The sequence below is a fragment of the Stenotrophomonas rhizophila genome (genome assembly GCF_003651185.1).
Lineage (GTDB): Bacteria > Pseudomonadota > Gammaproteobacteria > Xanthomonadales > Xanthomonadaceae > Stenotrophomonas > Stenotrophomonas maltophilia_Z.
The window spans coordinates 1426134-1483804 of record NZ_RCDC01000004.1; the positions used below are offsets into that span (position 1 = coordinate 1426134).

41 protein-coding genes and 1 riboswitch (2 of these 42 cut by a window edge) are annotated in these 57671 nt (G+C 67.9%); of the genes, 19 read left to right on the plus strand and 22 right to left on the minus strand.

The window, feature by feature from the left end:
• The 4 genes from BCL79_RS06445 to hflK all read right to left on the minus strand — a co-directional run.
• Positions 1-1068 carry the 5' portion of an adenylosuccinate synthase gene (locus BCL79_RS06445; RefSeq protein WP_038686937.1) on the minus strand. It extends 225 nt beyond the left edge of the window, so only the first 1068 of its 1293 coding nucleotides appear in the window; it begins with the start codon at positions 1066-1068; its stop codon lies beyond the left edge, outside the window.
• Positions 1069-1407: 339 nt separating this feature from the next.
• On the minus strand, positions 1408-1593 hold the full coding sequence (locus tag BCL79_RS06450; RefSeq protein WP_121038863.1) for a DUF2065 domain-containing protein: 186 nt from the start codon (positions 1591-1593) through the stop codon (positions 1408-1410).
• Between the two features lie 69 nt (positions 1594-1662).
• Positions 1663-2526: a protease modulator HflC gene (gene hflC, locus BCL79_RS06455; RefSeq protein ID WP_019186091.1), complete on the minus strand. Its 864-nt coding sequence runs from the start codon at positions 2524-2526 to the stop codon at positions 1663-1665.
• A complete protein-coding gene (hflK, locus tag BCL79_RS06460) occupies positions 2523-3644 on the minus strand; it encodes an FtsH protease activity modulator HflK (protein WP_121038866.1) in 1122 nt (373 codons plus the stop codon). The genes hflC and hflK overlap by 4 nt, the downstream gene beginning before the upstream one ends.
• Before the next feature lie 221 nt (positions 3645-3865).
• On the opposite strand from hflK, the gene BCL79_RS06465 reads away from it, so the two are divergent.
• Together BCL79_RS06465 and pilH are read left to right on the plus strand one after the other, a co-directional pair.
• Entirely contained in the window at positions 3866-4861 is a 996-nt protein-coding gene (locus tag BCL79_RS06465) for a YhdH/YhfP family quinone oxidoreductase (RefSeq protein WP_121038869.1), read from the plus strand.
• A gap of 89 nt (positions 4862-4950) precedes the next feature.
• Positions 4951-5334: a twitching motility response regulator PilH gene (gene pilH / locus BCL79_RS06470; protein ID WP_121038872.1), complete on the plus strand. Its 384-nt coding sequence runs from the start codon at positions 4951-4953 to the stop codon at positions 5332-5334.
• Positions 5335-5457: 123 nt separating this feature from the next.
• On the opposite strand, the gene BCL79_RS06475 is transcribed toward pilH, so the two are convergent.
• Positions 5458-6354 (minus strand): DnaJ C-terminal domain-containing protein, encoded by an 897-nt coding sequence (locus BCL79_RS06475; protein ID WP_121038875.1) that lies wholly within the window; start codon positions 6352-6354, stop codon positions 5458-5460.
• Between the two features lie 250 nt (positions 6355-6604).
• Here BCL79_RS06475 and BCL79_RS06480 point away from each other — a divergent pair, with 250 nt between their 5' ends.
• Positions 6605-7087 carry a peroxiredoxin gene (locus BCL79_RS06480; protein ID WP_121038878.1) on the plus strand — a complete coding sequence of 161 codons (483 nt, stop codon included), beginning with the start codon at positions 6605-6607 and terminating at the stop codon, positions 7085-7087.
• 29 nt (positions 7088-7116) lie between these two features.
• Positions 7117-7701, plus strand: a complete 585-nt coding sequence (locus BCL79_RS06485; RefSeq protein WP_121038881.1) for a ferritin-like domain-containing protein — start codon at positions 7117-7119, stop codon at positions 7699-7701.
• Positions 7702-7758: 57 nt separating this feature from the next.
• On the opposite strand, the gene pbpC is transcribed toward BCL79_RS06485, so the two are convergent.
• The 7 genes from pbpC to prpB form a co-directional block, all read right to left on the minus strand.
• The gene (gene pbpC / locus BCL79_RS06490) at positions 7759-10134 is read right to left on the minus strand and encodes a penicillin-binding protein 1C (protein WP_121038884.1); all 2376 of its coding nucleotides are present in this window, start codon (positions 10132-10134) and stop codon (positions 7759-7761) included.
• 53 nt (positions 10135-10187) lie between these two features.
• Positions 10188-15107 carry an alpha-2-macroglobulin family protein gene (locus tag BCL79_RS06495; protein WP_121038887.1) on the minus strand — a complete coding sequence of 1640 codons (4920 nt, stop codon included), beginning with the start codon at positions 15105-15107 and terminating at the stop codon, positions 10188-10190.
• A 130-nt stretch (positions 15108-15237) separates the two neighbouring features.
• Positions 15238-16695, minus strand: coding sequence for a bifunctional 2-methylcitrate dehydratase/aconitate hydratase (locus tag BCL79_RS06500; RefSeq protein ID WP_121038890.1), 1458 nt, complete (start codon positions 16693-16695; stop codon positions 15238-15240).
• 20 nt (positions 16696-16715) lie between these two features.
• Complete coding sequence (gene prpF, locus BCL79_RS06505; RefSeq protein WP_121038893.1) at positions 16716-17900, minus strand: 2-methylaconitate cis-trans isomerase PrpF; 1185 nt, start codon at positions 17898-17900, stop codon at positions 16716-16718.
• Positions 17901-17956: 56 nt separating this feature from the next.
• Positions 17957-20572, minus strand: a complete 2616-nt coding sequence (gene acnD, locus BCL79_RS06510; protein ID WP_121038896.1) for a Fe/S-dependent 2-methylisocitrate dehydratase AcnD — start codon at positions 20570-20572, stop codon at positions 17957-17959.
• A 139-nt stretch (positions 20573-20711) separates the two neighbouring features.
• Entirely contained in the window at positions 20712-21869 is a 1158-nt protein-coding gene (gene prpC, locus BCL79_RS06515) for a bifunctional 2-methylcitrate synthase/citrate synthase (protein ID WP_088432970.1), read from the minus strand.
• 27 nt (positions 21870-21896) lie between these two features.
• The gene (gene prpB / locus BCL79_RS06520; protein WP_070425708.1) at positions 21897-22787 is read right to left on the minus strand and encodes a methylisocitrate lyase; all 891 of its coding nucleotides are present in this window, start codon (positions 22785-22787) and stop codon (positions 21897-21899) included.
• Positions 22788-22950: 163 nt separating this feature from the next.
• Here prpB and prpR point away from each other — a divergent pair, with 163 nt between their 5' ends.
• Positions 22951-24561: a propionate catabolism operon regulatory protein PrpR gene (gene prpR, locus BCL79_RS06525; protein WP_428999446.1), complete on the plus strand. Its 1611-nt coding sequence runs from the start codon at positions 22951-22953 to the stop codon at positions 24559-24561.
• A gap of 1 nt (position 24562) precedes the next feature.
• Here the strand turns inward: prpR and pdxH are convergent, their stop codons facing one another.
• A complete protein-coding gene (gene pdxH, locus BCL79_RS06530; protein ID WP_121038902.1) occupies positions 24563-25162 on the minus strand; it encodes a pyridoxamine 5'-phosphate oxidase in 600 nt (199 codons plus the stop codon).
• A 41-nt stretch (positions 25163-25203) separates the two neighbouring features.
• On the opposite strand from pdxH, the gene BCL79_RS06535 reads away from it, so the two are divergent.
• Positions 25204-26031, plus strand: a complete 828-nt coding sequence (locus BCL79_RS06535) for a kinase (protein ID WP_121038905.1) — start codon at positions 25204-25206, stop codon at positions 26029-26031.
• Positions 26032-26058: 27 nt separating this feature from the next.
• Here the strand turns inward: BCL79_RS06535 and BCL79_RS06540 are convergent, their stop codons facing one another.
• A complete protein-coding gene (locus tag BCL79_RS06540; protein WP_121038908.1) occupies positions 26059-26262 on the minus strand; it encodes a dodecin family protein in 204 nt (67 codons plus the stop codon).
• 95 nt (positions 26263-26357) lie between these two features.
• Between BCL79_RS06540 and BCL79_RS06545 the strand changes: the two genes are divergently transcribed.
• From BCL79_RS06545 to mdtD, 5 genes are all read left to right on the plus strand, one after another.
• Entirely contained in the window at positions 26358-26900 is a 543-nt protein-coding gene (locus BCL79_RS06545) for a shikimate kinase (RefSeq protein ID WP_121038911.1), read from the plus strand.
• On the plus strand, positions 26897-28006 hold the full coding sequence (aroB, locus tag BCL79_RS06550) for a 3-dehydroquinate synthase (protein ID WP_121038914.1): 1110 nt from the start codon (positions 26897-26899) through the stop codon (positions 28004-28006). The genes BCL79_RS06545 and aroB overlap by 4 nt, the downstream gene beginning before the upstream one ends.
• A 70-nt stretch (positions 28007-28076) precedes the next feature.
• On the plus strand, positions 28077-28328 hold the full coding sequence (locus BCL79_RS06555; RefSeq protein WP_121038917.1) for a WGR domain-containing protein: 252 nt from the start codon (positions 28077-28079) through the stop codon (positions 28326-28328).
• Between the two features lie 61 nt (positions 28329-28389).
• Entirely contained in the window at positions 28390-29463 is a 1074-nt protein-coding gene (gene hemE, locus BCL79_RS06560; protein ID WP_121038920.1) for a uroporphyrinogen decarboxylase, read from the plus strand.
• Between the two features lie 500 nt (positions 29464-29963).
• Entirely contained in the window at positions 29964-31367 is a 1404-nt protein-coding gene (mdtD, locus tag BCL79_RS06565) for a multidrug transporter subunit MdtD (RefSeq protein ID WP_121038923.1), read from the plus strand.
• A gap of 50 nt (positions 31368-31417) precedes the next feature.
• Here the strand turns inward: mdtD and BCL79_RS06570 are convergent, their stop codons facing one another.
• The 4 genes from BCL79_RS06570 to BCL79_RS06585 form a co-directional block, all read right to left on the minus strand.
• On the minus strand, positions 31418-34948 hold the full coding sequence (locus BCL79_RS06570) for a hybrid sensor histidine kinase/response regulator (protein ID WP_259462113.1): 3531 nt from the start codon (positions 34946-34948) through the stop codon (positions 31418-31420).
• Positions 34949-34974: 26 nt separating this feature from the next.
• Positions 34975-38499 carry a two-component regulator propeller domain-containing protein gene (locus BCL79_RS06575; protein ID WP_183073685.1) on the minus strand — a complete coding sequence of 1175 codons (3525 nt, stop codon included), beginning with the start codon at positions 38497-38499 and terminating at the stop codon, positions 34975-34977.
• Entirely contained in the window at positions 38496-41972 is a 3477-nt protein-coding gene (locus BCL79_RS06580; protein ID WP_183073686.1) for an ATP-binding protein, read from the minus strand. Before BCL79_RS06580 ends, BCL79_RS06575 begins: the two co-directional genes overlap by 4 nt.
• 219 nt (positions 41973-42191) lie before the next feature.
• The gene (locus tag BCL79_RS06585) at positions 42192-45740 is read right to left on the minus strand and encodes a hybrid sensor histidine kinase/response regulator (protein ID WP_121038935.1); all 3549 of its coding nucleotides are present in this window, start codon (positions 45738-45740) and stop codon (positions 42192-42194) included.
• 197 nt (positions 45741-45937) lie between these two features.
• On the opposite strand from BCL79_RS06585, the gene BCL79_RS06590 reads away from it, so the two are divergent.
• From BCL79_RS06590 to BCL79_RS06600, 3 genes are read left to right on the plus strand one after another with little or no spacing between them, the layout of a single operon-like run.
• Positions 45938-46651: a YceI family protein gene (locus tag BCL79_RS06590; RefSeq protein WP_183073687.1), complete on the plus strand. Its 714-nt coding sequence runs from the start codon at positions 45938-45940 to the stop codon at positions 46649-46651.
• A complete protein-coding gene (locus BCL79_RS06595; RefSeq protein ID WP_121038941.1) occupies positions 46648-47220 on the plus strand; it encodes a cytochrome b in 573 nt (190 codons plus the stop codon). Before BCL79_RS06590 ends, BCL79_RS06595 begins: the two co-directional genes overlap by 4 nt.
• Before the next feature lie 2 nt (positions 47221-47222).
• Entirely contained in the window at positions 47223-47789 is a 567-nt protein-coding gene (locus tag BCL79_RS06600) for a YceI family protein (RefSeq protein WP_121038945.1), read from the plus strand.
• Between the two features lie 115 nt (positions 47790-47904).
• Here BCL79_RS06600 and BCL79_RS06605 read toward each other — a convergent pair whose 3' ends face one another.
• The gene (locus tag BCL79_RS06605; RefSeq protein WP_121041188.1) at positions 47905-48123 is read right to left on the minus strand and encodes a glutaredoxin family protein; all 219 of its coding nucleotides are present in this window, start codon (positions 48121-48123) and stop codon (positions 47905-47907) included.
• A gap of 97 nt (positions 48124-48220) precedes the next feature.
• Here BCL79_RS06605 and BCL79_RS06610 point away from each other — a divergent pair, with 97 nt between their 5' ends.
• Both BCL79_RS06610 and BCL79_RS06615 read left to right on the plus strand, forming a co-directional pair.
• Complete coding sequence (locus BCL79_RS06610) at positions 48221-49603, plus strand: L-serine ammonia-lyase (RefSeq protein WP_121038948.1); 1383 nt, start codon at positions 48221-48223, stop codon at positions 49601-49603.
• A 114-nt stretch (positions 49604-49717) separates the two neighbouring features.
• Positions 49718-50719, plus strand: coding sequence for an alpha/beta fold hydrolase (locus BCL79_RS06615; protein WP_121038951.1), 1002 nt, complete (start codon positions 49718-49720; stop codon positions 50717-50719).
• 116 nt (positions 50720-50835) lie between these two features.
• Here the strand turns inward: BCL79_RS06615 and BCL79_RS06620 are convergent, their stop codons facing one another.
• The 3 genes from BCL79_RS06620 to metX are packed head-to-tail and all read right to left on the minus strand — an operon-like array spanning position 50836 to position 54172.
• Positions 50836-51903: a homoserine dehydrogenase gene (locus BCL79_RS06620; protein WP_121038954.1), complete on the minus strand. Its 1068-nt coding sequence runs from the start codon at positions 51901-51903 to the stop codon at positions 50836-50838.
• Positions 51900-53144, minus strand: a complete 1245-nt coding sequence (locus tag BCL79_RS06625; protein WP_121038957.1) for an O-succinylhomoserine (thiol)-lyase — start codon at positions 53142-53144, stop codon at positions 51900-51902. Before BCL79_RS06625 ends, BCL79_RS06620 begins: the two co-directional genes overlap by 4 nt.
• Positions 53141-54172 carry a homoserine O-succinyltransferase MetX gene (metX, locus tag BCL79_RS06630; RefSeq protein ID WP_121038960.1) on the minus strand — a complete coding sequence of 344 codons (1032 nt, stop codon included), beginning with the start codon at positions 54170-54172 and terminating at the stop codon, positions 53141-53143. Before metX ends, BCL79_RS06625 begins: the two co-directional genes overlap by 4 nt.
• 78 nt (positions 54173-54250) lie before the next feature.
• Positions 54251-54371, minus strand: a riboswitch (SAM riboswitch).
• Positions 54372-54521: 150 nt separating this feature from the next.
• Between metX and BCL79_RS06635 the strand changes: the two genes are divergently transcribed.
• The 3 genes from BCL79_RS06635 to trhA all read left to right on the plus strand — a co-directional run.
• Positions 54522-55391: a M23 family metallopeptidase gene (locus BCL79_RS06635; protein WP_121038963.1), complete on the plus strand. Its 870-nt coding sequence runs from the start codon at positions 54522-54524 to the stop codon at positions 55389-55391.
• Positions 55392-55466: 75 nt separating this feature from the next.
• Complete coding sequence (locus BCL79_RS06640; protein WP_121038966.1) at positions 55467-57071, plus strand: peptide chain release factor 3; 1605 nt, start codon at positions 55467-55469, stop codon at positions 57069-57071.
• A 106-nt stretch (positions 57072-57177) separates the two neighbouring features.
• Positions 57178-57671, plus strand: the 5' portion of a protein-coding gene (gene trhA, locus BCL79_RS06645) for a PAQR family membrane homeostasis protein TrhA (RefSeq protein ID WP_088432947.1). The gene runs 142 nt beyond the window's last position; only the first 494 of its 636 coding nucleotides appear in the window; its start codon is at positions 57178-57180; its stop codon lies beyond the right edge, outside the window.

Below are 57671 nucleotides of genomic sequence, written 5' to 3' on the forward strand. Positions count from 1 at the left end.
TTCGGTACGCTTGCCGCGGTATTCGTACGCGATGCAGACCTTGAGCTTTTCCATGCCGTCGAGCACGTCCAGCTTGGTGATGCACAGGCCGCTGATGCCGTTGATGGCCACCGCGCGCTTGAGCGCGACGATGTCCATCCAGCCGCAACGACGCGGGCGGCCGGTCGAGGCGCCGTACTCGGCACCGCGGTCGCGGATGCCCTGGCCGACTTCATCGTCCAGCTCGGTCGGGAACGGGCCACCGCCGACGCGGGTCGCGTAGGCCTTGGCGATACCCAGCACGTAGTCGATCGCATCGGCGCCGACGCCGGCACCGGCCAATGCGCCACCGACGGTGGTGTTGGAGCTGGTGACGTACGGGTAGGTGCCGTGGTCGATGTCCAGCAGGGCGCCCTGGGCGCCTTCGAACAGCACGCGCTTACCCTGCTTGCGCAGGTCATGCAGGATGCCGGCAACGTCGGACTTCATCGGCTCGACGTATTCGCCGAAGGCCAGTGCTTCGTCGTAGGTCTTCTGGAAATCGACCGCGTCGGTCTTGAGGTAATTGGTCAGCACGAAGTTGTGGTAATCCAGCGCGGTGCGCAGGAGTTCTTCCAGCTGGGCCGGGTAATGCAGGTCGGCGATGCGGATGCCGCGACGTGCCACCTTGTCTTCATACGCCGGGCCGATGCCACGGCCGGTGGTGCCGATCGCCTTGCCGCCGGCGGCGCGTTCGCGCGCCTGGTCCAGGGCGATGTGGTACGGCATGATCAGCGGCGCGGCCGGGGAGATCTTCAGGCGCGAACGCACTTCCACGCCGGAGGTTTCCAGCTCGGCGATTTCCTTCTGCAGCGCGGCCGGCGAGATCACCACGCCGTTGCCGATCAGGCACAGCGCGTCTGCACGCAGGATGCCGGATGGAATCAGGTGCAGCACGGTCTTCTTGCCATTGATGACCAGCGTGTGGCCGGCATTGTGGCCGCCCTGGAAGCGCACGACAGCGCCGATTTCCTCGGTGAGCAGATCGACGATCTTGCCCTTGCCTTCATCGCCCCACTGGGCACCCAACACGACAACTGACTGACCCATGACGGGTAACTCCTGGTTTTTGTGCGGCCATCGGGGCCGCGGGTTTGGGACCATGCCGGGGTCGCCGCGCAGCGCGGGGTGGCGGGCTCCAGCGGGGAGCGCGCCGACGCTGGGGTACCCAGACACGGAAAAAGCCGGACGAGTGACTCTGAAACAGAGTGCCCGTCCGGCTTTTGTGCATTATCCGGGTTTCCGGTGGCCGCTGCCACCCCGGGGGCCGGTGGACTTCACCGGCCGGTCAGGACCGCCGCGGCAGGTGCCGGCCACTGGCCGGCTCGCGGGATGGCATGGAGCCGGCCAGCGGCCGGCACTACCAACCAGCGCATGGCGGTAACCCGCTCAGTGCTTGAGCCACCACAGGGTGGTCAGCCCGGCCAGCAGGATCACTCCGCCCCAGGTGCGCAGGGCGCTGCTGCGCAGCATCAGCAGCTGCTCGGCCATCCGCTTCCAGGCCAACGGGGCGGCGAACAGGAACAGGCCTTCGAGCACGGCGACCAGGCACAGGGCCGAGAACAGATCTTTCATGACATCTCCACAAACAAAACGGGGACCCGGTCTGCACCGGGTCCCCGTGGATGACTACCGCCTGCGGCCTCAGCGATCGCTCTTGAGGTACTGCAGGAACGGGTCGTTCTTGTCGAGCACGATCACGCCGTTGCCGTCGGTCATGGAGCCGCGGTAGGCCTCCAGGCTGCGGTAGAAGGCGTAGAACGACGGGTCGGCCGAGCCGGCCTTGCCGTAGATGCGGGCGGCATCGGCATCGCCGGCACCGCGCAGCTGCTGGGCGTCGCGCTCGGCTTCGGCCACGATCACGGTGCTCTCGCGGTCGGCCTGGGCACGGATGGTCAGCGACTGCTCTTCACCCTCGGCGCGCAGCTTGGCCGCTTCCTGCTTACGCTGGGCGCGCATGCGCTCGTACACATCGTTGATCACCTGGCTGTCGGTCGGCAGGTCGATCTGCTTGATGCGCAGGTCGATGATCTGCATGCCCAGCGCCTTGACCGACTCGTTGATGCCGGTCAGCTGGTTGGCGATCAGTTCGCTGCGATCCCCCGACACCAGCTGCTGCAACGAACGCGAGTTGATCTGGTTGCGCAGGGAGTCGGTGATGATCGGGGCCAGACGGGCATTGGCCACGCGGGCATCGCCGCCGGTCGCACGGAAGTACGCGCGCACGTCGGAGATGTAACCGATGGCGAAGAAGTCGACGCTGACGTCCTTCTGCTCGGCAGTGAAGTAACGCGCCGGGGCGGTATCGAGCACCTGGAAGCGACGATCGAACACGCGCACCGTTTCCACCAGCGGCACCTTGAAGTGCAGGCCCGGCTTGATGTCCGCACGGACCACCTTGCCCAGGTTCAGCACCATCGCAGTCTGGTCCTCACGGACCACGTAGACCGAACCCAGCAGGCCGAGCAGGACCGCTACGGCCAGACCAATCCACAGTGAACTTCTCATCGGCTGCCCTCCTCACGACCGGTCGGGCGCGTCGTCGGACGCTCCGCATTGCGAACGCCATCCACGGCCGTGCTGGCAGGCAGCGACGGCAGCATGACTTCCGGGGTCACCGCCGGAGCGGCATTGGTGCTGGTGCGGTTGTCGCCCGGCATCGGCACGTAGATCAGCTGGCGGCCATCGCCACCGATGATCTTGCGGTTCTCCGAGAGCACCTTCTGCACCGTTTCCAGCCACAGGCGCTTGCGCGTCACTTCCGGGGCGTCCTTGTACTGGACCTGCAGCAGGCTGAAGCGCGAGGCATCACCCTCGGCCTTGGCGACCACGGCCTGCTTGTAGCCTTCGGCGGTGGTCCGGGCCCGCGAGGCCTGGCCGCGCGCTTCCGGAACCACCTTGGCCGCGTAGGCCTGGGCTTCGTTGATCAGACGTTCCTTGACCTGCTGGGCACCGTTGACCTCGTCGAAGGCCGGCTTGACCTCCTCGGGCGGGCGGGCATCGGGCAGGGTCAGGCCGGTCACCGACAGACCGGTGCGGTAGCTGCCGAGCGAGGCCTGCAGGCGCTCTTCGGCGGCCACGGCCAGCGGGCCACGGTTGTTCAGCACGTTGTTGAGGTCGGCACGACCGACCTGCTCACGCACGGCGCTCTGCGCGGTCTGTTCCAGCACCTGGTCGGCATCGACCGAGCCGAACAGGTACAGGCGCGGATCGTCGATGCGGTACTGGACGTTGAGCGAGACGTTGACGATGTTCTCGTCGCGGGTCAGGACCGGCACCTGGCTGCTGAACGTCTTGATCTCGGTGGCATTGACCTTGGTGACCGATTCCAGCGGCCACGGCAGCTTGAAGTTCGGGCCAGGCTGCAGGATGCGATGGAACTGACCGAAGCGCAGCACGACGCCGCGTTGCTGTTCGCCGATCAGCTGGAAGCTGGAGAACAGCAACAGCAACACCGCCGCCACTGCAACCCACCGCAGGATGCCGCCATCGAACAGGTCTTTCAGCGGACCGGGCAAACCGCCCCAACCGCCGCCATTGCCGCCACCGCGAGGACCGAACGGCCCACGTCGATTCTCGTCGGGGCCTTGTCCGCCCTTGTTGCCGCCGGGTGTATTCCAGGCCATGCACGCTCCATCAAGGTAAGGTTGCCTGCGGGCCATTCCCGCACCGTCAACCGTTAAAACGTTAAATCGCTGTCGATTCTACTAGATGGGGCAGATCGACAGGATTGGAAGGGGTCACCCATCTCGGGGAACGATTCATAACCGCATCCGCGAAGGTCCGTGAGGGTCCCCGCGCGCCGGAGCAGCGGGTAAGGTGGTGTTTTCCCCCGTCAGGCATCTTCATGGCAATTCCCGACCGGTTCAACGCTTTCCGCATCCACCAGGACGATACCGGCTACCACGCCGGGCTGGAACCGATCGGCCTGGACCAGCTCAACCCTGGCGAGGTGGTCCTGCGCGCGCACTGGTCCTCGGTCAACTATAAAGATGCGTTGGCCGGTACCGGCAAGGGCAGGATCCTGCGGCGCTTCCCACTCGTCGGCGGCATCGACGTGGCCGGCACGGTGGTCGCTTCGACCGACCCGGCCTACCGCGAAGGCGATGCGGTGCTCGCCACCGGGTGCGGGCTGAGCGAGACCCGCGATGGCGGGTACAGCCCGTATGTGCGCCTGGCCGCCAGCGCGGTGATCCCGCAGCCCGCCGGGCTGACCCCACGCGAGGCGATGATCCTGGGTACGGCCGGCTTCACCGCTGCACTGGCCCTGGTGCGGATGCTGGACAACCGGCAGACCCCCGCCCACGGGCCGCTGGCCGTAACCGGGGCCACCGGCGGGGTCGGCTCGCTGGCAGTGGATATCTTCACCCGGGCCGGTTTCGAGGTGCACGCGATCAGCGGCAAGGCCGACCAGGCCGGCTATCTGCGGAACCTGGGAGCCCGCGAGGTTCTGCCGCGTGATGTGCTGGCGACCTCCCGCCCGATGGAATCGGCCCGCTTCGGCGGTGGCCTGGACAATGCCGGCGGCGCGATGCTGACCAGCCTGCTGGCCCAGACCGTGCCCTACGGTTCGGTGGTCAGTGCCGGCCTGGCCGCCAGCCCTGCGCTGGAGATGACGGTGATGCCCTTCATCATCCGCGGCGTGTCGTTGCTGGGGGTCTCCTCCTCCAGCGCACCGCGTGATCTGCGCGAAGCGGTCTGGGACAAGCTGGGCGGCGCGTGGAAGCCGGCGCATCTGGAGACGATCTGTACCGGCGAAGTGGGGCTGGATGGCCTGCCCGCGGCGTTCGACAGCCTGCTCGCGGGCGGCAACCACGGCCGCACGGTGGTACGAATCGACTGAGCGTGGCAGCCGGGCGACAGACGGCACGCCCGGCGCTTCACGACGGTGCGAGGCCCGCACTACACTGCGGGCATCACACGGGGAACACCATGGCACGCATTCTGATCGTCGACGATTCACCGTCGCAGCTGCTGGGGATACAGCGGATCGTCGAAAAACTCGGGCACCAGATCCTGACCGCCACCGATGGCGCCGCCGGGGTGGAAACGGCCAAGGCCGAGCTGCCCGATCTGGTGCTGATGGACGTGGTCATGCCCAACCTCAATGGCTTCCAGGCAACCCGCACGCTGGCACGCGACGCGGCGACCAAGCACATTCCGGTGATCCTGGTGACCACCAAGGACCAGGACACCGACCGCATGTGGGGCATGCGCCAGGGCGCCAAGGCCTATATCACCAAGCCGTTTTCAGAAGACGAACTGTCCGAGGTGCTGGAGCGCGTTTTCAGCCACCAGGAACCGCCGACGGCGTGAGCCGATGGCACGGTGAGCCGACCAACGGTCGGCTGCTACCGCGAAGGCAATCGCGGCCGGCCCGGTAGACACCGCCCGTTGGTCAGTGCGCAACGATGACCCGGACGCCGCGCACCGCCTGCATCACACCTTCTCGCCGAATGCCTTGGCCAGCGCCTTGTAGGCCTTCTTCTGCGCCTCATCGGTGGGCGCCGGCGCGATGATCTCCAGCTCCACGATCTGATCGCCATCCGGATTGCCCGGCAGCCCGCGGCCACGCAGGCGCAGCTTGCGGCCAGCATCGGACTCGGCCGGCACCTTCAGTTCCACCGCACCGCCCAGGGTCGGCACGCTGATGCTGGTACCCAGTGCGGCCTGCCACGGGGTCACCTGCAGGGTGTACAGAATGTTGCGGCCATCCACCTCGAACTGCGGGTGTTCGGCGTATTCCACTTCCAGCAGCAGGTTGCCGCCACCGGTACCCTGCCCGGTCAGCCGGATCACCTGGCCCGGACGGATGCCCTTGGGCACGCGCACATCCAGCTGCTTGCCGCCCACGTTGATGCGCAGGCTGTCGCCCTGATAGGCCGCTTCCAGCGGCACCGACAGCTTGGCGCGGGTATCGCGGGTCGGCTGCGGGCCCTGGCTGGCACCGCCGAAGCCACTGGCGCGGCCACCGCCACCGCCGCGCTGGCGCGCGAACAGGCTCTCGAAGAAATCGCTGAAGCCGCCGCCACCGGCGCCGCCCCCGAACACCTCTTCGAAGTCATAGCCCTGGCCACCGCCGTAGTTCGGCGGGGTATGGAACTCCTCGCCGGGCCGGTAGCCCTGCGCCTTGAGCTGGTCATAGGCCGCGCGCTTCTGCGGATCGCGCAGCGCCTCGTAAGCCTCGTTGACCGCCTTGAATTTGTCCTCGGCCCCGGCTTCCTTGCTCACATCCGGGTGGTACTTGCGCGCCAACCGGCGGTAAGCGGTCTTGATCTCAGCATCGCCCGCGGTGGGTTCCACCCCGAGCGTGGCGTAGTAATCCTTGAATTCCATCCAAACACCTCGACTAAGTTCGGCCACCCGCGTGGGCGGGCGCCGTCCGCGCAATTCTAGCCGCTGCGGACCGGCCCACCGTGACGCCGGGCGCGAATGATCCTGCGCAATGCGGCCGACCTCCCGGACGGCTACGCTGCCCCCGTGGCCTGCCTTTCCCGCTACAGATGGGTCTGCACGGCTGCTTTTCAACGTGTTGACATGGCCATCCCATGCCCCTCACTACCCTGCCTGTGTCCAAGGAGTCCGCATGACCATCCACGTTGGCGACCGCATTCCCGAAGTCACCCTCAAGCGCATCCGCGAGGGCATGGAGACCATCGATACCCATGCCCTGTTCGATTCGCGCAAAGCGGTGCTGTTCGGCGTGCCCGGCGCATTCACCCCGACCTGCTCGGCCCGGCACCTGCCCGGCTACATCGAGCAGTTCCCCGAATTCCGCCACCGCGGGATCGAGGTGTTCTGCATGGCGGTCAACGATCCGTTCGTTATGAAGGCCTGGGGCGAGAGCCAGCAGGTGCCCGACGGCCTGCAGCTGCTGTCTGACGGCAATGGGGAGTTCACCCGTGCGCTCGGCCTGGAAATGGATGCCAGCAGCTCGGGCATGGGCATCCGCTCGCGCCGCTTCGCGCTGTACGTCGAAGACGGTGTCGTGCGCGAGACCTTCATCGAGGAACCCGGAAAATTCGACGTGTCTTCGGCGCAGTACGTGCTGGAGCATCTCCCCCGCTAGACCCACGCAACAGAGGAACCCGGCCAGCCATGTCAAAGCCAGCCAAGAACACCCCCAACACCGCCCCGGACAACGCCCGCCCGCCGGGCATCAGCGACACCGCCACCCTGCGGGCCAAGGCCCGCAAGGACATCGAAGACGGCGCCATCACCGACAGTTACAGCGCCGACCGCGACGCGGTGATCAAGCTGCTCAACGATGCGCTCGCCACCGAGTACGTGTGCGTGCTGCGCTACTACCGCCATTACTTCATGGCCAAGGGCATGCTCGCCGATTCGATCAAGGCCGAGTTCCTGGAACACGCACAGCAGGAACAGGCGCACGCCGGCAAGCTGGCCGAACGCATCGTGCAGCTTGGCGGCGAGCCCGATCTCAACCCGGATACGCTCACTGCGCGCTCGCATGCCGAGTACAAGGAAGGCAGCGACCTGCGCGACATGGTCCGCGAGAACCTGATTGCCGAGCGCATTGCGATCGACAGCTACCGCGAGATGATCAACTTCGTGGGCGACAAGGACACCACGACCAAGCGCATCCTCGAAGAGATCCTGGCGCAGGAAGAAGAACACGCCGACGAATTCGCCGACCTGCTGGACGGCTGGATCGGGGAGTAATGTTGGACGGCAGTGCCGGCCCGTGGCCGGCACTGCCAGACCCTGCGCACCGCATGATCAGCGCAGGATCCGGAACCGCACCTGCGTCCACGCGCCATCGGCGGCCAATGCCGTCAATGTGTGCTCGCCCACTTCATCGAAATCACGCTGGAACAGTCGCGCCCCTTCGGTGCGGGCAATCCAGCGGTCATCCAGCAGCCAATCCACTGTTGTTTCGTTGCCCAGTGCACGCAGTTGCAGGCGCACGCCGCGCTCGGCATTCGGGGCGCGTGCGAGGGTGGCGCGGTCGTTGAGCCCCTCGATATGCAGCGTCCCGCCGCTCTCGCGGCCGTCGGCGCTGCAATCGGGTGACAGTGCCGGCAGCTGTGAGGCCTGACGCTGCGCCTGCGGCAGCCACGGCGACAACAGCGCCGGCCAGCGTGCGATCTCACGCGGCTCCGCCGCATGCGGCCGGCTGCACTCCGGCGACAGCCGCAGCCCCGTGCGAGCATCCACCTGGAACCGCTGCAGACCCGGCTGCCACAGCCGCGCCTCGCGTTCGGCGAAGGTCGGTGGCACGACCCCGTCCAGCACGAAGGCCGGCATCCGGCGTTGGCACAGCGGTGGCGCCGTCTGTTCGGCCAAGCCGCCGGTCGGCCAGCAGATATCGGCCTGCGCCACGCTCGCCGGCATCGGCGCTACACTGGCATCGCCGGCTTGGCGCGGCAGGCTGTCGATCACTTCGAACATCAGCGGCAGGGCCGTCACCGCGCCGTACTGCCCGGGCAGCGGCGTGCCGTCCGGACGCCCTACCCAGACGCCCACCGTGTAATGCCGCGTGGTGCCGATCGCCCAGGCATCGCGATAGCCGTAACTGGTGCCGGTCTTCCAGGCAACACGCGGGCGGCCGGTGACATCGAAGGTGCCGGTGCCGTAGCCCGGGCGGGGATTGGACTCGAGCATCTCGCGGGTGATCCACGCCGCGCCGGGGGACATCAGGCGCCGTTCGATCACCGCATCCTCGGCGGTGTAACGCACCCGCCCCGCGATGCCGTTGCGGTTGAACGCGGCGAAGGTGCCGACCAGATCCTCCAGCCGCGCGCCGGTGCCGCCGAGAATCAGCGAGAGATTGGGCGCACTGCCATGCGGAAAGCGCAGGTTGATGCCGGCATGCGACAGGCGTGCGGCAAAACGCGCCGAGCCGACCCGATCCAGCAGGTCCACCGCCGGCACGTTGAGCGACAACCGCAGGGCCGTGGCGGCACTGACCGGCCCGTTGAAGGCCGCATCGAAGTTGCCCGGCCGGTACCCGCCGAAGCTCTGTGGCGCATCCACCATCAGGCTTTCCGAATGGATCAGGCCATCATCCAGCGCCATGCCATACAGGAACGGTTTGAGCGTGGAACCCGGTGAGCGCCACGCCTGCACCATGTCCACATGGCCGAGCCGCTGCTTGTCGCCGAACGCTACCGAACCGACGTAGGCGCGTGCCTCCAGCGTGCGGTTGTCCACCACCAGCAACGCCGCCGAGGTGCGCTCGGGCAGCTGCGAAAAGTAGGACGACACACGCTCTTCCAGCGTGCGCTGCAGGCCGATATCCAGCGTGCTCTCGATCCGCGCCGCCCGCGACTGGGCCGAGCGCAGGCGCTGGGCGAGCAGCGCCGCATGCAGCGGGGGCTGCAGGGCGCGGGTGACCACCGGTTCGATGCGCGCATCGTCGACCTCCTCGCGTGACCACACACCGAGTGACACCATGCGTTCGAGCACCTTGTCACGCGCCCGCTGTGCCGCCTCCGGATGACGGTCCGGACGCAACCGGCTGGGCGACTGCGGCAGCACCGCCAGCAACGCGGCCTCGGCATGCGACAACTGCGAGGCCGGCTTGCCCAGATAGGCCCAGCTCGCCGCCTCCACACCTTCGATGGTGCCGCCATAGGGCGCGCGTTCCAGATACAGCGCCAGGATCTGCGCCTTGCTCAGGTGCAGTTCCAGCTGCACCGCGCGCAGCAGCTGCTTGGCTTTGCCCCACGGCGTGCGCGTATGCGGATCGAGGATCCGCGCCACCTGCATGGTCAGCGTTGAACCGCCGGAGACGATCCGCTGCGCGAACAGCCATTGCTTGCCGGCGCGCAGCAGGCCCCACGGGTTGATGCCGGGATGCCGCCAGAACCAGCGGTCTTCGTAGTTCAGCAGGGCCTGCAGATACAGCGGCGAGACGCTGTCGGCCGAGGCCGGGTAGCGCCACACCCCGTCGGCATCGGCGAAGGCGCGCAGTGGCGTGCCATCGCGCGCCACCACCAGGGTGCTGGTGTCGCGCTGCCTGGGCAGCGGTGGCGGGAACGCGAGGTCCAGCGCCAGCAGCAACGCGAGCACCGCGGCCGTGCCCCATCGCAGGTACGGCAGCACGCCGCGCAGCACCGACGCCCACCACCGCTTGGAGAAAAGAGACGTCATGTCGATTCAGCAGCAAGGCAGGCGGGCCGTCACCGGGACGGCCCGCCCTGCGATCAGGGCTGCACCACGGTCAGCGACGCCGGGAGGCTGCGCCCCACCCCGCGCAGGTCGGGACGGTACATGTCCTCCACCAGCGGCGGCGGCACGCGATACGTACCCGGCGTGACCGCACGCACCAGATAGAACACCTTGGCAGTGCTGCCACGCGAGAGTTTCAGCGCGGCCACGTAGCGGTCGTCGCGGAACTCCTCGTGCTTGATGTTGGCCGCATCGCCACGATCGTTGACGCTCAACCCGTCGACCACCACATCGGCCCACTGCTTGGCATCGCCGAGGTTGAAGTTCTCGATCTCCAGCCCGGCCGGCAGCAGATCGGTCAGCAGCGCATCGGGCATGTCCACGTTCGGGGTGACGCTGACCCGCACGATCAGGGCCTCGCCTTCCTTCAGCGGACGCGGCGTCCACGGCTTGCCATCAGTGGTGTACCAGCTGCGCTCCACGCCCAGCGTTCGGCTGTCCGGTTCCGGCGGGTTGCGCGGAATGCCGGCCACTTCCAGGCTGGCGAACATCGGCGGCTCCCCCTGCGGGGTGAAGCGCACACCCTTGGCCAGCGCGGCGTAGTCGAAGCTGCGGCCGAACATGCGCCGTGCCGGGATGCTCTCGCTCTCGCCACCCACCACCAGTTCGCCGGAGACCAGTTTCTTCTGGTTGGCCGACAACGCCTTGCCCATGCGGGCCAGCGCCACCTGCTCCTGGGTGCTCAGCCACATCCAGCCACTGTTGCGGCGGGCATCCAGCGCGCGGCCGAGATCGACCGCGCGTGCATCGTAGGCGGGCTTGGACAACTTGCGCTCGTGCAGCAGCGCGATCATCAGCGCGTCGTCGCGCACCGCGCTGCCGTAATCGCCGAAGTACGCCGGCCGGTCACTGCCTGTCTTGGCGAAGCCGGCGGCAATGGCCGCATCGCCGCGCTTGTGATCGCCCTGCAGGGACAGTGCGATGCCCAGGTGCACCAGCGACAGGCCGGTCAGCGACTTGCTGCGCTCGTTGTCGTACAGCGCACGCAGGGTACCCAGTGGCGCGCGGTTGACGCGCGCCAGCACGTAGCCCGAATAGGCCTGGTTGGCGAACTTCAGGTTCTCGCGGCGGTCCTCGCCATAGAACTGGTTGCCGCCGGAGAGCAGATCTTCGCTCAGACGGTTCAGCGCCTTCTGCAGCACGTTGTCCGGTACCGCGAAGCCGGCGTCCTTGGCGTCGAGCAGGAACTCGGCGATGTACGGCGTCAGCCACGGATTGATGTAGCCGTCGTCGCCCCACATCGAGAAGTTGCCGTTGGCCACCTGCATCGAGGCCAGGCGGCCGAAGGCACCTTCCATGCGCTCGCGGCGGGTCTTGGCATCCAGCCCGTCCGCACCGAGCATGGCCGAGGTCGCCTCATCCAGCATCAGCGCGGCGTAGCCCTTGCTGGTGGTCTGCTCGGCGCAGCCATACGGATAGTTGAGTGCACCGTTCAAGGCACTGGCGAACGGAATCGGCGGCAGCGCGCTGACCAGCATGCGTGCGGTCACCGAGTCGTTCATCAGGCCATCGGCCAGGCCGGCTTCCATCGTGACGGCGGCCAGCGGATCCAGCGTGCGGGTCTGCGCGCGCAGCACCTGCGGCCACGCCGCGCGCACCGGCAGGTCATAGCGGCGATCAACCTTGAAGCCGTTGCCATCCACGCGCACGCGCACCTTGGCCACGGTATAGCCCTCGCGCGCGGTCAGCGGGAAGCTCAGCGTGCTCTTCGCATCGGCGTTGAGCTTGAGCGTGCGGCTGGACTCGCCCAGAGTCAGCGGGCCGATGCCATCCACCTGCACCTTGAACTCGCCCGGCGTGCCGGTGAAGTTCTGCACGTCCAGGGTGACTGTACTGGTATCCCCGGGCGCCATCACGCGCGGCATGCTGGCTTCGGCCAGGATCGGCGCGCGCACCACGGTTTCCACGTCGCGCTTGCCGTACTGGTCGTCGGCATAGACCAATGCCGACACGCGCAGCGTGCCGTTGAAATCCGGCACCTTCAGCGCGATCCGCGCGATGCCCTTGGCATCGAGCTTCACCGGGCCGGAGAACAGGTCCACGGTCTGCACGCGCGCGGTCGGGCGCTTGGCCTGCGGCATCGCCGCCAGTGCCATGTCGCCACCGAACTTCAGCTTGCCGCTGCTGCCGTCGAAGCTCTCGATCACGCGGCTGTAGATGTCATACGCATCCACACCCAGGCGACGCTGCGCGAAGAAGTGGCCAGCGGCATCGGGCACCGGGAAGCGGGTGATATTGAGGATGCCCACATCCACGGCCGAGACGGTCACATGCGCGACCTTGCCGGCCAGCTGCGGGGCACTCACGGTGACCGGCAGCGTCTGCTCCGGGCGCATCTGCTTGGGCGCCACCAGGCCGACCGCGATCTGCCGCGCCTTGCGGTCCATCGGCACATGCACCACGCCGACCGCACGGGCCGGGGTGATCTTGCTCGGGGCACTGCCGCCACGGAACACCAGCGCGGTGATGTAGACGTCGTGACGTTCCCATTCGGCGGTGACCGGAATGTCGTAGGTGCTGCCCGGCTTGGCGTCGATATCCTGGACGTAGAGCATCTTGTCGCTCTCGACCATCAGCACACCCTTGCCGGCATGCGGCGGGGTCACGGTGACGCGCACCGTGTCGCCGGCCTTGTAGCCGGTCTTGTCCAATGCCAGCTTGACCTTGTCCGGGCGCGCATCCAGGCCGCGGTTGTCGTCGTTCCAGCTCCAGCCGGCGTTGAACGGATAGCGGCTGGTCAGCCCGGTGGCCGGATCGAACACGTCCAGCCGGTACTCGCCCCACTCCACCGGGACATCAACGCCGACCGCCGCACTGCCGGCATCGACGGTGCGGGTGTCCTTGTTCTCGAAGCGGCGGGTGAAGTCGTAATCCCAGCGGTTGTCGTTGAAGGTCCAGTGGTAATCGCGCAGCTCGCGCACCAGCGTGACCTTCAGGCCCTTGGCCGGCTGCGGCTTGCCCGCCGCGTCCACGCGCATCAGTTCGAAGCGCGCGTTGCTGTTGGCATCCGCGCCGTCCTTGGGATCGAACAGCGGGCGCACACCGACCAGCGCCGCGGCCGGCCACATCACCCGCTTCAGCGTGCGGGTCACGGTGCGGCCACCGGTTTCATACACGCTGCCGGAGAGCACCACGGCGATCGGTGCGGTTGGCTTGACCTCGGCCGGCAACTCCACGTCCTGGCGAAGTTTGCCGTCGGCCGGGAACTCGGTATCGATGACGTCGCGCGCCTCGCGCGGCAGTGCGGTGGTCGGGTCGCCGAAGAAGTAGCCCGGCAGCGACTCGACCGGCGACTGCTCAGCCGCTACGGCCAATCGCGCGGTGAAGCGGTTGCCGTCGGCCGGCGCACCGTACAGATACGCCGCATCGGCCTGCAGCTTGAGCGGCTCGCCCGGCTTGAGCGTCTTCTGCGCGCTGTCCAGGTCCAGCTTCATGCGCTCGGGCAGGAACTCCTCGATGCGCAGGGTCATGCCCTGGATCGCTTCTTTGCTGGCCGGGTTGGTGCGGAACTCCACCTGCCAGCGCCCGGTCGGGGCCTCGGCCGGGATCAGCTGCTCGAAGCTGAAGTAGCCCTGCTCGCCGGGGGTCAGGCGGGTCTCGCGGAAGGTCTTGCCGTCCGGCTGCTTCAGGCGCAGGAAGACGGGCTGTGGCTTCACCGGCTTGCCGTCGTTGTCGCGCAGCAGGGCCGAGATGCGCACGGTCTCGCCGGGGCGGTACAGGTCGCGACCCGACCAGGTGAACACGTCGAACCAGGCGTTGTCGCGGCCGGCCACGGCGAACTCGCTCAGGTCCAGCGCGGGCTGGTTGAACGGCAGCATCGAGGTATCGCCGCCACTGCTGGCGATCAGCACATGGCTGGCATCGAGGGTGTAATTGAGCAGCGCATTGCCGTTGCCATCGGTCGCCCCCTTGAGCACCACCTCACCCTTGCCATCCAGGATGCGCAGCTCGATCTTCTTCAGCGACGCCCCGCTCTGCAGCGAGGCGGTGTGCACGAACAGCGTGTCCTTGTAGGCACGCGTGTGCAGGCCGATGTCGCTGACGGTGAAGAAGGCAGTGTCGTACTCGCCTTCGAACGAGCCGCTGCGTTTCATCACCGCGAAATACAGACCGGGCTGCTGCAGCTCCTTGATGTCCTGCGTGGGCAGGTAGGTGAGCACGCGCTCGTTCTGCTTGCCGCCGATCACGAAGCGGTTGACGTACACCGGCTCGGCCAGCTGCGACATCGGCGTCTTGTCGCCGTACTCGCTCTCCAGCTCCCAGCTGCCGCGGCGGCCACCGCGCTGGTACTGGCTGAAGAAGGCAGGCAGTTCCTTCTCGCGCACGCGCAGGAACTCCACGTCCACTTCCGGCACGTTGACCGACACCACCGGCAGGCCACGGCTGTCCTTGGCCGGCAGCACGCTGCCCTGGGAGGCGAACCCGGCCACCGGCTTGAGCTCGCCGGTGAAGACCTTCTGGCGCAGCTCCTTGCCGATCCGGCTGCCATCGGCGGCGAGCAGGTCGGGCGAGACGATCAGCGAATATTCCTTGGCCGCCTCCACGAACGGATAGCGCAGGGTCTTGCCGTCATCGGACAGCGACCAGCTGCTGTCCTCGGTGCCGACCTTCTCGGCAAAGCGGACCAGCGCGTCGAAATCCTGGGTGCCGACCAGCGGGCGCGAGAACTCCAGCGCCAGCGACAGGCCATCGCTCTTCTGATCCGGGTAGGCCCGGACCAGGGTGAACTCGGTGACGGCCTCGGCCTTGGCCGCGATCGGTGCGCCGGATGGGGCGGGCAGCTGGCCGCTGTCGTTGCGCTTGCAGCCCCCGACGCCGATGGCCAGGCCGGCGACCAGCGCCAGGCCCGCGATTCCCTTCCAGCTCCACTGCCCGAACCGACTGCGGCTAGCCATGACGTCACTCCTTGAACAAGGCGGCCAGTATACGGGCCGTCCCCGCTCGTTCGCGGGCGACCCCGGGCGATCCGGGCGTCATGGGTGGCCGGCAGGGCCACCGCCAAGGACAGCCGACCAACGGTCGGCTCTACCCGGCGACGTAGAGGTCCACGTACTCGTGCACCGGCATCGCTTCCAGCGCGACCGGGTCCAGCGAGGCCTCGAGGATCCGGCGCTGCTGCACGGTCGGGAACACCCCGGCCAGGTGACGGCGGAACTTGTCCTCCAGCAGCGGGATGCCCTCGGCCCGGCGCCGGGCGTGGCCCAGCGGGTACTCCACCACGGCCTCCATCGTGCTGCCATCGGCGAAGGTCACGTGCAGTGCGTTGGCGATGCTGCGCTTGTCCGGGTCCAGGTAGTCGGCCGTGAACTGCGGCGCTTCCACGCAGGTGATCTTCGCCCGCAGCGGATCGATGCGCGGATCGGCCGCCACGTCATCCTCGTAGTCCTCGGCAACCAGCCGGCCGAAGATCAGGCCGATCGCCACCATGTACTGCACGCAGTGGTCACGGTCGGCCGGGTTATGCAGCGGACCGGGTTTGTCGATGATGCGCAGGCAGGCCTGCTGGGTGCGCAGGGTGATCTGCGCGATGTCTTCGCTGCGTCTGCCGCTGGCGCGCATCTGCGCATGCACCTGCATCGCCGCTTCGACCGCGGTCTGGCCATGGAACTCGGCCGGATAGCTGATCTTGAACAGCACGTTCTCCATCACGTAGCTGCCGTACGGCCGCTGGAAGCGGAACGGCTGCCCGCCGAAGGAGACATCGTAGAAGCCCCAGGTCGGCGCGGTCAGCGCGCTTGGATAGCCCATCTCACCGGCCGCGGCCATCAGCGACAGGCGCACCGCACGGCTGGTGGCATCGCCCGCTGCCCAGCTCTTGCGCGAGCCGGTGTTGGGCGCGTGCCGGTAGGTGCGCAGCGACTGCCCATCCACCCAGGCCAACGACAGGGCATTGAGCATGCGCTCGCGATCCAGGCCAAGCATATAAGACACCACCGCGGTGGAAGCGACCTTGACCAGCACCACGTGGTCCAACCCGACCCGGTTGAAGGCATTCTCCAGCGCCAGGCAGCCCTGGATTTCATGCGCCTTGACCATCGCCTCCAGCACATCGCGCATGGTCAGCGGTGCCCGCCGCAGCGCCTCGGCATTGCGGCTGAGCCAATCGGCGGTGGCGAGGATGCCACCGAGATTATCGGACGGATGCCCCCACTCCGCCGCCAGCCAGGTGTCGTTGAAATCCAGCCAGCGGATCATCGCGCCGATGTTGAACGCGCCCTGCACCGGATCAAGCTCGAACCGGGTGCCGGGCACCCGCGCGCCGTTGATCACCTGCATGCCGGGCACCAGCGGCCCGAGCAGCTTGCTGCAGGCCGGGAACGAAAGCGCCGCCAACCCGCAGCCCAGCGTATCGATCAGGCAGTGCCGCGCGGTGGTGTACGCCAGCGGCGAGCTGACCTGGTAATCGCGGACGTAATCGACGATGTCGGTCAGGACCGTGTCCCAAGCGGGGCGCTGGTTGCTGTGGCTGTCATGACCGGACATCGCGATTCTCCTGTTGGGACTTACACAGTGGTGGCAGGCACCCGTACCGCACCGTCCATCAATACGCGGGCACTGCGGCTCATGATGGCCTTGGTGACCGTCCACTGACCGTCAACGAGCGCCGCCTGCGCGCCCACCCGCAACGTGCCGGAGGGATGGCCGAAGCTCACCGATTCACGCTCGCCCCCCCCGGCGGCCAGGTTCACCAGCGTGCCCGGGATGGCGGCGGCGGTGCCGATGGCGACCGCGGCGGTGCCCATCATCGCGTGGTGCAGCTTGCCCATGGACAGCGCGCGCGCGTGCAGATCGATCTCGCCGGCGGCGATCTGCTTGCCGCTGGAGGACACGTAGTCCCGTGCGGGGGCGACGAAGGCGACCTTGGGCGTGTGCTGGCGGGTCGCGGCCTGTTCAATGGTCTCGATCAGCCCCATGCGCACCGCGCCGTGCGCGCGGATCGCTTCGAAACGCGCCAGGGCCGCCTTGTCCTCGTTGATCGCCGGCTGCAGCTCGGTACCGGTGTAGCCCAGGTCGGCCGCGTTGAGGAAGATGGTCGGAATGCCGGCGGTGATCATCGTGACCTGGAAGCTGCCCACGCCCGGCACGTCGAGCGTGTCGACCAGGTTGCCGGTCGGGAACATCGCCCCGCCCTCGCCATCATCGGAGGGATCCAGGAACTCCAGCTGGATCTCCGCGGCCGGGAAGGTCACGCCATCCAGTTCAAAATCGCCGTCCTCCTGCACCTGGCCCTCCACGATCGGCACGTGCGCCAGGATGGTCTTGCCGATGTTGGCCTGCCAGATCCGCACGGTGCACAGGCCGTTGTGCGGAATCCGTGCCGGATCGATCAGTCCGTTGCTGATCGCGAACGGTCCGACCGCGGTGCTGAGGTTGCCGCAGTTGCCGCTCCAGTCGACGAACGCCGTCTCGATCGCCACCTGGCCGTACAGATAATCCACGTCGTGGTCCGGCACCGACGGCGCGGAGAGGATCACGCACTTGCTGGTGCTGGAGGTCGCGCCGCCCATGCCATCGGTGTGCTTGGCATACGGATCAGGCGAGCCGATCACGCGCATCAGCAGCGCATCGCGCGCCGGGCCAGGCACCTGCGCGGCGGCAGGCAGATCGGTCAGCTTGAAGAACACGCCCTTGCTGGTACCACCACGCAGGTAGGTGGCCGGAATGCGGAGCTGGGGAAGAAACGCCATATCGAAGTCCTGATGGAACGACGGCCCGTTGCCGGGCCGTCGTGATGCGGGTGGGATCAGGCGACCTGCGCCGATTCCAGGAAGTCCTGCGCGAACCGCTGCAGCACGCCACCGGCCTCGTAGATCGAGACCTCTTCGGCGGTATCCAGCCGGCAGGTGACCGGCACCCGCAGCTGTTCACCATTGCGGCGATGGATGACCAGGGTCAGCTCGGCACGCGGCACACGCTCGCCGAGCACGTCGAAGGTTTCGGTGCCATCGATGCCCAGGGTCTTGCGGTTGACACCTTCCTTGAACTCCAGCGGCAGCACGCCCATGCCGATCAGATTGGTGCGATGAATGCGCTCGAAGCCTTCGGCGGCGATGGCTTCCACGCCGGCCAGGCGCACGCCCTTGGCGGCCCAGTCACGCGAGCTGCCCTGGCCGTAGTCGGCACCGGCGATGATGATCAGCGGCTGCTTGCGGCCCATGTAGGTTTCGATCGCTTCCCACATGCGGGTGACCTGGCCTTCCGGCTCCACGCGCGCCAGCGAGCCCTGCGTGACCTGGCCATCGACCACGGCCATTTCGTTGATCAGCTTCGGGTTGGCAAACGTCGCACGCTGCGCGGTGAGGTGGTCGCCGCGGTGGGTCGCGTAGGAATTGAAGTCTTCCTCGGGCAGGCCCATCTTCGCCAGGTACTCGCCGGCCGCGCTGCTGGCCATGATCGCGTTGGACGGCGACAGGTGATCGGTGGTGATGTTGTCGCCGAGCACGGCCAGCGGGCGCATGCCGGTCAGGCTGCGGGCACCGGCCAGCGCGCCTTCCCAGTAAGGCGGGCGGCGGATGTAGGTGCTCTGCGGGCGCCAATCGTACAGCGGGCTGATCGGGGCGCCGTGCTCCACCTTGAAGGTGAACATCGGGTCGTAGACCTTGCGGAACTGCTCCGGCTTGACGCTGGCCTTGACCACCGCGTCGATCTCGGCATCGCTTGGCCACAGGTCCTTCAGCGTGATCGGGTTGCCGTCGGCATCATGGCCGAGCGCATCCTTTTCGATATCGAAACGCACCGTACCGGCGATCGCGTACGCGACCACCAGCGGCGGCGAGGCCAGGAAGGCCTGCTTGGCGTAGGGGTGGATGCGGCCGTCGAAGTTGCGGTTGCCCGAGAGCACGGCAGTGGCATACAGGTCGCGATCGATCACTTCCTGCTGGATCTTCGGGTCCAGCGCACCGCTCATGCCGTTGCAGGTGGTGCAGGCAAACGCCACGATGCCAAAGCCCATCTGTTCCAGTTCGGTCAGCAGCCCGGCTTCTTCCAGATACAGCTGCACGGCCTTGGAACCGGGCGCCAGCGAGCTCTTCACCCACGGCTTGCGGGTCAGGCCGGCGCGGTTGGCGTTGCGCGCCAGCAATGCCGCGGAAATCACGTTGCGCGGGTTGCTGGTGTTGGTGCAGCTGGTGATCGCGGCGATGATCACCGCGCCATCGGGCATCAGGCCATCGGCCTGTTCCTGTTTGCCCGAGGCCAGCTTGCCTTCATCGGCGATGCCGCGCGCAGCCAGATCGGTCGTCGCCACACGCTTGTGCGGGTTGGACGGGCCGGCCATGTTGCGCACCACGGCGGACAGGTCGAACTGCAGCACGCGCTCGTACTGTGCGGTGACCAGATCGTCAGCCCACAGGCCGGTGGCCTTGGCGTAGGTTTCCACCAGCGCGACCTGTGCATCCTCGCGGCCGGTCAGGCGCAGGTAGTCCAGGGTCTGCTGGTCGATGTAGAACATCGCCGCGGTGGCGCCGAACTCCGGCGTCATGTTGGAAATGGTGGCGCGGTCGCCGATGGTCAGCGCATTGGCACCCTCCCCGTAGAACTCGATCCACGCGCCGACCACGCGCTCCTTGCGCAGGAACTCGGTCAGCGCCAGCACCACGTCGGTGCAGGTGATGCCCGGCTGCGGCCGGCCGGTCAGCTCCACGCCGATGATGTCGGGCAGGCGCATCCAGGAGGCGCGGCCGAGCATCACGCTCTCCGCTTCCAGGCCACCCACGCCGATCGCGATCACGCCCAGCGCGTCCACATGCGGGGTATGGCTGTCGGTGCCCACGCAGGTATCCGGGAAGGCCACGCCATCGCGCACCTGCACGACCGGCGACATCTTCTCCAGATTGATCTGATGCATGATCCCGTTGCCCGGCGGAATCACGTCGACGTTCTTGAACGCCTTCTTGGTCCAGTTGATGAAGTGGAACCGGTCTTCATTGCGGCGGTCCTCGACGGCGCGGTTCTTCTCGAACGCTGCCTTGTCGAAGCCGGGATATTCCACTGCCAGCGAGTGATCGACGATCAGCTGGGTCGGCACCACTGGATTGATCTGCGCCGGATCACCGCCGGCATCGGCAATGGCATCGCGCAGGCCGGCCAGATCCACCAGGGCGGTCTGGCCGAGAATGTCATGGCAGACCACGCGTGCCGGGAACCACGGAAAATCCAGATCCTGGCGACGCTCGATCAGCTGGCGCAGCGAGGGCTCCAGCGTGGCCGGGTCGCAGCGGCGCACCAGGTTTTCGGCCAGCACGCGCGAGGTGTACGGCAGCGTGGCATAGGCACCGGGCTGGATGGCATCCACGGCGGCACGGGTATCGAAATAGTCCAGCGCGGTGCCGGGGAGGTTCTTGCGGTACTGAGTATTCATGGCTGGCGATAGCTGCTTGTTGGCGGGCCGGGGCGTCGTGACACCGGCGAAGAAGGAGTAGCGACGCCGCAACGGAGCAGACCGGCATCGCGCCGGCCTGTTCCGCAAAGCACCCGCGAACGGGTGCGGTACGTCTGTCTTACTTGCGCTGGTCGATCGGCACGAAGGCCTGGTCTTCCGGGCCGGTGTAGTTCGCGCTCGGGCGGATGATCTTGCCGTCGATGCGCTGCTCGATGATGTGCGCGCTCCAACCGGAGGTACGCGCGATCACGAACAGCGGGGTGAACATGGCCGTCGGCACGCCCATCATGTGGTAGCTGACCGCGCTGAACCAATCCAGGTTCGGGAACATCTTCTTGATGTCCCACATCACCGATTCCAGGCGCTCGGCGATGTCGTACATCTTGACGTTCTGCTGTTCGGCGGACAGATCGCGTGCGACGTCCTTGATGATGCTGTTGCGCGGGTCGCTGACGGTGTAGACCGGGTGGCCGAAACCGATCACGACTTCCTTGCGCTCCACGCGGGCCTTGATGTCGGCCTCGGCATCGTCCGGACTGTCGTAGCGCTTCTGCACTTCGAAGGCCACTTCATTGGCGCCGCCATGCTTGGGACCGCGCAGGGCACCGATACCGCCGGTGATCGCGCTGTACATGTCGCTGCCGGTGCCGGCGATGACGCGGCAGGCGAAGGTCGAGGCGTTGAACTCGTGCTCGGCGTACAGGATCAGCGAGGTGTGCATCGCCTTGACCCATGAATCCTGCGGCTTCTCACCGTGCAGCAGGTGCAGGAAGTGGCCACCGATGGAGTCGTCGTCGGTCTCCACGTCGATCGCACGACCGTTGTGGCTCCAGTGATACCAGTACAGCAGCATCGAGCCCAGGCAGGCCATCAGCTTGTCGGCGATGTCGCGCGCGCCCGGGTGGTTGTGGTCGTCCTTCTCCGGCGACACGCAGCCGAGCACGGAAACGCCAGTGCGCATCACATCCATCGGGTGCGCCGACGGCGGCAGTTCTTCCAGCGCGGCCTTGACCGCGGCGGGAATGCCCCGCAGCGACTTCAGCTTGGTCTTGTAGGCGACCAGTTCGGCGCGGGTCGGCAGTTTGCCGTGAACCAGCAGATGCGCGATTTCCTCGAATTCGCTGGTATTGGCCAGATCGGCGATGTCATACCCGCGGTAATGCAGGTCGTTGCCGCTGCGGCCGACGGTGCACAGCGCGGTATTGCCGGCGGCGGTGCCCGACAGGGCGACGGATTTCTTCGGCTTGAAGCCGGGGGCGGTAGTGGTGTCGCTCATGATCCCTCCAGAAAACAGTGTGCGGTCTTACTTCTTGGCGGCGAACAACGCATCGAGCTGCTGCTCGAAGGCGTGGTAACCGATACGGTCGTAGAGTTCCTCGCGGGTCTGCATCGCCTCCACCACATTACGCTGGTGGCCCTCGCGGCGAATGGTCTCATACACGTTCTCGGCCGCCTTGTTGGCAGCACGGAACGCGGACAGCGGGAACAGCTGGATGGCGACGCCGGCCGAAGCCAGTTCATCGCGGCTGAACAGCGGGGTGGCACCGAACTCGGTGATGTTGGCCAGCACCGGCACCTTCACCGCATCGACGAAGCGGCGGTAGGTATCCAGATCGTAGGCGGCCTCGGCGAAGATGCCGTCGGCACCGGCCTCGACGCAGGCGATGGCCCGTTCGATCGCGGCATCCACACCGTCGACCTGGATGGCATCGGTGCGCGCGATCAGGAAGAAGTCCGGATCGGTCTTGGCATCGGCGGCGGCCTTGACCCGGTCCACCATCTCGCCCTGCGACACGATCTCCTTGCCCGGGCGGTGACCGCAGCGCTTGGCGCCGACCTGGTCTTCGATGTGGCAGGCGGCCGCGCCGGCCTTGATCAGCGACTTGACGGTGCGCGCGATGTTGAACGCGCTCGGGCCGAACCCGGTGTCGATGTCCACCATCAGCGGCAGGTCGCACACGTCGGTGATGCGGCGCACGTCGATCAGCACGTCTTCCAGGGTGTTGATGCCCAGGTCCGGCAGGCCCAGCGAGCCGGCCGCGACGCCGCCGCCGGACAGATAGATTGCCCGGTAGCCGGCGCGCTTGGCCAGCAGCGCGTGGTTGGCGTTGATCGCGCCGATCACCTGCAACGGCGATTCGGCGGCCAGTGCGGCGCGGAAACGGGCGCCAGCGGAGGAAACAGGGGTGCTCATGCGGCATTCCATCGTGGTTGACCTGTCGATAAGCGCAAGGGCCGTGCCAGCTGGCAAGTGTCTGATTTCATTGAGGCAGCGCGATGACCGCAGCGTTTCACCTTGAACCATTGAAACATCTGTAACATGGATGGAACTGAAACATCGAAACACACCCATGTCCATCAGCCAGCCCCGCTCCCGCCTGTCCGATCCGGATGCCGGCCCACTGCCCGTGATCTGGACGGTCAGCGTGTCACGTCTGACCGGCCTGCTCGGCGATGTGATCCCGGAATTCGACCGCCGCGCCCGCATCGTGCCGATCAATCTCGGCTTCGAGGAGGCGGTGGATGTGATCGGCCAACGCCTGCGGCGCGAACACTGCGACGTGGTCATCGCCGGCGGCTCCAATGCCGCCTACCTGCGCAGCCGGCTGGAGGTACCGCTGGTGCCTATCCAGGCCAACGGCTTCGACCTGATGGAAGCGCTGGCACGGGCACGCCGGATCGCCCCGCGGATCGGTCTGGTCACCCATGCCACCGATGTGCCGACCTTCGGCAGCTTCCAGCACAGCTTCGGGCTGGACATCGAGCACCGCCGCTTCGTGACCCGTGAGGATGCGCGCGACTGCATCGCCGATCTGCGTGCCAACGGGATCGAGGTGATCGTCGGCACCGGCATGGCGATCGACCATGCCGAGCAGGTCGGCCTGCCCGGGGTGCTGCTGTACTCGGCGGACTCGGTGCGGCAAGCGTTCGAACATGCCTTGGAGCTGACCCAGACCCTGGCCCGTTCCGGGGCATCGTCACTGCGGCGGCGGGCACCTGCCAAGCGCCGGGAGGCGGACCACGCCCTGCTCGGCGACAGCACGCCGATGCAGCAGGTGCGCGAGCACATTGCGCTGTACGCCCCGTACGACAGCACCGTGCTGGTGACCGGCGCGACCGGCACCGGCAAGGAGCTGGTGGCGCGGCAACTGCATAGCGCCAGTGGCCGCCGGGGTCGTTTCGTCGCGCTGAACTGCGGGGCGATCAGCGAGTCACTGCTGGAAGCCGAGCTGTTCGGTTACACCGAAGGCGCGTTCACCGGCGCACGTCGTGGCGGCCGTGTCGGTCTGGTGGAAGCGGCCGAGGGCGGCACCCTGTTCCTCGATGAAATCGGCGAACTGCCGCTGCCGCTCCAGACCCGGCTGCTGCGAGTCCTGGAAGAGCGCGAAGTGCTGCGCGTGGGCGCCACCGAGCCGACGCCGGTGGACGTACGCGTGGTCGCTGCCACGCTGCAGACGCTGGAATCGCTGGTGGACACACAACGCTTCCGCCGCGATCTGTACTACCGTCTGGCCGCGCTGCGCATCGCGCTGCCCACGCTGGACGAACGGCGCGAGGATGTCCCCGTGCTGGTGAGCCACTTCTTCCGGCAGCTCGCCGGCATGGACGCCCCCTTGTCCGCCGAGGCGATGGCGCGACTGCGCGACTACGCATGGCCGGGCAATGTGCGCGAACTGCGCAACATGGTCGACCGCCTGCGCATCCACTGGCAGCAGCAGCCGGGCACGTTGTCGCTGCCGCAGATGCTGCAGTGGTTGCCGGAGCTGCATGCGGTGCAGCGCCCAGGGGGGCTGCCAGGCCCCGGCGGCCCGGCAGCGCTCACCGCTGCCTCGCCGGCGCGACCGGATGCGGCCGCGCTGCAGCAGTTGCTGGCCGACTGCGGCGGCAACCGCGAGCAGGCCTGCGCGCAGTTGGGGGTCTCGCGGACGACGCTGTGGCGTTGGCTGCGCGAGGCAACGCCTGCCTAGATCAGGGGAACAGCATCCGCTTGCTCCACTGCCCGTCCGCGCCGATCTCATAGCACCAACGCTCATGCAGGCGGAACTGCGCGCCGTACCAGAACTCGATCCGCTGCGGCACCACGCGCAGCCCGCTCCACCCTTCCGGGCGAGGCACGTCGCGGCCGTCGAAGCTGGCTTCGGTGGCGGCCACGCGCGCATCGAATTCCTCGCGCGAGGTCAGCGTCCTGGACTGCAGCGACGCCCACGCACCGATCTGGCTCATGCGCGGCCGCGAGGCGAAATACGCATCGGCCTCGGCATCGCTGACCTGCTCCACGCGGCCTTCGATACGCACCTGGATGCCGGCCTCGCGCAGACTGCGCCACAGCAACAGCAGCGCCGCCTGCGGATTGGCCTGCAGCTCACGGCCCTTGTGACTGTCCAGGTGGGTGTAGAACACGAAGCCGCGCTCATCGAACGCCTTCAACAACACCGTCCGCGCGGAGGGCTGGCCGTTCTGGTCGGCCGTGGCGACGGTCATCGCATTGGGTTCAACTTCGCGGCTGGCCTTGGCTTCCTCGAACAGCCCGGCAAAGGTGGATAGCGCTTCGGCATACAGATCGGTCATGGCGGTTTTCTTGTCACGCGGTTTGGGTTTATTGTCGCTGCATGCCTGCACCTGCGTACATGCCCCCGACGAAAGGTTTTCCGGATGCACTGGTCGCGCAGGCGCTGGACGACGCGCTGGGCTGCGGCGCGGCGGTTCCAGTATTGGCGATCAGCGGCCTGCAGGGGAGTGGCAAATCGACGCTGGCGGCCCAGGTGGTCGCATTGGCGGCATCGCGCGGCCTGCGCGCGGCCATGCTCTCCATCGACGATGTGTACCTCACCCGTGCCCAACGCCAACGTCTGGCACGGCAGGTGCATCCGCTGCTGCTGACCCGCGGTCCGCCGGGCACCCACGACCTGGCCTTGGCCCATGCCACGTTGGACGCCGTTGCGGCCGGCGGCCCGGTCGCCCTGCCCCGCTTCGACAAACTCGCCGATGAGCGGCAAGCGGAAAAGGACTGGCCGCGCGTCGACGGCCCGCTCGACCTGCTGGTGTTCGAAGGCTGGTTCCTCGGGACCCCGGCGCAGGACGAGACCGATCTGGACCCACCGCTCAACGCACTCGAGCGCGAGGCCGACGCGGACGGCCGCTGGCGGCGCTGGTGCAACCACGCCCTCGCCACCGACTACCCCGCGCTGTGGCAGCGCTGCGACCGGCTATGGTTCCTGCAGCCGCCGGATTTCTCGGTGATCCCGCGCTGGCGCTGGCAGCAGGAGCAGAACCTGCAGGCGGCCCAGCCCGACCGAAGCAGCATGAGCCGCGCCCAGCTGGAGCGCTTCGTCCAGTATTACGAACGGGTCAGCCGGCAGGCACTGCGTACCTTGCCCGCGTTGGCAGACACCGTGATTGCGCTGGACGAACAGCGCCGGGTCATTCCGACGCGCTGACCACGGCCACCGGTAGGTGCGCGGAGATCAACCGACCAGGAAGGTCACCCGCAGGTTCACCCGCCACTCGGTGATGTTGCCCTCGCCATCGGTCACCACCTTGGTTTCATTGATCCAGGCGCCCTGGATGCCTTTGACCGTTTCGGACACCTTCTTCAGGCCACTGCGTACGGCGTCTTCCACGCTGGTTTTGGAGGACGCGTTGATCTCGATGATTTTGGCGACGGACATGGGGCGCTCCGGTAGCGCGCGGGACAGTCCGCGCCGGCCCACCATGGGGGCCGGCGCGTAAAGGCGATGGCACGGAGATGTTAGGATCGAGGGTAATGAACCCCGCTCCGAACCTCATCCTGATTGGCCCGATGGGCGCCGGCAAAACCTGCATCGGGCGCCGGCTGGCCGAGCGCTTCACGCTGGACTTCGTGGATGCCGACCAGGCCATCGTGGACAGCACCGGGGCCAGCATTCCGGCGATCTTCGAGCACTCCGGGGAGGCCGGCTTCCGCCAGCACGAGCGGCAGGTCCTGCACGCCCTGCTGGACGGCCACGGTCAACTGATCTCCACCGGCGGTGGCGCGGTGCTGGATCCGGTCAACCGCGCGGCGATCGCCCGCCGTGGTTTCGTGGTCTACCTGCGTGTCAGCGTGCCGGCCCAGCTGGAGCGGCTGGCCCGTGACCGCGGCCGCCCATTGCTGCAGCGCCCGGACCGCGAACAGGTACTGCACGACATGGCCGCCGCCCGTGACCCGCTGTACCAGGGCCTGGCCGACCTCACCCTGGATACCGATCTCTACACGCCCGCCGAGGCCACCGCGCAGTTGGTGCTGCGCCTGGCCGCGCAGTGGCAGCGACAGGAAACACCCGAATGACCCCCTCCCCGCGCACCGTTGCCGTCAGCGGCGACACCCCCTACACCATCCACATCGGCCCGGGCCTGCTCGGCCAGGGCGAGCTGCTGGCCCGCCATGTGCGCGGCCGCCATGTGCTGCTGCTCAGCGATTCCTCGGTGGCGCCGCTGTATCTGGCCGGGGTGACATCGGCGCTGCTCGCCGCGCGCCCGGACCTGCTGATCGGTGAGCTGGTGCTGCCGGCCGGCGAAGCCTCCAAGACCCTGGCCCACTTCGGCGATGCGATCACCGCACTGGCCGCCCTCGGCGCCACCCGCGATGCCTGCGTGATGGCGCTCGGTGGCGGCGTCGCCGGCGATCTGGCCGGCTTCGCGGCCGCCTGCTGGATGCGCGGTGTCGACTGCGTGCAGTTGCCGACCTCGCTGCTGGCGATGGTCGATTCCTCGGTCGGCGGCAAGACCGCGGTGGACATCCCCGAAGGCAAGAACCTGGTCGGCGCCTTCCACCCGCCGCGCGCCGTCATCGCCGATACCGCCGCCCTGCGTACCCTGCCCCCGCGCGAGCTGCGGGCCGGTCTGGCCGAGGTGATCAAGTACGGTGCGATCCGCGACCCGCTGTTCTTCCAGTGGCTGCAGGCCGAACATGCCGCGCTGCTGGCCGGCGATGACACCGCGCTGGCCCAGGCCATCGCGCGCAGCTGCGAGCACAAGGCCGAGATCGTGGCGCGCGATCCGCTGGAAAAAGGCGAGCGCGCCCTGCTCAACCTCGGCCACACCTTCGGCCACGCGATCGAAACCGAACAGGGCTACGGCGCACCCGGCAACGACAACCTCAACCACGGCGAAGCCGTCGCGGTCGGCATGGTCCTGGCCGCGCGCCTGTCGGCCCAGCTGGGCATGAGCGGGGACGCTGATACCGACCAGCTGCGCGACCTGCTGCTGCGCTACGAACTGCCGGTGGCCATTCCTGCCGGCCTGCAGCCCGAGGCGCTGCTGGCCCGGATGCGGCTGGACAAGAAGAACGTCGCCGGACGGCTGCGCCTGGTGCTGTGGCGCGGCATCGGCCGGGCCGAAGTGGTCGCCGATGTCGACGAGGCCGACGTGCTGCGCGTGCTCGCCGCCGGCTGAGCCTGCGACGTTACGCCGCACCTGCCCGTCGCTGACGGCCGCCTCCGGCGTTCACGGCTACAATCGGGGCATGCGCGTCTTCCTGCACCACCACGCCCGCGGTGCCGATCCGGCCCGCTATCTCCAGCTCACCCTGCAACCGGACCTGTTCGGTGGCTGGGAGCTGCTGCTCGAGTCCGGCCCCATCGGCGGGCGCGGGCAGCTGCGCCGCGAGCAATACCTGCAGGAAGACCTGGCGCTGGCCGCGTTCGAGAAGGCACGCGATGCGCACCTGCACCGCGGCTACGAAGTGACCTATACCAGTGGCGATCCGCCGCACTGAGCGGCCCCCACCGCCCTGCCCCCATTCGGCCCCGCGCCACCAGATCCCAAGGAAGCGTTCCGTGACCATCCCCTCCCGCCATGATCGCCTGCTGCGCGCCCTGCGCCGCGAACCGGTGGACTGCACCCCCGTCTGGCTGATGCGCCAGGCCGGCCGCTACCTGCCCGAGTACCGCGCCACCCGCGCCAAGGCCGGCAGCTTCCTGGCGATGGCCAAGAACCCGGATATCGCCTGCGAAGTCACCCTGCAGCCGCTGCGCCGCTTCGACCTCGATGCCGCCATCCTGTTCTCGGACATCCTCACCATCCCCGACGCGATGGGCCTGGAGCTGTACTTCGTCGAAGGCGAAGGCCCGAAGTTCCGCCACCCGGTCCGCGACGCGGCCGCCATCGCCAAGCTGGCCGTGCCGGACATGGAAACCGAACTGCGCTACGTGATGGACGCGGTGCGCGTGATCCATCGCGAAATGGATGGCAGCGTGCCCCTGATCGGCTTCTCCGGCAGCCCGTGGACGTTGGCCTGCTACATGGTGGAAGGTGGCGGCAGCAAGGACTTCGCCCGCATCAAGGCGATGGCCCTGAACGAACCGGCCGCCCTGCACCAGCTGCTCTCGGTCGTCACCGACGCGGTGATCGCCTACCTTGCCGCCCAGCGCGCGGCCGGCGCCCAGGTGCTGCAGGTGTTCGACACCTGGGGCGGCGTACTCAGCCCCACCATGTACCGCGAATTCTCCCTGCGCTACCTGACCCGCATCGCGCAGGAACTCGAACGCGGTGAAGGGGCCGACCGCACCCCGCTGATCCTGTTCGGCAAAGGCACCGGCCTGCACCTCGGCGCCCTGGCCGACACCGGCGCCGACGCCCTCGGCGTTGACTGGACCCTGGACCTCGCCGATGCCGTCGCCCGCACCGGCGGCCGCGTCGCCCTGCAGGGCAACCTCGACCCCACCACCCTCTACGGCAACCCCGCCGCCATCGAACGCGCTGCCGGCCAAGTGCTCGACAGCTACGCCCAAGGCAACGGCGGCTCCCGCGAAGGCCACGTCTTCAACCTCGGCCACGGCATGTCCCCGGACATGAATCCCGACCACGTCCAGGTGCTGGTGGAAGCCGTCCACCGCTTGAGCCGGCGCTGATCGCCGCTGGTGGATAGCCGGCCAGCGGCCGGCACTACCCGGGCATGGCCAGCGACGCACGCGTTCTGCATCCAGAACGCGTGCTTTCGTTTCCACCCTCGAGACGGACGACGCATGCCGTCAGCAGTTGATCGGCGCCGATCATTGCCGCGCGGCGCGCGGCCATCCACGCATTGCGTGGATCTACCCATCTCATTCCCGGCATCACGTCCATTCCCGGCCATCAAGACGAGCGTGTGATGGCCTGCATTTTCCGTGGCAGCCAACCAATTGTCATGGGTGTGGCACGGGTGGGTTGGCGGGACCATGAGCGCCATGGATGGCGCGACATGAGCCTCCATGGACGGATTTACGGCGTGTCCCGCCGACCCACCCGTGCCGCAGCCTCTCCGGGACACCGACCGCACCAATGCTTCGGCTTCGGCTTCGGCTTCGTCTCTTGACCACACCCTGATCCCACATCGGCGATCATATCGCCCTCGTTGACGAAGGCCCGCACCATGACGACCAGCAGCTACGCCTCGATCCGGCCCCTGTTGTGGCTCGTATCGCTGGCCATCTTCATGCAGATGCTGGACTCCACCATCGTCAACACCGCCCTGCCCGCCATGGCCCGCAGCCTCGGCGAAAGCCCCCTGCAGATGCAGTCCGTCGTCTTCAGCTACGCCCTCGCCGTCGCCACCTTCATCCCCGCCTCCGGCTGGATCGCCGACCGCTTCGGCACACGGCGCACCTTCCTGGTCGCCATCATCCTGTTCACCCTGGGCTCGCTCGCCTGCGCCCTCGCCCAGACCCTGCACCAGCTCGTCGGTGCACGCGTCCTGCAGGGCATCGGCGGTGCCATGCTGCTGCCGGTCGGCCGCCTGGCCGTCATGCGCTCGGTCTCGCGCGAAGAATTCCTGCGCGCCATGAGCTTCATCGCCATCCCCGCCCTGATCGGCCCGCTGATCGGCCCCACCCTGGGCGGCTGGCTGGTCGAAGTCGCCTCGTGGCACTGGGTGTTCCTGATCAACCTGCCGATCGGCATCATCGGCTACGTCGCGGCCATGAAAATCATGCCCGACCACTACGCCGAGCACCGCACCCGCTTCGACATCGCCGGCTACCTGATGCTGGCCTTCGGCATGGTCGTGCTCTCTCTCGCGCTGGACGGCATCTCCGGCATGGCCACGCCCCATGCCTTGGTCATGCTCATGACCGTCGCCGGCCTCGCCGCGCTTGTCGGCTACTGGCTGCATGCGGCCAACTCCACGGCGCCGCTGTTCTCGCTCGCGCTGTTCCATGTGCCCAGCTACCGCATCGGCATCCTCGGCAACCTGTTCTCGCGCATCGGCAGCAGCGCCATGCCGCTGCTGATTCCACTGCTGCTGCAGGTCGGCATGGGCATGAGCCCGATGAACGCCGGTCTGTTGATGATCCCGGTCGCCGCCGCCGGCATGGTCTCCAAGCGCTACGCGGTCAAACTCGTCGAGCGCTTCGGCTACCGCCGCGTGCTGATGGTCAATACCGTTCTTGTCGGCCTGGCGATGGCCAGTTTCATCTTCATGACCCCCGGCCAGCACCTGTGGATCCGCATCGTGCAGCTGGCGCTGTTCGGCGCGGTCAACTCGCTGCAGTTCACCGTCATGAACACCGTCACCCTGCGCGATCTGGATCGCGACTTCGCCAGTGCCGGCAACAGCCTGCTCTCGATGGTGATGATGCTCGCCACCGGCTTCGGTGCCGCGGCGGCGGGCAGTCTGCTCGCGGCCTTCAATCACCTCGATGCCTCGCACGGCGCGACCGCCGCGCTGCACGCCACCTTCGTCTGCGTCGGCGCTATCACGCTGACGTCCACGCTGATCTTCTGGCAGCTGCCCGATACCCGGCCGTCGCCGCGGGATGTCGAAGAAGTCGCCGAGTAACGACAGGCACGTGACGGCAGGCACACCGTCAGCGGACCAACGGTCCGCTGCTACCGGGTGGCGTGCAATACGCGCGCGATTGCCTCCACCAGCAGATCGCCGGTCACCGGCTTGCGCAGGAACGCATCGAAGCCGGCCTGGCGTGCCTGCTGCTCGATCGACGGATCCGTCCGCGCCGTCACCGCGATCAACGGCATCTCGAATCCCTGGCTGCGCAGATGCTCGGCCAGCGCGATGCCACCCAGCCCGGGCAGATCCAGGTCCATCAGCACCACCTCGAACGGCGCCTCGCTGACCTCGCGCAACGCCGACAGCGCGTGCTCGGCGTGTACCACCTCATGCCCGCGCGCCGACAACAACCCGCTGACCACCTCGGCCACGGTCAGATCGTCCTCCACCAGCAGGATACGCAACGGTGGCAATACCCATTGCCCACCTTCGGCCGTTCCGCTCGCGTTGGTCGTCCCGGCCTCCAGCGGCAACGGCAGTGTCACCGTGAAGCGCGTGCCCACGCCGAGCTGGCTCTGGACGCCAATCTGCCCCTGCATGGCCAGTGCCAGTTCGCGACAGATCGCCAGGCCCAGCCCGCTGCCCCCGTACTGCGCGGCGGTGCGGGCGCCATCGGCCTGCTCGAAGCGACGGAACAAGCGCTCCTGCTGATCAGCGCTGATGCCCGGTCCGGTATCGGATACTTCGATGTGCAACCCGCGGCCAGGCGTGATCGCCCGCAGCGTCAGGCGTACTTCGCCGTGGCTGGTGAACTTGACCGCGTTGCCCAGCAGATTGAGCAGGATCTGACGCACACGCAGTTCATCGCCGATGGTGCGCGTGCCGGGCGATACCGTGTTGTCGACCACGAACCGCAGCCCTTTCTGTTCGGCCAGTGCCGCCATCAGCGCACAGACATCGCCGATCGGCCGCTGCAGCTGGAAGGACTGCGCCTGCAGTTCCAGCCGCCCCGATTCGATCCGGGCCAGGTCGAGCGCATCGTTGACCAGGTGCAGCAGATGCTCGCCGGCATGCCGGATCGACTCGGTGTAGCCGCGCTGCTGCGCGTTCAACGGCGAGGACAGCAAGAGCTCGCTCATGCCCAGCACCCCCGTCATCGGCGTGCGTACTTCGTGCCCCAGATTGGCCAGAAAGCGCGTCTTGGCCATCGAGGCCTGCTCGGCGAGCTCCTGCTTCTGCAGCGCCAGCTGATAGGCATGTCGGCGCTGCAGCCGGCGCCGGTACAACCAGGCGAACAGGCTGAGCAGCAACAGCACCGCCGAGGTCAGCAGCAACAGTCCGGACAGGCTGCGCCACCACGGTGGCAGCACGCGGAACTCCAGTACCTGTACCCGCGACCAGATATGGTCGGCCGAGCGTGCCTGCACCTCCAACCGGTAACGGCCCGGTGGCAGACGGGAGAACAGGCGCTCACCGCCCGGCCCCACTTCAACCCAGTCCGGATCGTAGCCGGCCAGGCGGTAACGATAGTTGTTGGAGGTGGAATCGGCGAAGGACAGCAGCCGCGCCACGATCCGCAGGTCGCGATCACCGTCGGCGATGTCCAGCGGCACCGCATGGGTCAGGTCCAGCACGCGCTCGCCGCGGCGCACCTCCACCCGTTCGATCACCAGCGGTGCACGGCGGGTCGCCGGCTTGACCAGCGCCGGATCGAACACCACCACCCCGGCTGGTGTGCCGCCAACGATGCGTCCGCTCGGCGTCAACGTCAGGGTGCGGCGGCGGAACTCCTGGCTGGGCAGGCCATCGTGCACGCCGTACTGGCGCACACTACCGGCCTCCGGATCGACCCGCACCAGCCCGCGTGCATTGGCTGCCCACACCACGCCCTGCCGGTCCACCACCAGCCCGGTCGCGTTGATCGCCGGGTAGCCCGCACTGCTGCCGATCACTTCCTGCAGGGTCAGCCGATCACCCTGCCAGGCATAGTGCGAGAGTTTGCCGTCCTCGGACAGCCACACCGTGTCATCGCCGGCCAGCGCCATGGCGTAGACCCCTGCCGCAGGGCCACCCGGCAGGGGTTCGAACCGCGAACGCGCCGCCACCCACTGCAGCAGGCCCTGGCCGGTGGCCACCCACAGCCGATCCTGCGGGCCGCACCGGATATCCAGCACGTTCTGCCCCGTGCTCAGCCCGGCATGGCCCAGTGCCACCCGGTGCAGCACGCGTCCCTCCAGGTCGCGCTGCTGCAGGCCATTGGCCGATGCGGTCCACAAGCGCTGGCCGTCGCAGATCGCCAGGGATTCGATCGCGCCGTCCATCGCCGCATCGACCGCGGCATCGCGCCCCCAGCGCCGTATGCGCTTCTGCCCGGGGTCGTAACGCAACAGCGCATCCCAGGAGCCGATCCAGACCTGGCCGCGCGGATCTTCGAGCACCGACTGCAGCCACTGCGTGCCGTCCACCCAGGTCCGGTGCTGCTCGACCCGCCCGCTCACCGGATCGAACTTGTCCAGCGCACCATGCGTGCCGACCGTCCACACGCCCCCGTCGGCGGCCGCGCCCATGCCCAGCACATACGCGTTGCGCAGCGAGGCCGGATCATCTTCCAGCCGCGACAGCACCGAGAACTGCCACCAACGCGGCAGCAGATGCCACAGGCCGCCGTTGGTGCTGGCCAACCAGATGCCGCCCTCGCGATCTTCATAGGCACCGGTCCAGTTCGGGCGCACCTGCCCACGCGCGATCGCGCTGTACAGCGGCACCTGCTGGAACTGACCGTCCATGGCGCGGCCCAGGCCGGAGCGGGTATCGAGCCAATACCCGCCCTGTTCGTCGCGCAGCATCATGCCCAGGATCTGATCGCCTTCGGCCACCGCCCAGGGCGCCGGTTCGAAGCGACCGTCCGGCCGACGCACCGTGACCCCGGCATTGCTGTTGATCCACAGACTGCCATCCGCCTCGGGGGTGAGCCCGTTGATGACACGCGCCGGCAGCTGCGCGCTGGGCACGAGCTCGAAATCCTGGCCGGTCCAGCGGGCCAGCCCGGCCTGCGAGCCGATCCACAATGTTCCATCGAGCGTGGTGGCCAGTGAGCCGACCGATGCGGCCGGCAGACTGCGTGGATTGCCGGGCTCGGGCATGAAGCGCGTGAGCGTACCGTCGCGCTCCAGCCGATGCAGGCCGCCCTGGTAGGTCCCGAACCAGATCGCTCCATCCGGCGTGGACGCCACGCTCCAGATCGTGTTGCTGCCGATCTCCGGGTGGCTGTCACGGTCGTAGAAGCGGATCTCGCGGCGATCGGCCGACATCATCGCCAGGCCGGCATTCTCCGTACCGATCCACAACTGATTGCGCGCATCCACGTGCACGCTCCAGACGTGGTTGTCGCGCAGGCCGTCCTCGGCACGCCAGATGCGGTAATTCCGGCCGTCGTAGCGGGCCAGGCCATCGTTGGTGGCGATCCACAGATAGCCGTAGCGATCTTCGGCCATGCGGTTGACGGTGTTGGATGGCAGACCATCGAACACGGTGAGTTGCCGCGGCGTCGGCGGTACCGGCTGGGCCGACGCAAGCGTCGGCCAGAGCACACACAGGCCGATCAGCAACGGCCACAGCACTCGCAACACCAATGGCTCTCCCGGGTCTATCCGTTCATTCACCGCCGCCGCCCGGAACGGGCCTGCCGCCCCTGACCCCCCCGGTCGTCGGGCAACGCCCCGCATAGTAAACCGTTCCCCGCGCCGGCACGATCCACACGCGGCGGCCCCATCCGCTGCATCGCAGCCCGCAGCGCATCGCCCTGCAGCGGCTTGTGCACCAGGCCGTCGCCCCCCGCGGCCACGACCTGCGCTTCAAGATCCGGATCCCGACGCGCCGTGAGCACCAGTACCGGCAGGCGGTGCCCCTGCTGACGCAGCAGGCGCAGCAATGACAGTCCATCCATGCCCGGCAGGTCCAGGTCCAACAGCATCAGTTGCGTGCCGGGGCGGGCCAGCGCAGTCAGTGCAGCCAGCGCGTGCTCCGCATGGACGATAACGTGGCCGCGTACCTGCAGCAGCCACGTGACCACCTGCGCAACGAGAGGATCATCTTCCACCAGCAACACCCGCAGACCATCGATGTCATCGTCGATGTCCTGCGCGTCCTGACCCGCCAGCAGCGATGGGCAACGGTCCAATGGGACGCTCAATGTGGCCTGCCAGCGACGATCGGGCAGCTGCAGGACACACAACCGCCCCTGCATCGCATCAACCAGCACATCGACATCGGCCAGCGCCTCGCGCACCCGGGACAGCCGAGGAGACGGACAGGCGCCCGGCTCGGCCATGACATCCAGCAGCAGACCGGTGCGTCCTGGTCGCCAGGCCATGCGCAGAGTCACCAGGGTGGCACCGCTCTGCGCGGCGAGTCCGCAGGACAGCCATTGCACTGCCTCCCGCAACCGGTCCGGATCGCCCTCGACACAGGCGTCGGCCGGCAGTGGATGTGCCGATGACAGCCGGCAGCCGGACACCGCCAGACCGCACGCCACCGCGGCATGCACGTCGAGCCACCATGGCCCGAGGGCAAAACGCCGCCGCTGCAAGGCCACCTTGCCGGCCTGCAGCCTGGCGTTCTCCAACGCTTCATCGACCACTTGCAGCAGTGCACGTCCGCCCTGTTGGATGTGCAATACCTGTTCGCGCGCGTCCGCGGGCAGCGGCGCCTCCAACAGCAGCTCGCTCATGCCCAGCACACCGGTCAGCGGCGTCCGCACTTCATGGCCCAGCGTGGCCAGATAACGCGCCTTGGCCTGCGCGGCCTGTTCGGCCCGCGCCTGCCGGCGCGTGGCCGCCCGCCACGCGTTTGTACGTCCGCGGTGATGCCGCAATCCCCAGGTTGCCAGCACCGCCCCTGCGAGCGCGCCCATCCACAGCAGCGCCCAAGCCCCGGGATGCGCCCAGCCGCTGTAGGCCACCTGCAGATGCGTCTGCTGGATCGGCGACCAACGCCCATCCTCGCCACGCGCCTGGAATTCCAGTACATGTTCGCCCGCGGGCAGGCGCGGAAAGCCGCGCGTACCGCGTTGTCCGGCACGGACCCACTCCGGGTCTTCGCCACGCAGCCGGAATCGATAGTCGACGGCCCCCCCCTGGCTGCTGCTGAGCAGGCGCGCTGACAGCTGGATGTCGCGATCATCGGCGTTCAGGCGCAGCGGCTCGGCGGCCGGCAACTCGATCCAGCGCCGCTGGCGGCGCACTTTCACACGGTCGATGACCAAGGTGGGAAGCACCGTCGCCGTCAACATCCCGGCCGGATTCAGCGCAAGCACGTTGCCGGTCTGATCCATCGCCAGCAGATGGCCGCCGGCTGCCACCAGGCTGTCGTCCAATGCCATCACCGGCAGTCCATCGTCGGCCGTGTAGAGCCTGGCACTGCGACCGTCCAACGCCAGACGCACCACGCCGCGCGCGGTAGTCGCCCAGACCGCCCCGTCGCTGGCGCCGGCCAGTCCCCGCGCAAGCGCCATGGGCAGGCCGTGCGAGGCATCCAGGCGCAGCGTGGGATGCAGGCGACCTGCGTCGCTCCGGAATACCGTCCATCCCTCCACATCAGCAACCCATAGCCGGCCGTCGGCATCCAGGTGCAAGGCACTGACCTCCCGTCGCGGGCCGCCCGGCACGGGATCGAAACGTCCGGCCGCGGGCTGCCACTGCTTGAGTCCGTCGCGGTCGCCCAGCCACACCTGCCCGGCGATGTCACAGTGCAGGGCGAATGCCGCGGTGCCGGGACGCAGCCCCACTGACTCGTACGTGGCACTGCCCAGCAGGCGCCCATCACCTGCGCGCTGTTCCAACCGGCCATTCCCGGCAAGCCACAGCCGATCGCCACACTGCTGCAATGCGGCGTGCGGCGACGCCACCGGGACACCGGTGGACCCCACCCGCCAGCGCCGCTGCCGTCCCCGCACGGGATCGATACGGGTCAGCCACGGCGCCGCGAACACCCAGACGCCGCCGTGACCGTCGTCGCTCACCACATGGCGATCGGGGCGCTCGGGTGCATGCGCATAGGCCCATCGCGGCCGGTTGAATCCGTGCTCCGGCGAAATGCGTGTCAACCATCCATCGCGCACCCACCACGCCTGCCCGTCGGCGGCAGGGGCCAGCCCGCCCGGTGCGGTGGAGGCGTGGGCAAGGGGCGCGGCGAAGCGCTCCAGGTGGCGCCACTGCGCGCCGAGCCGCCAGACCCCCTGATGGGTGCCCAGCAGCCAGACCCGTCCCTGGCGATCTTCCAGCACGCGCACGATGCGCGGCTCATTGGGCCCCTGCAATCTCGGCAGAGTGAGCGCGTGACGATGCTGCCCCTGCCAGTCCTGCCACCACAGCGTCGACCCGTCAGCGAACCAGTCCCCGCCTGCGCGGCTATGGCCGAGCCAGCGTCCGCGTTCGCGCCCCTCGCGCTGTATCTGCCACGCCGGCAACTGCCGCCGCACGGTGCCTTCTGCGGTGCTCGACCACAACCGCCCCTGCGCGTCCAGGCCCAGGGCGGTCACCGCCGCGGACGATGCCCCCAGCGTCGTCGGTGACTGGAACCGGCCCTCCTGCCAGCGGGCCAGGCCCGCAGCGCTGCCGATCCACACAGCGCCCTGGGCATCGGCAACCAGGTGCTCCACCCGGGCCGACGGCAGGCCGCGGCCATCGGTCGCGGGCAGGTACTGGTGCAGGCGACGATCGCGGGTGAGGCGGAACAGCCCGGCATCCCGGGTGCCGAACCAGACGCTGCCGTCGACCATCGGCTGGATTGCCAGCACCGGACTGGCCGCCATCGCCGGGGCGGACGGTCCTGCCCACCGCGCAAACTGTTGGCGATCGGCCGACAGGCGCTGTAAGTAGCCGTTGGCCGTGCCTATCCAGAGCTGATCGCAGGCATCCAGCGCGATGCTGCGGACCTCGTTGTCGGCCAGCCCATGCTCCATCCGCCAGACGCGGAAACCACTGCCGTCATAGCGGGCCAGGCCATCGCCGGTGGCGAACCAGAGGTAGCCCTGCCGGTCCTCCACGATCTGATGCACCACATTTGATGGCAACCCATCCACGGTCGTGATGCGTACTGCGGGACTCGGGAACGCCAGCACGGCGGCCGGCAGCAGGCAGCACAGCAGCGCGAACAGACACCGCAGCATGCCGCCCCGGCTCATGGGCCGCGCCGGCATCGGGCCAGACACGCCGTCAGAGTCGCCCGGCTCACCGGCAGCCGCAGGAACAGGTCGAACCCCGCCGCAATCGCCTCACGCTCGGCGCCGATGTCCGCGCGCGGTGTCAGGGCCACCCTGGGGATCCCCGGCCAGCGACGCGATAACCATGCGCCCGCCCGCTCGCCGCCTACGCACAGGACCGGGTCCACCACGATGACATCCCAGCGCCCGTGCTCCCTCAGTGCCTTGGGCATGGCCTCCAGCCCGGGCACGCACAGCCCCACATGGCCGAGCGAGACGAGCAGAGCGCGCAGCACATCGGTCACACTCGTGGCCGGATACACCACCAGCACCCGCAGCTCGCCGGCGCCGTTCGCATCCTGTGGTGCGCACGATGGTGCATCGCTGGGAATGGCATCGCTGCGCGGCAACGGCAATCGCACCTGGAAGCAGGCGCCGTCGCCGGGACGGCTGGTCACCGTGATGTCACCGCCCATCGCCAGGGCCAGGTCGCGGGAAATGGACAGCCCCAGGCCGCTGCCACCGTAACGCGCGGCCGTCTGTGCCCCGTCGGCCTGTTCGAAACGCTGGAACAGGCGCTGGCACTGCGCTGCGGTCATGCCCGGGCCGGTATCGACAACCCGCAGCAGCACGTCCTGGTCCTGGCCTGCGCACTGTACCTGCAGTCGCACCTCTCCCTGTGCGGTGAACTTCAGTGCGTTGCCCAGCAGATTGAGCAGGATCTGGCGCAGGCGCGGGGCGTCGCCGATGAAAACCGCCGTCGCCGGCAGCGTGCTGTGCCACACCAGCGCGAGCGACTTGCCCTGCGCTACCGGGAGCAACAGCGCATGCACCTCTTCGATCAACCGTTGCAGCAGAAAGGGGCCCGGCTGCAACTGCAGCTGACCGGATTCGATGCTGGCCATGTCCAGGGCGTCATCCACCAGCCGCAGGAGATGTGCGCCGGCGTAGTGCAGGCTGTCGACCTGGCTCCGCTCCGCCGGTGTGAGCTGCGTACGCTGCAGCAGCTCGCTCCAGCCCAGCACCACGGTCATCGGGACGCGTATGCGGGCGCCCAACGTCCCCAGGAAACGGGTGCGCTGCAGCGACGCCCGCTCGGCGCGGTGCTGCCGCGCATGCAGCCGGCGCCAGCGGCGTTGCCGTCGGCGCCGCGCCAGCCCGCCCCAGGCCCCAAGCCACAGCGCCGCCGTTCCACCGGCCACCGCCGCGTACCGCGCGGTCCGCGTCTGCCACCAGGCCGGAACCACCTGCAGCGCAATGCGGCGAATCGGCGACCAATCCCCATCGCCTTGCCGCGCCTGGACCTCCACCGTCTGCAGACCCACCGGCAAGCGCTCGAACACGCGCTGCCCCGCAGCACCGTTCTCCTGCCAGTCCGCGTCGTGCCCCTGCAACCGGAACCGGTAGCGCACGCGCGAGGGTTCGCCGCCGGACAACAGGCGCGCGGATACGCGCACGTGCCGATCGCCGCCGGACAGCGGCACCGGCGCAACGCCGACCGGCAGGGTGACCTGCACGTTGCCGCGCCGCGCGGTGATTGCGTGGACCACGAGCCCGGCATGCCCCGCCGGGCGCACGATCGTGGCCGGATCGAACAGCAGCACACCGCCTTCGTGTACGGCAGCGACCACATGATCCCCAGCGGTGCGTACCATCCGTCGCGGCAACACGTCATGTCCAGGCAGGCCATCGTCGCTGCCGAACTGGCGTATGCCGCCGCCATGCGGGTCGACCCGGATCAGGCCACGGGTGCCACCGGCCCACGCCACGCCACGCACGTCCACCACCAGCGCCCGTGCCAGCAGGTGCGGATAACCGTGTACCACGCCGAAGCTGTGTGTCTTGCGCAGCCGCTGCCCATCCCACCGGTAACGCCGTAACACGCCTGGACTGCTGATCCAGTAGTCGCCATCCGCACCCCGCGCGATTGCGCCCACGTCGTCCTGCGGGGCACCGTCGACCGCCGCGAAACGCTCCTGCGCTGGCAGCCAGCGTTTGAGCCCGGTGCGATCGGTTGCCCACAGCACGCCGTCGTCGGTACACAGCAGTTGCGGGCCGTTCGCCGGGGGCATCAGGCCAAGTGCCTGTGGAACAGCGGACAACTGCAGGGCGCCGTCGGCATCACGTCGCTGGATCCGGTCAACACGCGCCAGCCACAGCGAGCCGTCGCGGCAGGACTCCAGATCGACCGCGCCCGTACTGCCCTCCCAACCCAGCAACCAATGCCGCAACTGGCCTGTGCCGGGCGTGTATCGAGACAGGGTGTTGCCGCTGGTCAACCAGAGCCGCCCGTGACGATCTTCGGCCATGCCCACTGCCTCGGGGTGCAGGCGTTCGGGCCGGTAGTGGAATCCGGTATCGCTCTGTCCGGTCCGCACATCCACGCGCTGCACGCGCCCATTGTCACCGGCGATCCACACCTGTTCGCCGGCGGACGCTGCCAAGGCCAGCACGTAGTGCGCATCCAGGCCGGGCCAGCCATCCCGGGCCGCGGGCAGCAGGGTGAACTGGCGCCAGCGCGCAGGAAGATGCCACAGTCCCCGCCCCTGCCCGATCCACCACGCCCCACCGACACGGTCCTGCAGGGCATGACTCACCCCTGCGGTCCTGCGGATCGTGCCGTCGAGGTCGCGCAGCGGCACTGGCTGCGGTGCGCGTCCGTGAGGGTGCCGTACCAGGCCGGTTGCATCGGTGGTCCATAATTCTCCTTCGCGGCTGCGCAGTACCGGCATGCCGGGCGCCGTCGGCACCCCCGGTGTGCCAACGGCATCCCAGCGGTGCACGCCGCTGCGGGTGGCCGCCCACACACCGCCGTCCGGATCGGGCCAGAGCGACTGGACATCCACCCGCCCACCGCGCCGCAGCGGCACGGCAACGAAGTGCGTGCCTGCACGACGCAACACCCCGTGCGAGGTGCCGACCCACAGGCTGCCGTCGCGGTCGACGGCCAAGGCATTCACCCGCAGCGCGCGTCCGAACGGGTGCGGTAAGGGGACGGCGCACCAACGGCCATCGGCCTGCCGTGCAAACAAACCGTCCGCGACCGTGCCCACCCAGAGCGTGCCATCAGGCGTACTGGTCACCTGCACAATGCCAGTGCGCGGCAGTACCGCGGCCGCATCCCCGGGCATGCTCTGGAACACGCTTCGATCAGCGGACAGCTTCACCAGCCCCTGGGAGGCGGTGGCCAGCCAGAGCCGATCCTGCGCATCGACATGCAGCGCGCGCAGGTCCAGATCGAGCAGGCCCTGTTCCCGTCGCCATGCGCGGAAGCGATGGCCATCGAAGCGCAGCAGACCATCATCGCTGGCGAACCAGAGGTAGCCTTCCCGGTCTTCGTCGACCGCACGGATCACCGGGGTCGGCAGCGCGTCGGCCGGACCGAGTGGGCGTGGCCACGGCAACGTGACAAGCGTACCCGCCGCGGCAACCATCGGCAGCCAGAGCAGGACCACCAGCATCCGGCCTGCCCAGCGCCTGCCCCCCTGTCCGGATCGGCCCTCTGACACTCCCTACCCCGACCATCCTTCGCAGCGTGAACCGCACGATAGGCCGAAGCCATCGGAACCAAGCCGATCAGGCCGGTACCGCGTCACAGGTCGATGAATGAACTTTTCGATCAATAGAGCAATTGCGAAACATCGCGACAATCGTGGCCGCGGAACCGCGAGCACTCAGTACAGGAGTGACTTGCCCGCGCGCGCCTGCACGATCGCATCCACCAGCATGTCGCCGGTCACCGGCTTGCGCAGGAAGCCATTGAATCCGGCGGCCAGCACCTGCTGCTCGGCGTAAGCATCCGAGCGCGCAGTCACCGCGATCAGGGGCAGCTCATAGCCCATCGCGCGCAGCTGCGCGGCAATCGCGATGCCATCCAGCGCCGGCAGGTCCAGATCGAGCAGACCTACATCGAAGCTGCCTGCCGCTACTTCTGACAATGCCCCCAGGCCATGCAGCACGTGCACCACGTCGTGCCCGCGGGTGCGCAGCAGACCGGCGATGACATCGGCCACGGTGGCATCGTCCTCCACCAGCAGGATGCGCAGCGGTGGCAGCTGCGTGCGCGTCTCCTGGCCCGGGTCACGTGGCGTGCCAACCGGCTGTACGGTCCACGGCAGCGGCAGCGATACAGTGAAACGGGCCCCATCACCTGGCCGGCTGTCGATCTCGATCCGGCCGCCCATCGCCACCGCCAGTTCCTGGCAGATCGCCAGGCCCAGGCCGCTGCCGCCATAACGCGACGCGGTCCGGGGACCGTCCGCCTGTTCGAAGCGATGGAACAACCGCTCCTGCTGGTCCTGATTGATGCCTGGCCCTGTATCGGAGACCTCGAAGATGATCGCGCGCCCGTCATCGGCCAGCTCGACACCGAGCCCGACATGGCCATGTTCGGTGAACTTGATCGCATTGCCGAGCAGGTTCATCAGGATCTGCCGCACGCGCATCTCATCGCCGCTGACCTGCACTGGGCCGGGCAGGTTGAAGCTGCGCTCGAACGCCAGGCCACGGTGATGGGCCATCGGCTCCATCAACGCCTCGACCTGATCCAGCAACGACATCAGATCGAACGGCCGCAGATCCAGTTCCAGCCGCCCTGCCTCGATGCGGGCCAGATCCAGCGCATCGTTGACCAGACGCAGCAGATGCTTGCCCGCATGCTGGATCGAGCCGGCATAGCCGCGCTGCACCTCATCCAGCGTGGTGGACAGCAACAGCTCGCTCATGCCCAGCACACCGGTCATCGGTGTGCGCACTTCGTGCCCCAGCGTGGCCAGGAACCGGCTCTTGGCCTGCGAGGCCTGCTCGGCCAACTGCTGCTTGTGCACCGTCAACTGCCACTGCTGGCGGCGGCGCAGGCGTGCACGTGCGACATACGCCAGCGCTGCGACCCCGATCAGACCGAGCAGCACGTAGCCCACGACCGCCCAGCCACTGCGCCACCACGGCGGGCGCACCTCCAGCTCCAGGGTACGGGGCGGCGTCCAGGCGCCCTGCGGGGTCGCCGCCTGCACCTCGATGCGGTAGCTTCCGGACGGCAGGCGCGACAGCAGGCGCTCGCCGTCGGCCGCCTGCATCACCCAGTTCTGGTCATACCCGGAGACCCGGTAGCGGTAGCGGTTGCCGTGTGGGTTGGCGAATGAAAGCAGACGCGCGGACACGATCAGATCGCGGTCCTGCGGCCCCAGCACGATCGGTGCCTGCGTCGGCAGCATCTGCTGCCCTTCGGCATCGTCGCGGCGGACCTGCACGCTGTCGATCACCAGCTGCGATGGCGGCAACAGCATGTCCGCCGCATCCGGATCGAAGCCGACCAACCCGGTCGCGGTGACCGCCAGGACGCGACCATCGCGCGCCTGCACCGGTGGGCGGTTGCTGAACTCAACATCCGGCAGCCCATCGCGTTCGCCATACAAGCGCAGCCGACGCTCGGCGCCCTGCCAGCAGATCAACCCACGCGGGGTGGTTGCCCAGACCTGCCCGTGACTGCCCAGCGCGAGCCCGCCCATCGACACAGCGGGCATGCCCTGGGCAGCGCCGACACGTTCGCGCAGGCTCATGCTCAGCCCATCCCAGCGATAGCGCTCCAGCGCGCCCTGACGTGCCAGCCACAGTTCATCCGGGCCGGTCCAGGCCGCATCGTAGATGCTGCCGCGGGAAATGCCCGGCACCTGCTCGAAGCGGCCATCGCGCCACCGCATCAGGCCCATGCTGTCGCCCATCACCCAGAGCTGCCCACGCGGATCGAACACCATCTGCTCAACCGGGTTCTCGGTCAGCCCACGGTGCTGGTCATTGCGGATGGTATCGAGCACGTTGCCCTGGGCATCGCGGCGCTGGATGCCGAAGTTCATGATCGACAGCCACAGCTCGCCATTGGGCGCCTGGCGGATAAGATCGATGCGTTGGCGCACATCGGCACCACCGCCGATCTTCCATTCGCGCAGCATGCCGGTAGCCGGCTGGTACAGATTCAAACGACCCGCGCGACCGATCCACACCGCGCCGTCCTCGCGGGGCAGCAGCGACCACGCGGCCCCAACCCCGATCTGTTTGTCGTCGGCGATCTGGCGCAGCTGGCCCTGCGCATCCAGCGTATAGAGGCCGTGCGCACCTGAGATGTAATAGGTATCGCCCCGCGCGGCCGCGCCGAGCAGATAGACGCTGTCCAATGGCTTGCCGTCGAGCTGGTACCAGCTGGAGAAGCGCTTCCAGTCCGGCGGCAGATACGCCAGCCCCTGGGTCAGCATCGCGACCCACAGGCCGCCTTCATGATCCTGCAGCATGTCCAGCACACCGCTGCGTGCGGTCAGGAAGCCACTGCCGGCGTCGCCGGCGAGCAGCCGCACCGCGCTCGCATCACCGCGGTACAGGCCATCGGCCGTGCCCAGCCAATAACCGCCATTGCGATCATGGATGACCGTGGCCGCGCGTACATCGGCACTGAGCTTCCAGGGTGCGGGATGGGCCTGGTCGTCGGCACCGATCTGGAACAACCCGCCTTCGGTGCCCGCCCATACGGTGCCATCGGGCTCTCGGGTCAGGCGGAATACGCTTTTACCGCCCAGCAGGGCCGGCGCGATCCGCGTGAAGCGGTCGCCATCCCAGCGGGCGACACCGTTGGAGGTCCCCACCCAGACCCGCCCCTGCGGATCGGCCAACAGACTGTAGATGGTGTTGTCGGGCAGGCTGCGCGGATCGTTCGCGTCGGCCTCGTATCTGACCAGCGTCCCGTCCTCGCTGCGCCGGCAGATACCGTGCTGGTTGGTGCCGATCCACAGCGATTGCGCGGCATAGGCCAGCGACCAGAACTGGCCCTCGCACGCCGCATTGAGCTCGGGGAACCGCGCAAACGCGCTGCGGTCGGGGCCGAGCATGCTCAGGCCAACGCCATTGCTGCCTACCCAGACACGATCCTGTGGATCGATGAGCAGGGTTTCCACTTCGTTGCCGGGTAGCGAGCCGGGCTCGGCTGGATCGTGCCGCCAGACCCGCAGGCCGACCCCGTCCACGCGGGCCAGGCCGTCATCGGTACCGGCCCAGATATAGCCTTGGCGATCCTGTGCCAGCGCCAGCACCATGCGCGACGGCATGCCTTCGGCCGCACCCAGGCGGCGCAAGCGTGGCGTCTCTGCCGATGTCCCTGCGGCTTCCAACACTGACGGCACTGCGCACAACCACAGCCCCAACAGCACGATGCCTGCACCCCAGCGGCGCGTGCTCATCGATCCGGATCTCCCTGTTGGTGCGGATTGTCACACAGCGATCAGGACGGTGTCCGCATTCTGGGGGCGGCTGCCGCGGATGGAACGGGCTGTTTCCGTCCCGTGCAAGGAAGGCAGCATTGGCCGCCCGTGCTGTTGTCGGGCGCACCACGATCTGTTGCAGCCATGACGCTGCATCCCATGACACAGCTGTGCGTATGATCGCCCCAGACCCTTATGGAGCCAGCGCCTTGCTCAAGCGCCTGACCCTTTCCCTGCTGCTGGCGGCCACGCCGCTGCTCGCCATCGCCGCCCCGGACAGCTATCGGCTCGATCCGGTGCACACCCGTGTGCTGTTCGCGGTGGAGCATGCCGGCTTCTCCCACGCGCTGGGCACCGTGTCCGGCAGCGAAGGCGTGCTGGTGTTCGATCCGGAGGACTGGCGCAGCGCGCGGCTGGAGGTCAGCGTGCCGATCCAGCGCCTGGACCTGGGCGATGACAAATGGAACACCGCCACACTGGCGCGCAACCTGCTCGACGGCGAGCGCTTCCCCGAGGCGCGGTTTGTCTCGACCCGGGTTGAACCGATCGATCCGAACCACGCCAACGTCATCGGCCAGCTCACCGTACGCGGCGTGACCCGTGAGGTCACCCTGGCCGTCACCCTCAATGCGCTCAAGCGTCATCCGCTGCCGCCGTTCCGCCGCACCGCCGGTTTCTCGGCCACCGCCACGCTCAGCCGCAGCGCCTTCGGCGTGGACGGCTGGGCCTCGATGATCGGCGATGAGGTGCAGCTGCGGATCGAAGCGGAGGCGGTGCGCGATCGCAACGCCGGTGATCCCGCCGACGCCACCCCCACCGATGCGCCGGGAACTCCGGCCCCGCCGGTTGACTCAGATACCCCACAGCCGGTCCAGGAGACCACGCCATGACCGCCAAGAACACCCCGACCCGCTGGGGCGGCGTCAGCCAGACCCTGCACTGGTTGATCGCCGTGTTGATCCTCGCCCTGGGCATCGTCGGGCTGACCATGGGCGAATTGCCCAGGACCCCGAAGTATTTCTGGGTCTACACGATGCACAAATCGATCGGCATCACCGTCCTGGCCCTGGTCGTGACCCGCCTGCTGTGGCGTCTGTACGCGGGCGCGCCACATCCGGTGCCGGGCACGCCGACCTGGCAGGAGCGCGTCGCCTCGGCCACGCATTGGCTGCTGTACGTGCTGATGTTCGCCATTCCGCTGTCGGGCTGGCTGTACGACTCGGCCAGTGGCCTGCGTCCGTTCCGCTGGTTCGGCCTGGTCGATGTGCCCAAGCTGAGCGCGCCGGATGAACGTGTCACCCAGATCTCGCACGCCATCCATGAGTGGGGCTTCTGGCTGCTGATCGCCGTGGTCGTGGCCCATGCCGGCGCCGCGCTTTACCACCATTTTTACCAACGCGATGCCACGCTTGCGCGCATGCTCCCGCAGCGCTGGCTTGCCTCCCCCCAGAAGGATTGACCATGAACATCAAGCTCACCTCCCCGGCCGCGGTCGCCGCTGCCCTGGCCGGCCTGCTGGCCACCGCCCCGGTGCTGGCCGCCGACTACGTGCAGGCACCCGGTTCGGTGCTGGCCTTTGCCACCAAGTACGACGGTGAAGTGTTCACCGGCACCTTCCCGGGCTTTGATACCAAGCTCAGCTTCGATCCGGCCAAGCTGGACGATGCCAAGCTGGAAGTGACCATTCCGCTGGCCGGTGCCAAGAGTGGCAACAGCGACCGCGATTCGACCCTGCAGGGCGCGGACTTCTTCAACGTGGGCAAGTTCGCCCAGGCCAAGTACAGCGCCACCAAGTTCCGCTCGCTGGGCAACAACCAGTACGCCGCCGACGGCACGTTGGAGCTGCGTGGCGTGAGCAAGCCGGTCACGCTCACCTTCACCTGGACCCCGGGCGCCCAGCCGGTGCTGGCCGGCAAGGCAACGGTCAAGCGCCTGGACTTCGGCGTGGGCGGCGGTGATTGGGCCGATACCAAGACCATCCCGAACGAGACCGCGATCAGCACGAAGGTGGTCCTGAAGGCGAAGTAACGTCAGATGGCGGTAGTGCCGGCCGCTGGCCGGCTCCTCGCGCGATGATCGACTCCCGGGAGCCGGCCAGCGGCCGGCACTACCGCATACAGCACCGCCAAGCGACGCTTGCGTGTCAGCCGATCCAGGCCTCTACCGCTGCCACATCGAACGGCCAGTCCAGCTCGCGGCCCTGCGCATCGCGCAACACCGGCACCCGCAGCCCGTAGCGGGCCTCCAGCGCGGTGTCGTCATCGATGAACACACTGTCCAGATCGGCCACCCGGGCCTGCGCCAGCACCGTCAAGGCCTGGTCGCACAAATGGCAGTCATCACGCTGGTACAAGGTAAACACCGGCCCACCCACCTTGAAAAATGTTGCGCCGCACTCAAGGCTGGCGCCTGCGACAGCATAGAATAGTGCTCCATCCGATACCCGCAGTTTGGCAATCATGGCTGTCAGCACGTTCGACGTTTTCAAGATCGGCATTGGCCCGAGTTCTTCGCACACCGTGGGACCGATGAAGGCTGCCGAACGTTTCGTGCACCGCTGGCTGCTCGATCCGGGCCATCTGCAGGACGTGGTGCGCATCCGCGCCGATGTCTACGGCTCGCTGGCCCTGACCGGCCGTGGCCATGGCACCGACAAGGCCGTGCTGCTCGGGCTGGAGGGCCAGCGCCCGAACCTGATCGATCCGGACATCATCCCCGAGACGCTCGAGCGCATCCGCAGCAGCAAGCGCATCCGCCTGATGGGGCAGCATGAGATCGCCTTCGACGAGAAGCGCGACCTGGGCCTGAACAAACGCCAGAAGCTGCCGTACCACACCAACGGCATGCGCTTCACCGCGTACGGCGCGGATGAGCAGGTGATCGCCACGCGCGATTACTACTCCGTCGGCGGCGGCTTCGTGGTCAACCAGGACGACGCGGCCGATGACCGCATCGTGCCCGATGAAACCCCGCTCCCCTACCCGTTCAAGAGCGGCGATGAGCTGCTCGCGCAGACCGCACGCAGTGGCCTGAGCATCGCCCAGATGATGTTCGAGAACGAGAAGTGCTGGCGCACCGAAGAGGAGATCCGCGATAGCCTGCGCGAGATCTGGAGTGCCATGCAGGCCTGCGTGGAGCGCGGCATCCGCCAGGAAGGCACCCTGCCCGGCGGCCTGCATGTCTCCCGCCGCGCACCGGCGTTGTACCGCGAACTGTCCTCCAAACCGGAAGCGGCGATGCGCGACCCGTTGACCACGCTGGACTGGGTCAACCTGTACGCGCTGGCGGTGAACGAAGAAAACGCCGCCGGTGGCCGCGTGGTCACCGCCCCGACCAACGGCGCTGCCGGCGTACTGCCGGCCGTGCTGCATTATTTCGATCGCTTCTGCCCCGGTGCCAACGAACAGCGCGTGTTCGATTTCCTGCTGACCTCGGCGGCGATCGGCATTCTGTACAAGGAAAACGCCTCGATCTCCGGTGCCGAAGTCGGCTGCCAGGGCGAAGTGGGCGTGGCCTGCTCGATGGCGGCCGGCGGGCTGGTCGCTGCACTCGGCGGCAACCCGAGCCAGATCGAGAACGCCGCTGAAATCGGCATGGAACACAACCTCGGCCTGACCTGTGACCCGATCGGCGGGCTGGTGCAGATCCCCTGCATCGAGCGCAATGCAATGGGCGCGGTCAAGGCGATCAACGCCTCGCGCATGGCGATGCGTGGCGATGGCAAGCACAAGGTCTCGCTGGACAAGGTCATCAAGACCATGCGCGATACCGGCCGCGACATGCAGGACAAGTACAAGGAAACCAGCCGCGGCGGGCTGGCGGTCAACGTCATCGAGTGCTGATCGACCGTCCACGGGGGTAGCGCCGGCCGTTGGTCGGCTGCCCCCGGTCGCATCATCGGCACGCCTCCACGGCCGCTCCGGTACAGTCAGGGCTCCCCCGTTCCGGAGACCGCCATGCGCATCCTGGCTGCCGCCCTGCTCGCCTGCCTGCCGTTGACCACCCTCGCCGCCGACACCTACGGCCCGCGACTGGAAGGCTTCGACTACCCGTACCCCGTGAAGATCTTCCGGTTCGAGTCCCAGCGCCAGCCGCTGGAGATGGCCTACATCGACGTCCCCGCCGGTGGCAAAGGCTTTGCCGGTACGGTGGTGCTGCTGCACGGCAAGAATTTCTGCGCAGCCACCTGGAAGGACACCATCGCGGCACTGAGCGCGGCCAGCTACCGGGTGATCGCGCCGGACCAGATCGGTTTCTGCAAATCGAGCAAGCCCGAGCGCTATCAGTACTCGTTCGGTCAGTTGGCTGCCAATACCGAAGCGCTGCTGGAGCATCTGGGCTATGGCGAGGGCAAGCTGCACATCGTCGGCCATTCGATGGGCGGCATGCTGGCGGCACGTTTCGCACTGATGTATCCGCAGCGCACGATCAGCCTGTCGCTGGTCAACCCGATCGGACTGGAAGACTGGAAGGCCAAAGGCGTGCCATGGCGCAGCGTCGATGCCTGGTATGCAGGTGAGCTGAAAACCACCTTCGAGAGCATCAAGAAGTACCAGCTCGATGTGTACTACAACGGCCAGTGGAAGCCCGAGTACGAGCAGTGGGTGCGCATGCAGTCGCGCATGTACGACGGCCCTGGCAAACAGGCGGTGGCGTGGAGCCAGGCATTGACCTCGGACATGGTGTTCAACCAGCCGGTCGTCCATGAGCTGCCCAAGCTGACGGTGCCGACCACGTTGTTCATCGGCCAGACCGACCGCACTGCGATCGGCCGTGATCTGGCACCGCCGGCGCTGAAAGCGACGCTGGGCAACTACCCCGCCTTGGGCAAGGCAGCCGCCGCGGCGATCCCGCGCGCCACCCTGGTGAGTTTCGAAGACCTGGGCCACTCGCCGCAGGTGCAGGACCCCGCCCGGTTCAACGCGGCATTGCTGAAGGCGCTCTCACAACACGACTGACCTGCCCACCCGGTAGTGCCACTCCATGCGTGGCAGCGGCCGTCCTCAGCGTTGTCCGCCGACGCAGCCAGCCCACGCCTGGCGCTACCGTGTGTCTTGATGGGATCGCGCGGCAATCAGCGCCGCACGATCGCCAGCACGTCGTCCAGCAACGCGGCGGCAGTGACCTCCGCCCCGGCACCCGGCCCCTGGATCAGCAGCGGCTGGGCGTGATACCGGTCGCTGTGGATCGCGACCCGGTTGTCGGTCTGTGCCCCACCGGCCAGCGGATGGTCGCGCGGCAGGACGCGCAGGCCCACCGAAGCACCGTCGTGATCGAAGCCACCGACGAAGCGCAGGCAATCGCCTTGTTCGTTGGCCTGCTGCCAATACTGCTGCAGCGGTGCATCCAGCAGCGGCAACTGGACCAAGGCCTCCGCCGGCGTCAGCGCGGCCAGCGCCTCCGGCACCAGCGAGGCGACCTGCACCTGCTCGGCACGCAACGCGATGCCGCTGGCGCGCGCCAGGATCAGCAGTTTGCGACGGACATCTTCGCCGGAAAGATCCACCCGCGGGTCCGGTTCGGTGTAGCCGGCCTCGGCCGCCTCACGCACCCACGCGGAAAACGGACGCTGGCCATCGTAGTGATGGAACAGCCACGCCAGCGAACCGGACAGCACGCCCTCCACGCGATGGATGCGGTCGCCACCGGCAACCAGCGCGCGCAGACTGCTCAGCAGCGGCAGGCCTGCGCCCACGGTGGCACTGTCGCCATAGCGCGCGTCACCCTGCTGGCCGCTGTCGGCGATGGCCTGGGCACGGGCCAACTGTGCGCCTTGGCCGAGCTTGTTGGCGGTCACCACGTGCACGCCCCGCGCCAGCCACTGTTCGTGCCAATTGGCGACCGCGTCACTGGCGGTTGCATCGACCACCACATCACCGCGCCGCAGGCCTTCGGCTTCCGCCCACGGCTGCAATGCGACCGCACCGCGCGCGGCCAGGTTGGCCTGCACGAGCTCATCGGCGGGGGTCTGTTCGCAGGCGCGCGCCGTGCGCGAGTTGGCCAGCCACGAGAACGAGGGCAGCGTGACGCCGCGATCCTGCAGCGCGGCGTACCGCTGCACGAACGCGGTGCCGACCGTGCCGGTGCCGAGCAGGGCCAGCTTGCGGTGGTCCGCCAGCGGCAGGTTCAGCACGGCGCTCATGCATCCACCTGTTTACGGCGCTGCACGTCCCGGTGCTGGTCGATCACGACCTGCGCGCGCTCCAGCCCGGCCTGCAGATCGGCCACCAGGTCTTCCGGTGACTCGATACCGACCGACAGGCGCAGCAGGCCCTCGCTGATCCCGGCATGCGCACGCGCTTCCGGGGTCATGGCCGCGTGGGTCATGGTCGCCGGATGCGCGACCAGGCTCTCCACGCCGCCCAGCGATTCGGCCAGGGTGAAGCAGCGCAGGCCATCCACGAAGGCGCGCACCGCCGCATGCGGATCCTCGCCCGGGCACGAGGCCAGCTCGAAGGAGAGCATCGCGCCGAAGCCGCTCTGCTGGCGCGCGGCGATCGCATGGCCGGGGTGATCGGCCAGGCCCGGGTAGTACACGCTGGCGACCGCATCGCTGGCGGCCAGCAGCTCGACCACGGCCGCCGTGTTTTCCTGGTGCGCACGCAGACGCGCACCGAGCGTGCGCAGGCCGCGCAACGTCAGGAACGCATCGAACGGCGAACCGGTCAGGCCCAGCGCGTTGGCCCACCACACCAGCTGCTCGTGCACCGCCGGATCCCGCGCGATCACCGCCCCGCCGACCACATCGCTGTGGCCGTTGATGTACTTGGTGGTGGAGTGCAGCACCACATCGGCACCGAAGCTGATCGGCTGCTGCAGCGCCGGCGACAGGAAGGTGTTGTCGACGACGACCTTGGCACCGGCCTTGTGCGCAGCATCGATGACGAAGCGCAGGTCGGTGATGCGCAGCAGCGGGTTGGACGGGGTTTCGATCAGTACCAGCGTCGGCGACTGCGCCAGCGCATCGGCCAACGAGCGCGGGTCGGTCAGGTCGGCGGTGATCAGGCCGAAGTGGCCCTTCTTCGCCAATGCGTTGAACAGGCGCCAGCTGCCGCCGTACGCATCGTGCGGCACAACCAGCGTATCGCCGGGCTGCAGCAGCGCATTGAGCACCAGATTGATTGCGCCCATGCCGGTGGAGGTGATCACGCCACCGGCGCCACCTTCCAGTTCGGCCAGCGCTTCACCGAGCAGATCGCGGGTGGGGTTGCCGCTGCGCGTGTAGTCGTACTGGCGCTTGTTGCCGAAGCCATCGAAGCTGAAGTTGGAGGACAGCACGATCGGCGGGGTCACCGCGCCATGGGCGGTGTCACGGTCGATGCCGGCACGCACGGCGGCGGTGACGCGGCTACAGGACGGCTCGGTACCAGCGGAACGGCTCATGCGGTTTCTCCGGGGGATCGAAAAGCGGTGGCGAGGATCGCGTCGATGCGATCGGTTTCTTTCAGGAAGGCGTCATGGCCATACGGCGAGCGCAGCACGCGCAGGCTGCCGCGCGGGCCCAGCCCCTCGACCAGGCCGACGCAGTCGGCCAGCGGGACCAGGCGATCGCCTTCCACAGCGACCACGACGGTCGGCACCTGGATGGCGGCCGGGTCGATGCGGTGCAGGTCGATCGATTCGGACAGGCGCAGATAAGCATCGACCGGGGTGCGGGCGACGTACTGCGCACCGGCCGCGTCCAGATAGTCCTCGGCGGCAACGCGCACGCGGCCATTGACCACTTCCGGCGCGGCATCGAAGCGCTCGCCGAATTCTTCCGGCGTGCGGTAGCTGAGCATGGCGAACTGGCGTGCCAGCGACAGCCCGTGGCTCTCGGCGCACTGCAGTTGACCCAGCGCGACCGCACGGCGCTGCAGCGCGCGCCAGGCTGCGGCATACGGGTGCGGGCGATGCGCACCGCTCACCGCGATCAGCTTCTGCACGCGCTGGCGGTGACGGATCGCGAACTGCTGGCCGACCAGCGCGCCGTAGGAGTAGCCCACGAAGCACTGAAGGCGGGCGATGCCGAGATGGTCGAGCAGCAACGCCAGCGCATCGGCCTGATCGGCGGTATCGATCGGCAGATCGAGCGCGCCGTCGGCGCCGATGAAATCGAACGCCAGGATGCGCAGCGAGGCCGGATCCAGCGCGCGACCCGCCGCCACCAGGCCCTCGGCCCAGCCCTTTTCCGGGAACTCGGCATTGGCCGCCACATGGCGGTGCGCGGAGATACCGCCGGCCAGCACCACCACCGGCGCATCGGCACGGCCGACGCATTCGTAGCGCAGGCGTACCGGCCGCGGCCCGCCGTGACGCATCGACAGCACCGCCGCGATATCGCCGCGTACGGCGTTCAGCCCGGCGTCGACGGGGACGCTGAGCGGGGCAAAGGAGTCGGTGGCGACAGGGGCGGCGGTGGCGAAGCTCATGGCGGTATCCAAAGTAGGAAAACGGCCATCGAGCTTTCGCGGAGCTCGCGTTCGAAGCGCACGCACGGTGCACGGTTCGAACCATCTTTCGGAAGACACCAACGGTCTCCGCAGGATTTGGCACCTACGCAGGTCGCTTTCGCGTCTGCGGGCTGCCCCGGCTTCAAAGGGCCTGTCCCTCTGCCGGTCTCGATGGTGGAGCCACGATGCCAGCGCTTCCGGCCCATGTCAATCCCTTCATCGGCATGAAGCGATATATATTCCAGATGATCATCAGTCGCGCATACTCCGGGATCCTCCCTGCCCGGCCGACGCCTTGCGCTGCCTACGTTTCACTGCCCTGACGCTGATGATGATCCCGGTGCTGAGCGCCTCGGCCGGCCCGGGTGCGAACTGGCGGGAGGGCTGGCAGGTCGATCGACCTGCCGCGGCCACCCCAGCGCAGCGGGCCGCTGGCGTGGACGCGCCCGCCCTGGCCGTGGTGGCCCTGGAAGGGGCTGGCGACCGCTGGCAGGCCCGGGTCGACAACCGCGTGGCCGGGCCGGTCCAGGTCGAACTGCGCCCCGCCGCCGGCGCCCCCGCGCTACCGGGGCTCCCCCTTCAGACGGTGGTCGCCGCAGGCGCCAGCATCGTGGTGACCCGCCTGCAGCCGCCGGCCGGCAGTACCACGATCCGCCTGGATCTGACGGCCGTTCCGGGCGACCCGGGCGCGCGCCCGCAGGACGTGACCTACCAGCTGCCGTTCGATGCCGCGCGCATCCAGGTCAGCCAGGCCCCGCGGGGGCAGTTCAGTCACAGCGATACAGAGAACCGCGAGGCCATCGACTTCGCCCTGCCCGAGGGCACGCCGGTACTCGCCGCGCGCGCAGGAACCGTCATGCAGATCCAGGCCGGGTATGAGGGCCATGGGCAGGACCGGGACCACGATCTGGGCCGGGCCAACCTGGTGCGGGTGCTGCATGAGGACGGCAGCATGGCCGTGTATGCCCACCTGCAGCACCACGGCGTGCTGGTCCGCCCGGGCGAGCAGGTCCAGGCGGGGCAGCGCATCGGCCTATCGGGCAACACCGGCTACAGCGCCGCGCCCCATCTGCACTTCGCGGTCCAGGTCAATGCCGGGATGCGGCTGCGCTCGATCCCGGCACGGATCGTCAGCCCACAAGGCGAGCTGCACTTCGCCCGCACCACGGGCGAGACCGGCGCCTCCGCCCTGCCCTGACCCCGGCCACGCCCGCCCCCGCTATACTGGGCGGCTTATCTCCATGAAAAGCGCCCCGGGCGGGCGCGTCACGCCATGTCCGAAGTCGCTACCGAAGCTGCGCGCCGCCGCACCTTCGCCATCATTTCCCATCCTGACGCCGGCAAGACCACGCTGACCGAAAAGCTGCTGCTGTTCGGCGGTGCGATCCAGATGGCCGGTTCGGTCAAGGGCCGCAAGGCCGCGCGCCATGCGACCTCCGACTGGATGGCGCTGGAAAAGGAGCGCGGGATCTCGGTCACCTCCTCGGTGATGCAGTTCCCCTACGAAGGCAAGATCGTCAACCTGCTCGACACCCCCGGCCATGCCGACTTCGGCGAGGACACCTACCGCGTGCTTACCGCGGTGGACTCGGCGCTGATGGTGATCGACGTGGCCAAGGGCGTGGAAGAGCGCACCATCAAGCTGATGGAAGTCTGCCGGCTGCGCGACACGCCGATCATGACCTTCATCAACAAGCTCGACCGCGAGGGCAAGGAGCCCATCGATCTGCTGGATGAAGTGGAAAGCGTGCTCGGCATCCAGTGCGCGCCCGTCACCTGGCCGATCGGCATGGGCCAGCGCCTGAAGGGCGTGGTCCACCTGATCAGCGGTGAGGTGCACCTGTACGAACAGGGCCGCAACTTCACCCGCCAGGATTCGACCATCTTCCCCTCGATCGATTCGCCGGGGCTGGCCGAGAAGATCGGCGAGCGCATGCTGGCCGACCTGCGCGACGAACTGGAACTGGTGCAGGGCGCCAGCCATCCGTTCGACGTGGAGGCCTACCTGGCCGGCAAGCAGACGCCGGTGTTCTTCGGCTCGGGTGTGAACAACTTCGGCGTGCAGCCGCTGCTGGACTTCTTCGTCGAGCACGCGCCCTCGCCGCAGCCGCGCGCCACCACCGGCCGCGTCATCGCGCCGCAGGAAAACAAGCTGACCGGCTTCGTGTTCAAGATCCAGGCGAACATGGACCCGCAGCACCGCGACCGCGTGGCGTTCATGCGCGTGTGCTCGGGCCGTTTCGTGGCCGGCATGAAAACCTTCCATGTGCGCACCGGCAAGGAAATGAAGCTGGCCAATGCACTGACCTTCATGGCCAGCGACCGCGAGATCGCCGCCGAAGCGTGGCCGGGCGATGTGATCGGCATCCACAACCACGGCACGATCTCCATCGGTGACACCTTCACCGAAGGCGAAGCGGTCAGCTTCACCGGCATCCCGAACTTCGCCCCGGAACTGTTCCGTCGCGCACGCCTGCGCGATCCGCTCAAGCTCAAGCAATTGCAGAAGGGATTGGCGCAGCTCTCCGAAGAGGGCGCGACGCAGTTCTTCCGCCCCCTGATGAGCAACGACCTGATCCTGGGCGCGGTGGGTGTGCTGCAGTTCGATGTGGCGGCGTATCGCCTGAAGGACGAGTACGGCGTGGAAGCGACCTTCGAGCCGGTCAGCGTGACCACGGCGCGCTGGGTCACCTGCAGCAATGAGAAGAAGCTGGAAGAGTTCCGCGAGAAGAACGCGGGCAACCTGAGCATCGATGCGGCCGGCCAGCTGGTGTACCTGGCACCGACGCGGGTCAACCTGCAGCTGGCGCAGGAGCGCGCGCCGGAGGTTCGCTTCGCGGCCACGCGCGAAGCCGCGCACAGCATCTCGGTCAGCTGATCGCTCGGCCGATCTACCGGCTGAACAGGCGCGCGTGCATGCGCGCGCCATCGCGGCGATGATAGGGGGGAGCGGGCTCCCCCTCCCCGCACATCCGATCATCGCCATGACCTCTGTCGTTTCCGTTCGAGAAGAAATCGCCAGCGCCCTGACCCACGGGCTTGGCGCCGTCGCTGCACTGGCTGGCAGTGCGGTACTGATCACCTTGGCCGCCATCTATGGCGACGGCTGGCAGCTGGCCAGCGCGATCGTGTTCGGGGTGGCATTGCTGCTGTTGTATACGGCGTCCACGCTCTATCACGCGATCCAGCACCCGGTCGCCAAGGGCCGGTTGAAGGTGTTCGATCACTGTGCGATCTATCTGTTGATCGCCGGTACGTACACGCCGTTCACGCTGATCGGTCTGCGCGGGGGGCCGTGGGGCTGGGGCATGTTCACCGCGATCTGGGCGTTGGCGCTGTTCGGGGTGGTGTTCAAGCTGTTCTATACCGGCCGGTTCAAGCTGCTGTCGACGATCATCTATATCGCGATGGGCTGGATGGTGATGGTGGCGATCAAGCCGATGTGGCATTCGCTGGATGCGTGGACGCTGGGGTGGCT

What these genes read in the sequence shown, in the direction of transcription:
- BCL79_RS06640 (WP_121038966.1), top strand. Translation starts at nt 55,467, where the DNA reads ATGTCCGAAGTCGCTACCGAAGCTGCGCGCCGCCGCACCTTCGCCATC.
- hflK (WP_121038866.1), bottom strand. Translation starts at nt 3,644, where the DNA reads ATGGCCTGGAATACACCCGGCGGCAACAAGGGCGGACAAGGCCCCGAC.
- BCL79_RS06465 (WP_121038869.1), top strand. Translation starts at nt 3,866, where the DNA reads ATGGCAATTCCCGACCGGTTCAACGCTTTCCGCATCCACCAGGACGAT.
- BCL79_RS06480 (WP_121038878.1), top strand. Translation starts at nt 6,605, where the DNA reads ATGACCATCCACGTTGGCGACCGCATTCCCGAAGTCACCCTCAAGCGC.
- BCL79_RS06585 (WP_121038935.1), bottom strand. Translation starts at nt 45,740, where the DNA reads ATGAGCACGCGCCGCTGGGGTGCAGGCATCGTGCTGTTGGGGCTGTGG.
- BCL79_RS06555 (WP_121038917.1), top strand. Translation starts at nt 28,077, where the DNA reads ATGCGCGTCTTCCTGCACCACCACGCCCGCGGTGCCGATCCGGCCCGC.
- BCL79_RS06610 (WP_121038948.1), top strand. Translation starts at nt 48,221, where the DNA reads ATGGCTGTCAGCACGTTCGACGTTTTCAAGATCGGCATTGGCCCGAGT.
- BCL79_RS06500 (WP_121038890.1), bottom strand. Translation starts at nt 16,695, where the DNA reads ATGTCCGGTCATGACAGCCACAGCAACCAGCGCCCCGCTTGGGACACG.
- hflC (WP_019186091.1), bottom strand. Translation starts at nt 2,526, where the DNA reads ATGAGAAGTTCACTGTGGATTGGTCTGGCCGTAGCGGTCCTGCTCGGC.
- aroB (WP_121038914.1), top strand. Translation starts at nt 26,897, where the DNA reads ATGACCCCCTCCCCGCGCACCGTTGCCGTCAGCGGCGACACCCCCTAC.
- prpB (WP_070425708.1), bottom strand. Translation starts at nt 22,787, where the DNA reads ATGAGCACCCCTGTTTCCTCCGCTGGCGCCCGTTTCCGCGCCGCACTG.
- BCL79_RS06625 (WP_121038957.1), bottom strand. Translation starts at nt 53,144, where the DNA reads ATGAGCCGTTCCGCTGGTACCGAGCCGTCCTGTAGCCGCGTCACCGCC.
- BCL79_RS06535 (WP_121038905.1), top strand. Translation starts at nt 25,204, where the DNA reads ATGCCTGCACCTGCGTACATGCCCCCGACGAAAGGTTTTCCGGATGCA.
- BCL79_RS06540 (WP_121038908.1), bottom strand. Translation starts at nt 26,262, where the DNA reads ATGTCCGTCGCCAAAATCATCGAGATCAACGCGTCCTCCAAAACCAGC.
- metX (WP_121038960.1), bottom strand. Translation starts at nt 54,172, where the DNA reads ATGAGCTTCGCCACCGCCGCCCCTGTCGCCACCGACTCCTTTGCCCCG.
- BCL79_RS06475 (WP_121038875.1), bottom strand. Translation starts at nt 6,354, where the DNA reads ATGGAATTCAAGGATTACTACGCCACGCTCGGGGTGGAACCCACCGCG.
- BCL79_RS06600 (WP_121038945.1), top strand. Translation starts at nt 47,223, where the DNA reads ATGAACATCAAGCTCACCTCCCCGGCCGCGGTCGCCGCTGCCCTGGCC.
- BCL79_RS06575 (WP_183073685.1), bottom strand. Translation starts at nt 38,499, where the DNA reads ATGAGCCGGGGCGGCATGCTGCGGTGTCTGTTCGCGCTGCTGTGCTGC.
- mdtD (WP_121038923.1), top strand. Translation starts at nt 29,964, where the DNA reads ATGACGACCAGCAGCTACGCCTCGATCCGGCCCCTGTTGTGGCTCGTA.
- BCL79_RS06595 (WP_121038941.1), top strand. Translation starts at nt 46,648, where the DNA reads ATGACCGCCAAGAACACCCCGACCCGCTGGGGCGGCGTCAGCCAGACC.
- BCL79_RS06545 (WP_121038911.1), top strand. Translation starts at nt 26,358, where the DNA reads ATGAACCCCGCTCCGAACCTCATCCTGATTGGCCCGATGGGCGCCGGC.
- acnD (WP_121038896.1), bottom strand. Translation starts at nt 20,572, where the DNA reads ATGAATACTCAGTACCGCAAGAACCTCCCCGGCACCGCGCTGGACTAT.
- pbpC (WP_121038884.1), bottom strand. Translation starts at nt 10,134, where the DNA reads ATGACGTCTCTTTTCTCCAAGCGGTGGTGGGCGTCGGTGCTGCGCGGC.
- prpF (WP_121038893.1), bottom strand. Translation starts at nt 17,900, where the DNA reads ATGGCGTTTCTTCCCCAGCTCCGCATTCCGGCCACCTACCTGCGTGGT.
- BCL79_RS06590 (WP_183073687.1), top strand. Translation starts at nt 45,938, where the DNA reads ATGATCGCCCCAGACCCTTATGGAGCCAGCGCCTTGCTCAAGCGCCTG.
- prpC (WP_088432970.1), bottom strand. Translation starts at nt 21,869, where the DNA reads ATGAGCGACACCACTACCGCCCCCGGCTTCAAGCCGAAGAAATCCGTC.
- BCL79_RS06635 (WP_121038963.1), top strand. Translation starts at nt 54,522, where the DNA reads ATGATGATCCCGGTGCTGAGCGCCTCGGCCGGCCCGGGTGCGAACTGG.
- pdxH (WP_121038902.1), bottom strand. Translation starts at nt 25,162, where the DNA reads ATGACCGATCTGTATGCCGAAGCGCTATCCACCTTTGCCGGGCTGTTC.
- BCL79_RS06620 (WP_121038954.1), bottom strand. Translation starts at nt 51,903, where the DNA reads ATGAGCGCCGTGCTGAACCTGCCGCTGGCGGACCACCGCAAGCTGGCC.
- BCL79_RS06450 (WP_121038863.1), bottom strand. Translation starts at nt 1,593, where the DNA reads ATGAAAGATCTGTTCTCGGCCCTGTGCCTGGTCGCCGTGCTCGAAGGC.
- BCL79_RS06495 (WP_121038887.1), bottom strand. Translation starts at nt 15,107, where the DNA reads ATGGCTAGCCGCAGTCGGTTCGGGCAGTGGAGCTGGAAGGGAATCGCG.
- BCL79_RS06615 (WP_121038951.1), top strand. Translation starts at nt 49,718, where the DNA reads ATGCGCATCCTGGCTGCCGCCCTGCTCGCCTGCCTGCCGTTGACCACC.
- pilH (WP_121038872.1), top strand. Translation starts at nt 4,951, where the DNA reads ATGGCACGCATTCTGATCGTCGACGATTCACCGTCGCAGCTGCTGGGG.
- BCL79_RS06485 (WP_121038881.1), top strand. Translation starts at nt 7,117, where the DNA reads ATGTCAAAGCCAGCCAAGAACACCCCCAACACCGCCCCGGACAACGCC.